This window comes from Nocardia sp. JCM 34519.1 (genome assembly GCF_020361265.1).
In the GTDB taxonomy this organism is placed as follows: Bacteria; Actinomycetota; Actinomycetes; order Mycobacteriales; family Mycobacteriaceae; genus Nocardia; species Nocardia arthritidis_A.
Genome location: NZ_JAIRBR010000001.1, coordinates 1,266,260 through 1,323,930 on the forward strand (window position 1 = coordinate 1,266,260; position 57,671 = coordinate 1,323,930).

Annotated in this window: 46 protein-coding genes, 2 pseudogenes and 1 riboswitch (2 of these 49 running past the window's edge); of the genes and pseudogenes, 29 read left to right on the forward strand and 19 right to left on the reverse strand. The window is 67.0% G+C overall.

Features of this window, described 5'->3' with window-relative positions; translation table 11 throughout:
• From LGY53_RS05960 to LGY53_RS05980, 5 genes are all read right to left on the reverse strand, one after another.
• Positions 1–12,180, reverse strand: partial view of a non-ribosomal peptide synthase/polyketide synthase gene (locus tag LGY53_RS05960; protein ID WP_225725585.1) — the 5' end (the start) only. 31,410 nt of this gene lie to the left of the window's left edge; 12,180 of the gene's 43,590 nt are visible here — the first part of the coding sequence; the start codon lies at positions 12,178–12,180; its stop codon lies beyond the left edge, outside the window.
• A 357-nt stretch (positions 12,181–12,537) separates the two neighbouring features.
• A complete protein-coding gene (cobM, locus tag LGY53_RS05965) occupies positions 12,538–13,287 on the reverse strand; it encodes a precorrin-4 C(11)-methyltransferase (protein WP_225725586.1) in 750 nt (249 codons plus the stop codon).
• A 27-nt stretch (positions 13,288–13,314) separates the two neighbouring features.
• Entirely contained in the window at positions 13,315–13,740 is a 426-nt protein-coding gene (locus LGY53_RS05970; protein ID WP_225725587.1) for a PPOX class F420-dependent oxidoreductase, read from the reverse strand.
• 151 nt (positions 13,741–13,891) lie between these two features.
• Positions 13,892–14,626 (reverse strand): ABC transporter ATP-binding protein, encoded by a 735-nt coding sequence (locus LGY53_RS05975; protein ID WP_225725588.1) that lies wholly within the window; start codon positions 14,624–14,626, stop codon positions 13,892–13,894.
• Positions 14,627–14,639: 13 nt separating this feature from the next.
• On the reverse strand, positions 14,640–15,698 hold the full coding sequence (locus LGY53_RS05980) for an ABC transporter permease (protein WP_225725589.1): 1,059 nt from the start codon (positions 15,696–15,698) through the stop codon (positions 14,640–14,642).
• A gap of 130 nt (positions 15,699–15,828) precedes the next feature.
• Between LGY53_RS05980 and LGY53_RS05985 the strand changes: the two genes are divergently transcribed.
• Together LGY53_RS05985 and LGY53_RS05990 are read left to right on the forward strand one after the other, a co-directional pair.
• A complete protein-coding gene (locus tag LGY53_RS05985) occupies positions 15,829–17,070 on the forward strand; it encodes a sensor histidine kinase (protein WP_225725590.1) in 1,242 nt (413 codons plus the stop codon).
• Positions 17,067–17,684, forward strand: coding sequence for a response regulator transcription factor (locus LGY53_RS05990; protein WP_167478076.1), 618 nt, complete (start codon positions 17,067–17,069; stop codon positions 17,682–17,684). The genes LGY53_RS05985 and LGY53_RS05990 overlap by 4 nt, the downstream gene beginning before the upstream one ends.
• Positions 17,685–17,754: 70 nt before the next feature.
• Here the strand turns inward: LGY53_RS05990 and LGY53_RS05995 are convergent, their stop codons facing one another.
• Complete coding sequence (locus tag LGY53_RS05995; RefSeq protein WP_225725591.1) at positions 17,755–18,276, reverse strand: hypothetical protein; 522 nt, start codon at positions 18,274–18,276, stop codon at positions 17,755–17,757.
• 392 nt (positions 18,277–18,668) lie between these two features.
• On the opposite strand from LGY53_RS05995, the gene LGY53_RS06000 reads away from it, so the two are divergent.
• Positions 18,669–19,880 carry a lipase family protein gene (locus tag LGY53_RS06000; protein WP_225725592.1) on the forward strand — a complete coding sequence of 404 codons (1,212 nt, stop codon included), beginning with the start codon at positions 18,669–18,671 and terminating at the stop codon, positions 19,878–19,880.
• Positions 19,881–20,284: 404 nt separating this feature from the next.
• Here LGY53_RS06000 and LGY53_RS06005 read toward each other — a convergent pair whose 3' ends face one another.
• Entirely contained in the window at positions 20,285–20,755 is a 471-nt protein-coding gene (locus LGY53_RS06005) for a hypothetical protein (RefSeq protein WP_225725593.1), read from the reverse strand.
• A 197-nt stretch (positions 20,756–20,952) separates the two neighbouring features.
• Here LGY53_RS06005 and LGY53_RS06010 point away from each other — a divergent pair, with 197 nt between their 5' ends.
• Together LGY53_RS06010 and LGY53_RS06015 are read left to right on the forward strand one after the other, a co-directional pair.
• Positions 20,953–21,669 carry a YafY family protein gene (locus LGY53_RS06010; RefSeq protein ID WP_225725594.1) on the forward strand — a complete coding sequence of 239 codons (717 nt, stop codon included), beginning with the start codon at positions 20,953–20,955 and terminating at the stop codon, positions 21,667–21,669.
• A 52-nt stretch (positions 21,670–21,721) separates the two neighbouring features.
• Positions 21,722–22,141 (forward strand): nuclear transport factor 2 family protein, encoded by a 420-nt coding sequence (locus LGY53_RS06015; RefSeq protein WP_225725595.1) that lies wholly within the window; start codon positions 21,722–21,724, stop codon positions 22,139–22,141.
• 74 nt (positions 22,142–22,215) lie between these two features.
• Here LGY53_RS06015 and LGY53_RS06020 read toward each other — a convergent pair whose 3' ends face one another.
• Positions 22,216–23,169 (reverse strand): LysR family transcriptional regulator, encoded by a 954-nt coding sequence (locus LGY53_RS06020; protein ID WP_225725596.1) that lies wholly within the window; start codon positions 23,167–23,169, stop codon positions 22,216–22,218.
• A gap of 102 nt (positions 23,170–23,271) precedes the next feature.
• Here LGY53_RS06020 and LGY53_RS06025 point away from each other — a divergent pair, with 102 nt between their 5' ends.
• Both LGY53_RS06025 and LGY53_RS06030 read left to right on the forward strand, forming a co-directional pair.
• Positions 23,272–24,633 (forward strand): MFS transporter, encoded by a 1,362-nt coding sequence (locus LGY53_RS06025; protein ID WP_225725597.1) that lies wholly within the window; start codon positions 23,272–23,274, stop codon positions 24,631–24,633.
• Positions 24,634–24,659: 26 nt separating this feature from the next.
• A complete protein-coding gene (locus LGY53_RS06030) occupies positions 24,660–25,415 on the forward strand; it encodes a 3-hydroxybutyrate dehydrogenase (protein ID WP_225725598.1) in 756 nt (251 codons plus the stop codon).
• 2 nt (positions 25,416–25,417) lie between these two features.
• Here the strand turns inward: LGY53_RS06030 and LGY53_RS06035 are convergent, their stop codons facing one another.
• Entirely contained in the window at positions 25,418–26,011 is a 594-nt protein-coding gene (locus tag LGY53_RS06035) for a TetR/AcrR family transcriptional regulator (RefSeq protein ID WP_374111123.1), read from the reverse strand.
• A gap of 147 nt (positions 26,012–26,158) precedes the next feature.
• Between LGY53_RS06035 and LGY53_RS06040 the strand changes: the two genes are divergently transcribed.
• From LGY53_RS06040 to LGY53_RS06090, 11 genes are all read left to right on the forward strand, one after another.
• Positions 26,159–27,742, forward strand: a complete 1,584-nt coding sequence (locus tag LGY53_RS06040; protein WP_225725599.1) for a carboxyl transferase domain-containing protein — start codon at positions 26,159–26,161, stop codon at positions 27,740–27,742.
• 5 nt (positions 27,743–27,747) lie between these two features.
• Positions 27,748–29,796, forward strand: a complete 2,049-nt coding sequence (locus LGY53_RS06045) for an acetyl/propionyl/methylcrotonyl-CoA carboxylase subunit alpha (RefSeq protein WP_225725600.1) — start codon at positions 27,748–27,750, stop codon at positions 29,794–29,796.
• Positions 29,793–30,953, forward strand: coding sequence for an acyl-CoA dehydrogenase family protein (locus LGY53_RS06050; RefSeq protein ID WP_225725601.1), 1,161 nt, complete (start codon positions 29,793–29,795; stop codon positions 30,951–30,953). Before LGY53_RS06045 ends, LGY53_RS06050 begins: the two co-directional genes overlap by 4 nt.
• Positions 30,950–31,420 (forward strand): MaoC family dehydratase, encoded by a 471-nt coding sequence (locus LGY53_RS06055; RefSeq protein WP_225725602.1) that lies wholly within the window; start codon positions 30,950–30,952, stop codon positions 31,418–31,420. The genes LGY53_RS06050 and LGY53_RS06055 overlap by 4 nt, the downstream gene beginning before the upstream one ends.
• Positions 31,417–32,217 (forward strand): CoA ester lyase, encoded by an 801-nt coding sequence (locus tag LGY53_RS06060; protein WP_225725603.1) that lies wholly within the window; start codon positions 31,417–31,419, stop codon positions 32,215–32,217. Before LGY53_RS06055 ends, LGY53_RS06060 begins: the two co-directional genes overlap by 4 nt.
• A gap of 25 nt (positions 32,218–32,242) precedes the next feature.
• The gene (locus LGY53_RS06065) at positions 32,243–34,180 is read left to right on the forward strand and encodes an acetoacetate--CoA ligase (RefSeq protein ID WP_225725604.1); all 1,938 of its coding nucleotides are present in this window, start codon (positions 32,243–32,245) and stop codon (positions 34,178–34,180) included.
• 243 nt (positions 34,181–34,423) lie between these two features.
• Entirely contained in the window at positions 34,424–34,672 is a 249-nt protein-coding gene (locus LGY53_RS06070) for a hypothetical protein (RefSeq protein WP_167478090.1), read from the forward strand.
• The gene (locus LGY53_RS06075) at positions 34,669–36,156 is read left to right on the forward strand and encodes an HEXXH motif-containing putative peptide modification protein (RefSeq protein ID WP_225725605.1); all 1,488 of its coding nucleotides are present in this window, start codon (positions 34,669–34,671) and stop codon (positions 36,154–36,156) included. Before LGY53_RS06070 ends, LGY53_RS06075 begins: the two co-directional genes overlap by 4 nt.
• Before the next feature lie 14 nt (positions 36,157–36,170).
• Complete coding sequence (locus tag LGY53_RS06080; protein WP_225725606.1) at positions 36,171–37,373, forward strand: aldo/keto reductase; 1,203 nt, start codon at positions 36,171–36,173, stop codon at positions 37,371–37,373.
• Positions 37,374–37,451: 78 nt separating this feature from the next.
• Positions 37,452–37,706, forward strand: a complete 255-nt coding sequence (locus tag LGY53_RS06085) for a type II toxin-antitoxin system Phd/YefM family antitoxin (RefSeq protein ID WP_225725607.1) — start codon at positions 37,452–37,454, stop codon at positions 37,704–37,706.
• Complete coding sequence (locus tag LGY53_RS06090; protein ID WP_225725608.1) at positions 37,703–38,143, forward strand: type II toxin-antitoxin system VapC family toxin; 441 nt, start codon at positions 37,703–37,705, stop codon at positions 38,141–38,143. The genes LGY53_RS06085 and LGY53_RS06090 overlap by 4 nt, the downstream gene beginning before the upstream one ends.
• A 108-nt stretch (positions 38,144–38,251) precedes the next feature.
• Here LGY53_RS06090 and LGY53_RS06095 read toward each other — a convergent pair whose 3' ends face one another.
• From LGY53_RS06095 to LGY53_RS06105, 3 genes and pseudogenes are all read right to left on the reverse strand, one after another.
• On the reverse strand, positions 38,252–38,437 hold the full coding sequence (locus tag LGY53_RS06095) for a hypothetical protein (RefSeq protein WP_225725609.1): 186 nt from the start codon (positions 38,435–38,437) through the stop codon (positions 38,252–38,254).
• 221 nt (positions 38,438–38,658) lie between these two features.
• Positions 38,659–38,829: riboswitch (M-box (ykoK) riboswitch) on the reverse strand.
• 74 nt (positions 38,830–38,903) lie between these two features.
• Positions 38,904–40,796: a serine/threonine-protein kinase gene (locus LGY53_RS06100; protein WP_225725610.1), complete on the reverse strand. Its 1,893-nt coding sequence runs from the start codon at positions 40,794–40,796 to the stop codon at positions 38,904–38,906.
• 109 nt (positions 40,797–40,905) lie between these two features.
• Positions 40,906–41,403 (reverse strand): annotated as a pseudogene (locus tag LGY53_RS06105) (DJ-1/PfpI family protein); the annotation flags it as partial.
• 151 nt (positions 41,404–41,554) lie between these two features.
• On the opposite strand from LGY53_RS06105, the gene LGY53_RS06110 reads away from it, so the two are divergent.
• The 3 genes from LGY53_RS06110 to LGY53_RS06120 all read left to right on the forward strand — a co-directional run bounded on the left by LGY53_RS06110 (position 41,555) and on the right by LGY53_RS06120 (position 44,775).
• The gene (locus tag LGY53_RS06110) at positions 41,555–42,844 is read left to right on the forward strand and encodes a TetR/AcrR family transcriptional regulator (RefSeq protein ID WP_225725611.1); all 1,290 of its coding nucleotides are present in this window, start codon (positions 41,555–41,557) and stop codon (positions 42,842–42,844) included.
• 145 nt (positions 42,845–42,989) lie between these two features.
• The gene (locus LGY53_RS06115; protein WP_225725612.1) at positions 42,990–44,234 is read left to right on the forward strand and encodes a TetR/AcrR family transcriptional regulator; all 1,245 of its coding nucleotides are present in this window, start codon (positions 42,990–42,992) and stop codon (positions 44,232–44,234) included.
• 100 nt (positions 44,235–44,334) lie between these two features.
• On the forward strand, positions 44,335–44,775 hold the full coding sequence (locus LGY53_RS06120; protein ID WP_225725613.1) for an SRPBCC family protein: 441 nt from the start codon (positions 44,335–44,337) through the stop codon (positions 44,773–44,775).
• Here LGY53_RS06120 and LGY53_RS06125 read toward each other — a convergent pair whose 3' ends face one another.
• Entirely contained in the window at positions 44,776–45,924 is a 1,149-nt protein-coding gene (locus LGY53_RS06125; protein WP_225725614.1) for a serine hydrolase, read from the reverse strand. It lies immediately after the preceding gene.
• A gap of 173 nt (positions 45,925–46,097) precedes the next feature.
• Between LGY53_RS06125 and LGY53_RS06130 the strand changes: the two genes are divergently transcribed.
• The 5 genes from LGY53_RS06130 (at position 46,098) to LGY53_RS06150 (ending at position 49,940) form a co-directional block, all read left to right on the forward strand.
• Positions 46,098–46,514, forward strand: a complete 417-nt coding sequence (locus LGY53_RS06130; protein ID WP_225725615.1) for a subtilase-type protease inhibitor — start codon at positions 46,098–46,100, stop codon at positions 46,512–46,514.
• 48 nt (positions 46,515–46,562) lie between these two features.
• Positions 46,563–47,372 carry a carboxymuconolactone decarboxylase family protein gene (locus LGY53_RS06135; RefSeq protein WP_225725616.1) on the forward strand — a complete coding sequence of 270 codons (810 nt, stop codon included), beginning with the start codon at positions 46,563–46,565 and terminating at the stop codon, positions 47,370–47,372.
• An 81-nt stretch (positions 47,373–47,453) separates the two neighbouring features.
• On the forward strand, positions 47,454–48,110 hold the full coding sequence (locus LGY53_RS06140; protein WP_225725617.1) for a hypothetical protein: 657 nt from the start codon (positions 47,454–47,456) through the stop codon (positions 48,108–48,110).
• A gap of 166 nt (positions 48,111–48,276) precedes the next feature.
• A complete protein-coding gene (locus LGY53_RS06145) occupies positions 48,277–48,972 on the forward strand; it encodes a type 1 glutamine amidotransferase domain-containing protein (protein WP_225725618.1) in 696 nt (231 codons plus the stop codon).
• 95 nt (positions 48,973–49,067) lie between these two features.
• Entirely contained in the window at positions 49,068–49,940 is an 873-nt protein-coding gene (locus LGY53_RS06150; RefSeq protein WP_225725619.1) for an aldo/keto reductase, read from the forward strand.
• A gap of 4 nt (positions 49,941–49,944) precedes the next feature.
• On the opposite strand, the gene LGY53_RS06155 is transcribed toward LGY53_RS06150, so the two are convergent.
• Positions 49,945–50,133 carry a hypothetical protein gene (locus LGY53_RS06155; RefSeq protein WP_225725620.1) on the reverse strand — a complete coding sequence of 63 codons (189 nt, stop codon included), beginning with the start codon at positions 50,131–50,133 and terminating at the stop codon, positions 49,945–49,947.
• A 262-nt stretch (positions 50,134–50,395) separates the two neighbouring features.
• Between LGY53_RS06155 and LGY53_RS06160 the strand changes: the two genes are divergently transcribed.
• Positions 50,396–51,724, forward strand: a complete 1,329-nt coding sequence (locus LGY53_RS06160) for a DNA-binding transcriptional regulator (RefSeq protein WP_225725621.1) — start codon at positions 50,396–50,398, stop codon at positions 51,722–51,724.
• 233 nt (positions 51,725–51,957) lie between these two features.
• Here the strand turns inward: LGY53_RS06160 and mftG are convergent, their stop codons facing one another.
• The 5 genes and pseudogenes from mftG to mftA form a co-directional block, all read right to left on the reverse strand.
• The gene (mftG, locus tag LGY53_RS06165; protein ID WP_225725622.1) at positions 51,958–53,403 is read right to left on the reverse strand and encodes a mycofactocin system GMC family oxidoreductase MftG; all 1,446 of its coding nucleotides are present in this window, start codon (positions 53,401–53,403) and stop codon (positions 51,958–51,960) included.
• Positions 53,404–53,416: 13 nt separating this feature from the next.
• Positions 53,417–54,817 (reverse strand): mycofactocin biosynthesis glycosyltransferase MftF, encoded by a 1,401-nt coding sequence (gene mftF / locus LGY53_RS06170; RefSeq protein ID WP_225725623.1) that lies wholly within the window; start codon positions 54,815–54,817, stop codon positions 53,417–53,419.
• Positions 54,818–55,015: 198 nt separating this feature from the next.
• Positions 55,016–56,272 (reverse strand): mycofactocin radical SAM maturase, encoded by a 1,257-nt coding sequence (gene mftC / locus LGY53_RS06175; protein ID WP_374111131.1) that lies wholly within the window; start codon positions 56,270–56,272, stop codon positions 55,016–55,018.
• 51 nt (positions 56,273–56,323) lie between these two features.
• Positions 56,324–56,518 (reverse strand): annotated as a pseudogene (gene mftB / locus LGY53_RS44370) (mycofactocin biosynthesis chaperone MftB); the annotation flags it as partial.
• Between the two features lies 1 nt (position 56,519).
• Positions 56,520–56,627 carry a mycofactocin precursor MftA gene (gene mftA / locus LGY53_RS06180; RefSeq protein ID WP_167478109.1) on the reverse strand — a complete coding sequence of 36 codons (108 nt, stop codon included), beginning with the start codon at positions 56,625–56,627 and terminating at the stop codon, positions 56,520–56,522.
• 324 nt (positions 56,628–56,951) lie between these two features.
• On the opposite strand from mftA, the gene mftR2 reads away from it, so the two are divergent.
• Complete coding sequence (gene mftR2 / locus LGY53_RS06185; protein ID WP_167478110.1) at positions 56,952–57,590, forward strand: mycofactocin system transcriptional regulator MftR2; 639 nt, start codon at positions 56,952–56,954, stop codon at positions 57,588–57,590.
• Between the two features lie 68 nt (positions 57,591–57,658).
• Positions 57,659–57,671, forward strand: the 5' end (the start) of a protein-coding gene (locus LGY53_RS06190) for a ferredoxin--NADP reductase (protein ID WP_225725625.1). Its footprint extends 1,046 nt past the window's final position; the window shows 13 of its 1,059 coding nt (coding positions 1–13); its start codon is at positions 57,659–57,661; its stop codon lies off the right edge, out of view.

Consider the following 57,671-nt stretch of genomic DNA (forward strand, 5'->3'; position numbering starts at 1 on the left):
CCGCTCGGTGGTCAGATCCGGGCGCGTGACATAGCCGTGCGCCAACTGCACACCCGCGAGATAGAGCTCACCCGGCACGCCGACCGGAACCGGCCGCAACCGCGAATCCAGCACGTACACCTGGGTGTTGAACACCGGCGCACCGATCGGCACCGAAGTGAGATCGGCATCGGTCACCTCATGGAAGGTGACGTCGACCGCGGCCTCGGTCGGACCGTACAGGTTGTGCAGGCGCGCACCGGTGAGCTCGATCAGGCGCTGAGCGGCGTTGGCGGGCAACGCCTCACCGGAGGCGAAGACATTCCGCAGGCTGGTGCAATCGGCCGCGCGGTCCTCCGCGACGAACACCGAAAGCATCGACGGCACGAAATGCGCCGTGGTGACGTGTTCCTCGACGATCAGCCGGGCCAGGTAGGCCGGGTCGCGATGACCATCCGGCCTGGCGACCACCAGCCGCGCACCGACCTGCAAGGGCCAGAAGAACTCCCACACCGAAACGTCGAAGGTGGCCGGGGTCTTCTGCAGCACAACGTCATCCGCGGACAGGCCGTACGCGGCGTGCATCCACACCAGTCGGTTGACGATCGCCTGATGCGAGACCGCGACGCCCTTCGGCCGTCCGGTCGAGCCCGACGTGAAGATCACGTACGCGGTATTCGCCGGGCGCAGCGGCTTGTGCCGGTCGGCATCGGTCAGCGGCGCGTCCGAGAACTCGGACAGGTCGAGCTGATCGATGCGCACCTCGCGCCCGTAGGCGGAGTCCAGATCGGCGCCCGCCGTGAGCACCCGCACCGGTCCGGCGGTCTCCAGGATGTAATCGATGCGCTCGGCCGGGAAATCGGGATCCACCGGAACATACGCGCCGCCGGCGGCATTCACCGCGTACATGCCGACGACGAGCTCGATCGAACGCCGCATGCCAAGGGCCACATACGATTCCGGACCGACACCGGCCTGCTTGAGCCAGCGCGCCAACCGGTGCACCCGGCTCGCGAACTCGGCATAGGACAGACTTGTCCCCTCGAACGTGACAGCCGTCGCGTCCGGGGTGCGCGCCACCTGCGCCTCGAACATGGAAACCAAGGTGGCGGCGGCATTTCCGTCGACGGCGGTCAGCGCGGCATCGATCGGGAATTCGGTGGCGTTCCACTGGTCGAGCACCAGCCCGCGCTCATCGCCGTCGAGCAGTTCGATATCGCCGACCGGGACGGTGGGTTCGGCGACGATGCCGCGCAGCACCCGAACGAATCGGTCCGCGAACACATTCGCGAAGTCGGCGTCGAAAAGGTCGGTGGCGTAGACGAGTTCGGCATCCATGGCCGCGTCCGCGCCGGGCACCTCGCTGAGCGTCAGCTGCAGATCGAACTTCGCCGTCGGCGAATCGACGCCGAGCTCGGATACGGTGAGGCCGGGCAGTTCCAGCGTGGTGCGGCCGAGGTTCTGGAACGACAGCATCACCTGGAACAGCGGATGCCGCGCCTGCGAACGCGCCGGGTTCAGCACCTCCACCAGCCGCTCGAACGGCACATCCGCATGCGCGAACGCCTGCAGATCCCGCTCGCGCACCTGGGCGAGCAGATCGGTGAAGGCGGTGGCGGCATCCACCTCGGCGCGCAGCACCAGTGTGTTGACGAACATGCCGACCAGATCGTCGAGCGCCTGCTCACCGCGACCGGCCACCGGGATGCCGACGGCGATGTCGCCGGACCCGCTCAACCGGGCGAGCAGTGCGGCAAATGCGCTGTGCACCACCATGAACAGCGTCGCGCCGTTATCGCGCGCCACACCGTTCAACGCGTCGATCAGCTCGGCGGGCACGCGGAAGCGATGCGTTCCGGCCCGGTAGGACGCGACCGCGGGACGCGGTTTGCCCGGCAGGCGTAGTTCGTCGGGCAGCCCGGCCAGCGCACCGCGCCAGTAGTCGAGCTGCTCGGAGATCAGCGAGGTCCGATCGTCCTCGGAGCCGAGCGTTTCCCGCTGCCACAGCGCGTAATCCACGTATTGGACCGGCAGCGGCGACCAGCCCGGCTCGGCTTCTCCGGTGCGCGCGACATAGGCCATCATCATGTCGCGGACCAGCGGCCGCATCGAGAAGCCGTCGGCCGCGATGTGGTGCACGACCACGACCAGCACGTAGTCCTGCTCGCCGATCCGGTAGACGCGCAGCCGCACCGGCGGTTCGGCGGTGACGTCGAAGCCGCGGGTCACGAATTCGCGCAGCAGCTCGGGCAATTCGTCCTCGGCCGCCTGCACCACGTCGAGCGCGGGCAGCGCCCTGGTGGACGACAAGACCTTCTGGTAGGCCACACCGCCCTGGGACGGGTAGATGGTGCGCAGCGATTCGTGTCGCGCGACGACGTCGGCGACCGCGCCGCGCAGCGCCGCCAGATCCAGTGCGCCGGTGAGCCTTACGGCCGCGGGAATGTTGTTCGCGGCCGAGTCGGCGTCGAAGCGGTTGAGGAACCACATGCGCTGCTGGGCCAGCGACAGCGGCGGGTACTCCGGCCGCTGGCGCGCGGTGAGCGCTTGGCGCGCACCGGATCCCGCATGCGATTCGACGCGGGCCGCGAGCGCGGCGACGGTCGGCGCCTCGAACATCGCGCGCACACCGATATCGGCGTTCAGCGCGGCGCTCAGGCGGGCGACCACCTGGGTGGCGACCAGCGAGTTGCCGCCCAGTTCGAAGAAATCGTCGTCGACGCCGACGCGTTCGACGCCGAGCAGATCGGCGAAGATACCCGCGACGATCTCCTCGATCGGGGTCGACGGCGCACGGAATACCTTGGCCTCGAACACCGGTGCGGGCAGCGCCTTGCGATCCAGCTTGCCCGACGCGTTCACCGGGAAGGCGTCCATGATCATCAGCGCGGCCGGAATCATGTATCCCGGCAGCGAACCCGCGAGCCCGGCCTTGACCGCATCCGGGTCGATGGTTGAATCCGGTTCCGCGACAAGGTAACCCACCAGCTGGTCGCCCGCGTGCGCATCGGTGCGCAGCACGACGACCGACTGCGCGACACCCGGCTGGGCCAGCAGCGCGGCCTCGATCTCGCCGAGCTCGATCCGCAGACCGCGCAACTTCACCTGGAAGTCGGTGCGGCCCAAATACTCCAGCTCACCATCGGCTGTCCAGGTGACCAGGTCACCGGTTCGGTACATCCGCGCGCCATCGCCGAACGGATTGGCCACGAACCGATCCGCCGTGAGGTCGGGGCGGTCGAGGTAGCCGAGCGCGAGCTGATCGCCCGCCAGATACAGCTCACCCGCGACACCGGCCGCGACCGGATGCAGCCGGCCGTCGAGCACGAAAACCTTGGTGTTCCAGAGGGGGCGGCCGATCGGCACCGACACCGTATCCGCGTCGGTGGCCTCGTGATAGGTCACGTCGACGGCGGCCTCGGTCGGGCCGTACAGGTTGTGCAGCCGCGCGCCGGTCAGCTCGCGCAGCCGCGCCGCGGTGGGCGCGGGCAGCGCCTCACCGGAGGCGAAGACCTGACGAAGCGTGGAAACGTTTGCCGCATCGCCGTTTTCATTGCCGAGCGTGGCAACGAACACCGAAAGCATGGACGGCACGAAATGCGTCGTGGTGACGCCGTGTTCGGCGATCACCTGTGCCAGGTACACCGGATCGCGATGGCCATCCGGCTTCGCGACCACCAGGCGCGCGCCGACCTGCAAGGGCCAGAAGAACTCCCACACCGAAACGTCGAAGGTGGCCGGAGTCTTCTGCAGCACAACATCATCCGAGCCGATCGGATATTCGTGCTGCATCCACAGCAGGCGGTTGACGATCGCCCGATGCGAAACCGCGACACCCTTCGGGCGTCCCGTCGAACCCGACGTGAAGATCACATAGGCGGTATTGCCGGGCAGCAGTGGGCGGACCCGCTCGGCGTCGGTGATCGGCGCACCGCTCAGTTCAGCGAATTCCGGTGTCGCCATCAGTGTTTCGAGGCTCAACTGGGTGACCTCGGTGGCGGCGAATTCGTCGCGCTCGGTGGTCAGCAGCAGCCGGGGACGTGCCGTCTCCACGATGTGGTTGATGCGATCGCCCGGCTGGTCCGGATCCAGCGGCACATAGGCCGCACCCGTCTGCAGCACCGCGTACATCGCGACGACCAGCTCGGTCGAGCGCCGGATGGCAAGCGCCACCGCGTCTTCCGTGCCGATGCCACGGTCGATCAGGTGCCGCGCCAGCTTGTTCGCGCGCTCTTGCAGCTCCCGATACGACAGCCGCTCGTCGGCGAACACCAGCGCGGTCGCGTCCGGTGTCGCCTCGACCTGCCGGTCGAACAGCGAGACCAGCGTCTCGACCGGCACCGGCCGCGCGGTGTCGTTCAACTCGATGACGACGCGCGCGTGCTCCTCCGGCGACAGCAGGTCGATATCGCCGATCGCCGTATCCGGATCCGCGGTGATCGCGTCCAGGATCCGGTCCAGCCTGCGCGCGAATCCCGCCACCGTCGACTCGTCGAAAAGGTCGAGCGCGTAGGAGAATTCGGCCGACATACCGGCCGACTCGCCCTGTTCGTCGCGGGCCTCCTGCAGGGTGAGCTGCAGATCGAATTTGGCCAGCCCCGGGTCGTAATCGATGCCGTTCACCGAGAGGCCGGGCAGTTCGAGGCTGGCCTGCCTGGTGTTCTGGAAGGTCAGCATCACCTGGAACAGCGGATGCCGGGCCTGCGAACGCGCCGGGTTCAGCACCTCGACCAGGCGCTCGAACGGCACGTCGGAGTGCGAGAAGGCGTGCAGGTCGGTTTCCCTGGTCGCGCCGAGCACATCGGCGAAGCTAGCGGCCCCGTCGATTCGGGTGCGCAACACCAGGGTGTTGACGAACATGCCGATAAGCTCGTCGAGCGCGGCCTCACCGCGCCCGGCCACCGGGGTGCCGATGGCGATGTCCTGTGTGCCGCTCAGCCGGGACAGCAGCACCGCCAGGGCGCTGTGCAGCACCATGAACAGCGACGCGTTGTAGCGGTGGCCGAGTTCGACGAGCCTGCGCTGGGTTTCGGCGGAGATCACGAACGGGTAGGTGCCGCCGCGATAGCTGGCCATCGCGGGGCGCGGCCGGTCCGACGGCAGCACGAGTTCGTCCGGTAGATCCGCCAATTCCCGCTGCCAGTAATGGATCTGCGAGGAAACCAGCGAGGTCGGATCGTCCTCGGAGCCGAGCACCTCGCGCTGCCACAGCGCGTAATCGGCGTACTGGACCGGCAATTCGGCCCAGGCCGGCGCCTCCCATGAGGTGCGGGCCGCATAGGCGACCATCACGTCGCGGGCCAGCGGGCCCATCGACCAGCCGTCGGCGGAGATGTGGTGCACCACCATACCGAGTACGTACTCGGTCTCGCTGATCTCGAAAAGCCTTGCGTGCAAGGGCACTTCGCTGGTGACGTCGAAGGCCATGGAGGCCAGCTCCACCAGGTGATCGATCAGCGTCGCCTCGCTGACCTGGAAGGGCGTCAGGTCGGGCACGATCTGCGCCGCGTCCAGGACCACCTGTACCGGACCGTTCTTGGTCTCCGGGAAGACGGTGCGCAGCGATTCGTGGCGGTCGATCACGTCGATGACGGCGACCTGCAGTGCGGCGACATCCAGTTCACCGGAGAGCCGGATGGCCACCGGGATGTTGTTCACCGCGGATTCGGTGTCGAATCGGTTGAGGAACCACATGCGCTGCTGCGCAAGGGAAAGCGGCACCAGCTCGGGCCGCTCGCGGGCCACCAGCGCCTTGCGCGCGCCCGCGCCGACCTGCGACTCCACCCGGGCCGCGAGCGCGGCGACGGTCGGCGCCTCGAACAGCATGCGCACCGGCACCTTGGTGGTGAGCGCGATGCCGAGCCGGGCGGCCACCTGGGTGGCGATCAGCGAGTTACCGCCGAGCGCGAAGAAATCGTCGTGCACGCCGATCCGGCGATCCGGGCCGAGATCGAGCACCTCGGCGTAGATCTGGGCGACGATCTCCTCGATCGGCGTCGTCGGCGCCTGGAATTCGCGCACCTCGAAGGTGGGCGCGGGCAGCGCGCGCCGATCCAGTTTTCCGTTGGGCGTCAACGGGATCGCGTCGAGCACCACGAAGGCGGACGGCACCATGTACGGCGGCAGTCCCTGCTGCAGGCTCGATTTCACCGCCTCGACGTCGATGACGCCATCGGCCGGAACCAGATAGGCGACGATTTGATCGCCGAGCCGGTCGTCCGGCCGCACGATCACCGCGGCCTGGCCGACCAGCGGATGCGCCAGCACCGCCGCCTCGATCTCGCCGAGTTCGATGCGGAAGCCGCGCACCTTGACCTGGTCGTCGGCGCGGCCGAGGTAGACCAGGTCGCCCTCCGGGCTCCACTTGGCCACGTCGCCGGAGCGGTACAGTCGCGAACCCGGCGCACCGAAGGGGCTGGCGACGAAGCGAGCCGAGGACAGGTCCGCGCGCCCGAGGTAGCCGCGCGCCAATTGCTCACCGGCGACATAGATTTCGCCGGGCACGCCGACCGGCACCGGACGCAGCCGATGGTCGAGCAGATACACCCGCAGGCCCGGAATGGCCTGGCCGATCAGCGAACCGTTCGCGGCGGCCACCGCCGCGCGATCCAGCGCCCGGTAGGTGACATGCACCGTGGTCTCGGTGATGCCGTACATGTTGATCAGCCGCGGCGAGTTGTCCTCATGCCTGGCGTACCAGTCGTTCAGGCGCCGAAGTTCCAGCGCCTCACCGCCGTACACCACATAGCGCAGCCCGAGCGGCTCGGCATCGCTGCCCGCGGCCCGGTCCGCCTCCGCCAATTGATAGAAGGCGGACGGTGTTTGGCTCAGCACCGTGACCCGCTCCTCGCGCAGCAGGTCGAGGAACTGTTCCGGCGAGCGCGAGGTGAAGTAGTCGACGACGACCAGGGTGCCGCCGTGCAGCAGCGGACCCCACAGCTCCCACACCGAGAAGTCGAAGGCATAGGAGTGGAACATCGTCCACACGTCGTTGGCGTCGAACCAGAACCATTCGCGAGTGTTGTCGAACAGCCGCACCACATTTCGGTGCGGGATCAGCACACCCTTCGGCCGTCCGGTCGAACCCGAGGTGTAGATGACGTACGCGATGTTCGCCGGGCGCAGCGCGCCGCGCCGATCGGCGCCGGTGATCGGCGCCGAACCGAGTCCGGCGATGATCGGGCTGTCCACGTCGAGCACGGGAACGCCTGCGGGCAGGGACAATTCGTGCTGTGCGGTGGTGACGACGCAGATCGGGTCGGCGTCGGAGAGCATGAACGCGATGCGCTCGGCCGGATAGGTCGGGTCGACGGGCAGATAACCGCCGCCCGCCTTCAGCGTGGCGAGCAACGCGACGACGAGTTCGGCCGACCGGGGCAGCGCGACGGCGACCAGCGTATCGGGCCGGACGCCGACCTGAATCAGGGCGCGCGCCAAGCGATTCGCCCGCTCGTCCAGTTCACGGTAGGTCAGCCGCTCGCCCTCGAAGACGACGGCGGTGCGATCGGCATGCGCCGCCACGGCCGTCTCGAACAGCTCGAGCAGCGTGCGCTCGCGTCCGATATCCGGTCCGGCGGAGGTCCAATCGCCGGTGACCAGCGCGCGCTCGTCCGCGTCGAGGATGTCGATATCGCCGATGACGGCGTCCGGATCGGCGGTGATCGCCTCCAGGATGCGCAGCAGCCGGGTGGTGAACGACTGGACGGTGGCCGCGTCGAAAAGGTCGGTCGCGTACTGGGCGACGGCCTCGATGCCCTGCGGCTCCCCCGCCTCACCACGCTTTTCGGTCAGCGTCCACTGCAGATCGAATTTCGCGATGTCGACGTCGAGTTCGTCGGCGGAGACCGAGAGGCCGGGCAATTCCAGTGTCGCGTGCGACATTTCCTGGAACGACAGCATCACCTGGAACAGCGGATGCCGCGCCTGCGAACGCGCCGGGTTCAGCACCTCCACCAGCCGCTCGAACGGCACATCGGCGTGCGCGAATGCGGAGAGGTCGGATTCGCGTGTGCGCGAGAGGAATTCGCTGAACCGCTCGCTGCCGTCCACCTCGGAGCGCAGGACCAGGGTGTTGACGAACATACCGATCAGGTCGTCGAGCGCCTGCTCGCCACGTCCCGCGATCGGGGTGCCGACGGCGATATCGGTGGTGCCGCTCAACCGGGCCAGCAGCACCGCGATCGATGCGTGCATGACCATGAAGAGGCTGACACCCTGTGCGCGCGCCAGCGCCGCCATCCTGCGGTGCAGGTCGACGTCGATCTCGAAGCGCACCCGGCTGCCGCCGAAGGTCGGCTCGGCCGGGCGCGGACGATCGGACGGCAGGTCCAGCTGGTCGGGCAGTCCGGCCAAAGCGCCCTGCCAGTAAGCGATCTGGCGAGCGGCGATGGAATCCGGATCCGTCTCGGAGCCGAGCAGTTCGCGCTGCCAGATGCTGTAGTCCTGGTACTGCACCGGCAGCGGCGCCCAGGTGGGCGGGTGTCCCTCGGCGCGGGCCAGGTAGGCCGCCGCGACGTCGCGGGCCAGCGGGCCGAAGGAGACGCCGTCGGACGCGATGTGATGGACGACGAAGGCGATCGCGTATTCCGGGCTCGCCTCGGCATCCTCGGCGCCGAGCACCTGGAAGACGCGCACCCGGATGGGCAGTTCGCGCGAGACATCGAAGCCTGTTGCGGCGAATTCGGTGAGCACGCCGAGCAATTCGTGCTCGGCGATGGCCTGGATCTCGATATCGAGATCCACCTCCTCCAGCGGCACCAACTGCTGATAGCCGCCGTCACCGGATTCGGGGAAGATCGTGCGCAGCGCCTCCTGCCTGCCGAGCACGTCCAGCAGCGCGGGCTGCAATGCGGCGACGTCGACGTGGCCGCGCAGGCGCACCACGAACGGCAGGTTGTAGGTCGGCGAGGTCGGGTCGAACTGGTTGATGAACCACAGCCGCTGCTGTGCCAGCGAGAGCGGCACCCGTTCGGGGCGCTGCTGGGCCACCAGCACGGGCCGCGAACCCGTTGCCGGAGTTGCGGATTCGGCGCGCGCGGCGATACCGGCGACGGTCGGGGTCTCGAACAGCGCGCGCACACCGAGTTGCACGCCGAACGCGGCGCCGATCCGCGCCATCACCTGGGTGGCGACCAGCGAGTTGCCGCCGAGGTCGAAGAAGTTGTCGTCGATGCCGATGCGCTCCTGGCTCAACACATCGGCGAAGATTCCGGCGACGATCTGCTCGGCCTGGGTGCGCGGCGCGCGGAAACCGGCCGCGTCCGCGCTGAACACCGGCTCCGGCAGGGCCTTTCGGTCCAGCTTGCCGGATGTGTTGAGCGGGAAGGCGTCCAGCACCATGATCGATGCGGGCACCATGTAGCTCGGCAGCTGTTCGCCGACGAACCGCGTCAGCTCCACCGGGTCGATCGAGAATCCCGGCGCGGGAACGACATACGCCACCAACTGCTGACCGGTCGCGGTATCCATCACCAGCACCGCGGACTGCGAGACCGCGGGATGGGCCAGGGTCACCGTCTCGATCTCACCGAGTTCGATGCGCTGACCGCGGAACTTCACCTGGAAGTCGGTGCGGCCGATGTATTCCAGGGTGCCCGAATCGTTCCAGCGCACCAGGTCGCCGGTGCGGTACATGCGCTCGCCCGGCGTCGAGAACGGGTTGGCGACAAAGCGATCCGAGGACAGGTCGGGGCGGCCGAGGTAGCCGCGCGCCAATTGCCTTCCGCCCAGGTACAACTCGCCGGGCGCGCCGACCGGGGCCGGACGCAGCCGCGAATCCAGCACGTAGACCTGGACGTTCCACTCCGGAATACCGATCGGCACGGTCAGCGTATCGGCCGCCGTCGCCTCCCAGTAGGTCACCGAGACGGCGGCCTCGGTCGGGCCGTACAGGTTGTGCAGGCCGGCCCCGGTGATCGCGCGGAAACCGGCGGCGGTCTCCGGCGGCAGCGCCTCGCCGATCACGAAAACCGCACGCAGCGTTGCGCATTGGGCCGCAGTGGCGTGTGCGACGAATACCGTGAGCATCGACGGGACGAAGTCGGTGACGGTAACGCCGTGCCGCTCGATCATTTCCGCGACGTACAGCGGATCCCGGTGCCCGTCCGGCGCCGCGATCACCAGCTTCGCGCCGACCATCAGCGGCAGGAAGTAACCCCACAGCGAGACGTCGAACGTGGTCGCGGTCTTCTGCAGATACACGTCGGCCGCGGTCAGCCGGTATTCGTCGAGCATCCACAGCTGCTGGTTCACGATCGCGTGGTGGGTGACCGCGACGCCCTTGGGGCGACCGGTCGAACCCGACGTGTAGATCACGTAGGCGGTATTGTCCGGCCGCAGCGGCGCGATCCGGTCCGAATCCGTCACGGGCGCAGTCGAATACGCCGAAACATCCAGGGTGTCGAGCTCGATCCGGCGCACCGTATCCGGCAGTTCCAGCCCGTCACCCGAGAGCGTCAGCACGCAGACGGGTTGCGCGGAATCGAGGATGTACGCCGTGCGCTCGGCCGGATGATCCGGATCGATCGGCACGTACGCGCCACCGGCCTTCAACACGGCGTGCATACCGATGACGAGCTCGAGCGAGCGCCGCATACCAAGGGCCACAAGCGATTCCGGCCCGACACCGTCCGCGATCAGATGACGCGCGAGCTGGTTGACCCGCGCGCCGAACTCGGCGTAGGTCAGGGTCGCGCCCTCGAAATCGAGCGCGATATCGTTGCCCGACAACGGAATCTGCGCGTCGAGCAGGGCCGCCAGGGTGGTTTCCGGCACCTCCTGCTCGGAATCGTTCCAATCCAGCAGCGTCCGCGACCGCTCATCGGCGGTCGTCAGCTCGAGTCCCCAGACCGGCGCGTCGGCGTCGGCGGCCAGGAAACGCTGGAAGAATTCGAGGAATCGCGCATGATGACGCCGCGTCTCTTCCTCGGTGTACAGGTTCGGGTTGGTCTCGAAATCGATCCGCGCGCGCGAACCGCCCTCGGACTGATAGAAATTGACGCCGAGATCCTCGATGCTGCCCGTCGACAACACCACCATGGTGCCGACCAGCGGCCCGAAGGTGAACTTGTCCTGGAACAGCATGATGTTGACCCACGGACCGAAGAATTCCGTTGTCACCGCGCCGGATCCGGCCGAATCGCGACGGATGTCCTCGTGCCGGTACCGCTGATGCCGCAGCGCGCCCGACACCTCGACCTGGATCTGCTTGAGCAGTTCGGTCAGCGTCGTCTCGTGCCCGATACGCAACCGCAGCGGAACGATATTCGACGAGACGCCGCCCGAGCGGCGCATCACCGCGGTGGTCCGCGCGGTCACCGGCAGGCTGAGGATCACATCGTCCGAACCGGTCCACTGCGCGAGATAGCCGGCGAAGGCGGCGAGCATGAGTCCGGCGGGCGTCGAATCGTGCCGCGCCACAGCGGCTTCCAGCAGCTCGTTCTGTTCGTCGGTGAGCAGTGCGCTGCTGATGGTGTTGATCGGCGCAGGCGGCGCCGACCGGCCCACCAGGCTGGTGCCGTCCTCGATACCGGCGACCCGTTCGGCCCAGTACGCCTTGTCGGACTGGAAGCGGGTGCTCTCCCGGTACGCCATCTCCTGGTCGTAGAGGGTGCGCAGCTTCGCGGCGTTGGCGGGCGCGACCTCGGTGCCGTCGACGATGGCGGTGTAGTGCTCGGCCACCCGGACCAGGTTCGTCACGGCGCCGAAACCGTCCAGCGCGATGTGATGCGCACGCAGGTACAGGTACCAGTGGTGGTCGCCGATCTGCAGACCCGCGAAACGCAGCAGCCGGTCCTCGAGCAGGTTCAGCGGGGCGCTGTATTCGGCGCGCATCCACGCCATCGCGGCCGCCGCCGGATCCTCCTCATCGCGGAAGTCGACGTAGTAGACCTTGTCGCGATCCGGGATGGTGTAGTCGATCCACTGATACGGCTGACCGTCGATCTCGGTGATGCAGAGCATGCCGGTGCCGCGCTCCTGGCCGGAGCGGATCAGCGCCTCGCGCAGCACCACCAGATCGAGGTCGCCGTGCAGATCGACGTACTGCGCGATGTTGATCGGCACCTGCGGGTCGACGTGCTGCGCGTACCAGATGCCCAGCTGCGCAGGGGACAGGGGGAAAGGATCACTCGATTCCCTCGAATCAGCGCGTGTCCGTTCGCCACCAGTTTCGCCGTTTCCGCCGAAATCCAGCCGGTCCAACCGTAACCTCGCTTCCGGAACACCACGCAAGCGCTCCCCGACGACACCCGGACAGGACGCGCACCTTTCACAGCGTGGCGTCCTGGTCTCCGAGTGCAGAACTCATACTCAATCAGGCAAAAATGTCCATTGGCACTATCTGTCAGCCAGACCGGTCTCGTTACATGGGCCTGTACACACCCATCGCCCACCGACCGGCATCACCGGGAATCTCGCAGCTGACCACCGACCTAATCTACCGTTGCCCACCGACACCCACCAACCACCCTCCATAGCAAGGGCGTATCAGACCAGGCGGAATCCCTTCCGGGAGTCGACGATCACGGATGTGACCGCCGCCACATCGCGCCGGGCGGCTCAATGACGGCGAACGCGCGCCGGATCGTAGAGGTGAGATCGGGTGCAGGACAACGACTCAGCGAGCGCCCGGCCGACCAGGATCACCGCGGCCTGTTTCAATCCGGCGGCCTCGGTCCGCTCGGCGATATCCGCGAGGGTGCCGCGCAGGATCAACTGCTCCGGCTGGCTGGCTCGGTAGACGACCGCCGCCGGGCAGTCCGGTCCATACTCCGGCGCCAGCTCCGCGGCGAGCGCGCGAATCCGGGTGACCGCCAGATGCAGCACCAGGGTCGCGCGGGTGTGCGCGAAATTCCGCAGCGCCTCGGTCTGCGGCATCGCCGTCGACCGCGCATGGGTTCGAGTCAGCACCACCGACTGCACCACCTCGGGCACGGTGAGTTCGGCGCCGAGCAGTGCGGCCGCCGCGGCATAGGCCGGGACACCCGGGGTGACATCCCACGAAATGCCGTGCCGGTCCAGGCGTTGGGTCTGCTCGGTCAGCGCCGAATAGATCGATGGGTCACCGGAACACAGGCGCGCGACATCCTTACCCGCCGCATCGGCCGCCACCAGGTGTGCGGTGATCTGGTCCAGGTCGAGGTGCTGGGTATCGATCAGCTCGGCGTCGGGCGCGCAGTGCGCGAGCACCTCCGGATCGAGATACGTTCCGGCATAGAGACAGACCGGCGAATCGCGCAGCAGGTTCACCGCGCGCACGGTGAGCAGGTCCGCCGCACCCGGCCCGGCCCCGATGAAATGCACGGTCATGCCGGTGAGTGTATGTGGTTGCGCGGACTACGCCGTCGCGTTGAAGTTCGCGATCACCTTCGTCGGCCGCAACCGCACCACCAGTTCCCCCGGCACACCGTTGCGTTTCCCGAACTCCTCCGCCCGGTCCGCCCCCATATACCGGCCGCCGATCGCGGTCGCGGTCCGCAGCAGCTCATCCGGATCCTCCGACAGCGTCACCGTCCCCTGAACCTGCACCGAGGGATACGGCTCCGCCTCGAGATCGACAACCAGCGCGATCCGGCCGTCCCGCGCGAACGCCCGCCCCTTCGCCGTCGCCTTCCCCGTGTTGAACACGATCTCCTCCCCCTCCACGACGAACCACACCGGCGTAACCACCGGCCGCCCATCCTTCGCCGTGAACGCGACCTTGCCCGTGCGAGTACCGAAGTTCAAGAACTCGCGAACCTGCGGATCGGATAGTGAGGTCATGGGCTCAGCGTAGTAATGAACGCTCAGCTTTCCGACCGACACGTCGGTTTACCCACCACCAGTCGACATGCACGCATCACGTCCACGCTCGAGAAGATCGCGCGGGCCTTCTGCGGACATGTCCAGGTAAGCATCGCGGCCTAGTGCCAGCTCAGGCGACTTCGGCTGTGCGGACGGAGGCGGGGGTGAGGTGGCCGTCGATCATCGTGTAGACCGCGTCCATTCGGTGTAGGTGGGTGCGGTCGTGGGTGACCAGGAGGGTTGCGGCGCCGCGGTCGCGGACCACGTCGAGAATGAGATCGATGATGGCGGAACCGCGTTCGGTGTCGAGGGCGCTGGTCGGCTCGTCGATGACGAGCAGGGCCGGATTGTTCATGAGGGCGCGGGCGATGTTGACGCGCTGGCGTTGGCCGCCGGAGAGTTGGGCGGGGCGCTTGTGGTGCTGTTCGGCGAGGCCGACGGCATCGAGTAGTTCCATTGCCCGGTAACGGGTTTCGCGACGCACCGCACGAGACGTGAAGAGCCGCTGGCCCAGATGGACCATCGCCTCCAGCTGTTCGACGGCGGTCAGCGCCGGGATCAGGTTGGGCTGTTGAAAGACGATGCCGATGGTTTCGCGGCGCAGGGCGGCAGCCTCCCGGCGGCCGGCTCGTGCGAGATCGACTGAGCCGTCGGGTGTTTCGATCACAATGCGACCCGAATCCGGCCGGATCAAGGTGGATACCGCGGCGAGCAGGCTCGACTTCCCGGACCCGGATGGCCCGGTGATGGCCGCGATCTCGCCGCCGCGCACCGTCAGGCCCACCCGATCGAGTGCGGTGAGACGACCGACGCCATCCGGGTAGGTGAGCGTGACGTCGTCGACGAAAAGTCTTGTGTCGGTCATGGTTTCCTCGAAATCAACGCGCAGCGCCGAGGGCGATGAGCGGGTCGGTGGTGAACAGGAAGCGCAGCGCGAAGGCGGCGCCGAGCAGGCCGAGCACGATCAGGGCGGCGGCGGGCAGCACCGTCGTCGCCGGGCTCAGCACGAAAGGCAGCGCGTCACCCATGAAACCTGCTGCGGCAACGGTGATTCCGAGCCCGATCCCGACCCCGGCGGCAAGTACGATCGCGGCCTGCGCCAGCGCGTCGCGCACCAACGAACCGGTGGTCGCGCCCAGCGCTTTCAGCGTCGCGATATCGGGTTGCCGCTGCACCGTCCACACGGTGAAGAAGGCGCCGATCACCAACGCCGAAATCGCGAACAGCAACACCGTCATCACAGTGAGCGAACCATTTTCGGCCTGATACGCACTCAACGCCGACAGCGAACCGGAGATGCTGGTGGATGTGGTGTGCGCGGCGACATCGACCGCGGCCATATCCGGCACGCCCGATACCGCGAGCACCGTCGCCGCCCCGCCGCGCGGGCTCACCGCCTGCCAGTCGGCGGGCGTCATCCAGACGACGGGCGTATGGCTGTACCAGTCGTCGCCGCCGACCGCATCGATCCGGAAGTCACGTCCGTCGATGGTGATCGAATCACCCGCCTTCGCGGGCAGGGCCTTGGCCGCGCCGGAGCTCAGCACAACCGTCCCCGGTCGGGTTGCGATGCGGTTGCCGAAGGCCGTACCCGCCGCGCCGAACAGCGCGACCTGCGCCGGAGCCCGCCCCGCGAGAGCGGCCTGCCCATGACCGATGCCGATCGGATCGACGGTTCCGTTCGGACCTGCCGCCCGACGCCAGATATCGACCTGCTGTGTCGTCAGCGCCGAAGCGTCGAACGACGGTTTCGCCCCCGTATCGGCGAAGACGACGGCATCGGCGCGCAGCGAATCGATCGCGGAAATATTCTGGTGGGCGAGCCCGGCGGTGAGCCCGCTCAGAAAACTCACCAACAGCGCCACCAGCGTGACGACCAGGCCGATGAGCAGGAATCTGCCGCGCGCGGCCCGCAGATCTCGTAATGCGACGAACATGCCTTCACTGTTGCGTCGGATCCGGTCCGCGCCATCGCGCTCCGGAAGGAACCGCGGGCCATAGAAGGTTGGGCGGCGTTTTACACCTTTCGATGGATGCCCGGCCGGTAGCCGCACATAAGCTGGCAGGGTGCACTCGTCGCCGCTCACCCCTGTCTTCACCGCACTCCACATCGGGCTGCATGTGCTGGTGACGACGCTGGCCGTGGTGGTGGCGGTGCGCGGGATGCTGCCCGGCGCCGCGCATCCGGTGGCGACCGTCGCGCTCACGGCGGCATTCCTCGCCGTCTACTTCGCGGGCCGCTGGTTCAGCAACAGAATTCCGCTCTGGTTGCTGATGCTCACCGTGCTGTGGCTCGGGTTGGTCGTCGCGGCGCCCGACGCCGGATACCTCGCGTTCGGCCTGTTCTTCCTCTATCTGCATCTGATGGCGCGGCCGTGGAGCCTGTTCGCGGTGGCGGCGGCGACCGCGGTGGCGGTGGCCGGATTCGGAATGCATCGCGGGTGGTCGGTCGCCGGTGCGGTCGGGCCGATCATCGGCGCGGCCGTCGCCGTCGGTATCGGGCTCGGCTATCAGGCGCTGTTCCGCGAGTCGGCGGAACGCCAGCGGTTGATCGACGAATTACTCAGCACCAGAGCGACTCTCGCGGAACAGGAACGCACGGCGGGCAAGCTGGCCGAGCGGGAGCGGCTGGCCAAGGAGATACACGATACCGTCGCGCAGGGCCTGAGCAGCATTCAACTGCTGCTGCATGCGGCGGAACAGTCCGCACCGGATCACCCTGCGCTGCAACAGATCCGGTTGGCCCGGGAGACCGCCGCCGAGAATCTGGCCGAGACCCGAATGCTCATAGCGGAATTGGCGCCCGCGGCATTGGAGGGAAAGTCGTTGGCGCAGGCCCTGGAACGGATCTGCCGCCGCGCCGAGGGGCCAGGGCTGAGCACGCAGCTGGTGGTCGAGGGCACGCCGGAGCGGCTGCCGATGGCGATCGAGGCCGCCCTGGTCCGGATCGCGCAGGGTGCGGTATCGAATGTCATCAGGCACGCCCGCGCCAGCCGGATGCGTCTCACCCTGACCTACGACGACGATATCCACCTCGATGTGGTCGACGACGGAATCGGCATCGACCCTGCGGTTTTGGATCGCGGCCCATCCGGAACATTCGGCCTGGCCGCCATGCGCAGCCGCGTCGAACAGCAGGGCGGCACCATGACGGTGGAATCCGAGCCCGGGCACACCGCCGTCACCGTGACCTTTCCGCTGGACGGCACATTGTCCGACAGAATCGACTACGACACAATCGAATCCGACGCACAACAGGCGAATACCGATCCGCCCGTACCGAATTCGACCAGCGAGGCACACCGATGATCCGGCTGCTGCTCGCCGACGATCACGCCATCGTCCGCGCGGGCCTACGCGCCATCCTCGACGGCAGCACCGATATCGAGGTACTCGGCGATGTCCCCACAGCCGAAGCGGCCGTTGCCTTTTGCGCCACCACCCCGGTCGATCTGGTGCTGATGGACCTGAGTTTCGGCCCCGGCCGCTCCGGCGTCGAGGCCACCGCCGAGCTGCGCGCCCTGCCGAAACCACCGAATGTTCTGGTGGTCACCAACTACGACACCGACGCCGATATCCTCAGCGCCATCGAGGCGGGCGCCTGCGGCTACATCCTCAAAGACACCCCGCCCCCGGAATTGCTCGCCGCGGTCCGATCGGCGGCGGCGGGCGAATCCGTCCTCTCACCGGCGGTCGCCTCCAAACTCATGACAAGGGTCCGCCGGGCCGACACCACGTTGAGCCCCCGCGAAATCGAGGTGCTCCGCCTCGTCGCCGACGGTCGCGCCAACCGCGAAATCGCCAAAGAATTGTTCCTCAGCGAAACCACCGTCAAATCCCATCTCGTGCATATCTACGCCAAACTCGGTGTGCGCTCCCGAACCTCGGCGGTGGCCCGCGCCCGCGAACAGGGTGCGATCTGATTTCTCCCGAGATGCGAACACCGGCCGAATGCGGTGCCGCAGATCATCGATCCGCGGCACCTGATCGACATCAGTAGTCGCAGAGCTTCTTCCAATCGAACTTGCCGTTGCGATCGTCGAGATCGCTGTAGTTCCGGTCGCGATCGCCCCAGCGGTCGGTGTTCTCGAGCAGGTAGAGGCCGGAACCCGGAACGTAGGGGACGGCAAGGTCGAAATCGCTGGCGCGGTAGATGATCCACTTGCCGTCGCGGGCGCCGAGCATGCGCGACTTTTCGGCGCCGTCCAGGAAGCCCATGAAGCTGAAGTCGTGGTTTTCCCAGGTGCCGACATTGCCGTCGAAGTCGGGGCTGGCCCACTGGTAGGTATGCGCATAGAAGTAGCCGCCGCTGCGGAAGGGCCGGTCGACCGAGCCGGAGCAGCTTCCCGAGGCGCTCGACGCGCCGCGGCCGGGGTTCGGGTTCGGGTTCGGATTCGGTTGCGGGACCGCCGGGCCCGATCCACTCGACCCGGTGTCGGCTTGCGCCGGTGCGGCCGAGAGCAGCGCCGCGGCGGTCAGCAGCACACCCGCGGCAATCCGAGAAATGGTTTTCATGTGTTAATTCGTCCTTCTGCCAAGGGGTTTCGATCCGCGGCAACGGATCGTCCGATTGATCGAGAACGGTCGGTACCTTCGTTTCACGCGCGCATAACTTCGCGATCACCGCCCGATCACGGCGCATCATCGATGCGCCACGGCGTGTCGATATCGACGAAACGCCGCACAACCCCCTTGCCGTACCGGCATTTCGCCGAATCCGCACCTATAGCGGGGACGCTTGGTCTTGGATGTCCAGCGATGAGCACGCACACCTGCGTTGGTTTTCGACTATGGATAACCGGACTTGCCCAGCCGACCCGCGATGTCGGCGATGTCGAGCGGAACGACTCGGCCCGGTGAACTCATGAGAAATCGAGCGCAATGCTCATGACCAGGCAGGAAATGGTGTGATCAGAAGGCTTTTCGGCAGGGCGGTCCTCGCGGCCGGGTTTGCCTGCTGCGTGGCCGGTGCGGGAACAACCGCGGCACAGGCGGTTCCGGACCCAACGGCCGACCCGTTCTACGCGGCACCCGCCGACCTCGGCGCGAGCCCGAACGGCGCGATCCTGAAATCGCGGGAGATAGCGCCCGGCGGCCTGCCGCTGCCGGTCAAATCCTGGCAGGTGCAGTACAAATCGCTCGATTCGCACGGCGATCCGACGACCGGCGTGGCAACCGTTCTGGTGCCCGTCACGCCGTGGACCGGTCCGGGCGCTCGCCCGCTGGTCTCCTATCAGCTCGCCATCGACAGCATCGGAAGCCGCTGCGCCCCTTCGTATTCGATCCGGGCCGGGCTGGGCGCGGGCATCGATAACGCCAACGCCGAGGCGCCGGTGACAGCCATTGCGCTGCAACGCAACTGGGCCGTCGTAATACCCGATTACCAAGGGCCGCAGGAGCGGTTCCTCGACGGCCCGCAGGCCGCGCACCAGGTGCTCGACGCGGTCCGCGCCGCCCGCGCATTCGGCGCCGACGGGCTCACATCGGACTCCCCGCTCGGGGCCATGGGCTATTCCGCCGGCGCCTTCGCCACCGCATGGGCGATGGAGCAACAACCGAGCTACGCACCGGAACTCCATTTCGCCGGCTTCGCCGCCGGCGGCATCCCCACCGAACCCCGCGAAATGATCCGATCCGTCGACGGCGGACCCTCCTTCGGATTGGCGCTGCTCATGCTGGCCGCGATCGACCACAACCATCCAGAACTCGATGTCCCCGCCCTGCTCAACGACCGAGGCAAGGCGGTGCTCGCCCAATTCGCATCCGCCTGCGGCACCGACTTCCAGAGCCTCGCCTTCCAGCGAATGGACCAGTTCACCACCCAACAGGACATCGCCGGCAACCCGCGCCTGGCCGCCGCACTGGACAGCATGCAACTGGGCCGAACAGCTCCCGAGACCCCAGCATTCATCTGGCACTCGACCGGCGACAACATCCTCCCGATCGCCGGCACCGACCATCTCGTCGACACCTGGTGTGCCGCAGGCGCATCCATCACCTACACCCGCACCGCCATCCCCACCCACCTCGGCGCCGCCGCTGACCTCCCCACCGCCTTCAACTACCTCGGTGACCGCTTCGCGGGCCGTCCGCCCGCCCCAGGCTGCGCCCGCAGTTGAGGCCGTTCCGATGCGGTCGGAAATCGTCGACGCGGCCGCAAACGACAGGGAACCTCTACAGGACTGTAGAGGTTCCCTGTTGGTCGTTTACCGATCAGTACACACCGAGCTGAGTGCACATCCAGTCGATCGCCGCTTCACGGTCGTTACCCGGAATGGCTCGAGTCGCAAGCTTCGGCTTGCTCACCCATCGACGAGAATTCCACCCGGACACGGGCCGCACTGTCCAACGGCCCATCTCGCGATGCAGCATGTGGCCGCCACCGGTATCGTCCGGGTGCAACCCCCGCCGGGGCCTCGGACGAGTCAGCGTCCGCCACAAGCCGATCACTCGACTACGTACGGTCTCGCGCCCGTGGTAGTCCGCATAACGTCGTCCGCTCGGCCAGTCCATGTCATCATCCTCATTTGCACTCGTCGGCATTGACTTCGCGCCCTTTGGAGACGGTCTCGATCGGGCCGTATTCCCGGCCCTGGATCATACCTTTCACCGAGGAATACATCCGCCAATATCCGGCCACACACGGCGCGACCGCGGTATAGGTCTGACGTGACCATGGCACGAGACTTGTTCGCACGGCCCCGCCGACGAACTCCCATTCACCGGAGGGATTCCGTTTCTGCAAGCTCAGATAGTAGTTGTGTGTCAACTCCGGATTCCCACCATCGACGGGATGATCACACTTCGCCCACCCGTCAGCGTGAATCTCCGGCCGTACGATCGTTACCTGCGAAAATAGAAACCCGTTATCACATAGCGTAGTCCTCGCCTCGGTGAAGAGCGGCCCGCCCATACCCGCATGGGCAACTGCCGCACCACCCGCCACCAACGCGATGACCAAGCCGACTGTAAGAGTTATGTTTTGAATCTTCACTATCTTCCCCCTTTTCGAAGTGCGAAGGTGCACTACTGAATTGGATAAAACAAGGACAGGATGCATAGCGCTGCGGCCCGCAGCGACGCCTTTCGGTCGGCAACCGCGCCCAGCGGCGCGAACATCCGAACCGCATCCACGAATGGTTCCGTCCGGGAACGGATTCACGTGTCGGCCGGATGCGCGACAATCGAGGGGTGACGAAAACCGAGCGGCTGTATGCGCTTGCCGAGGAATTGCGGGCTTATAGTCCGCGGCCGCGCACGGCCAAGCAGTTGGCGGCGCGGTTGGGGGTGACGACGCGGACGATCGTGCGGGATATCGCGGCGTTGGAGCAGGCCGGGTTGCCGATCGTGGCGCTGCCGGGGCCTGCGGGCGGATATGCGATCGAGCGGGGGCGGACGCTGGGGCCGGTGGCGTTGACGCCTGCGGAGGCGGCGGCATTGCTGGTCGCGTTGCCGATGCTGAACGGGAGCCCGTTCGCGGGCGCGGCGCGCTCGGCGGTGCACAAGGTGCTCGCGGCGCTGCCGGACGAAAACCGTGCGCAGGCAGCGGAACTCACCGATCGGGTGCGGTTGATACCGCAGGATCTGGCGCCGGTACCGCCGCAGGTGCTCGAGGCGATCATCGGCAGGCGGCTGCTGCGGCTGGAATATCTCGACCGCAATGGCGAACGCACGGTGCGGCCGGTCGAGCCGCTGGCGCTGCTGTCCGGCGAACACTGGTACCTCTACGCCTGGTGCCGTCTGCGCGATGGCGTGCGCGGCTTCCGCCTGGACCGGATCGCGAGCGCGTCGATAACGGATGAACCAGCGCCGCGGCGGAATATCGATCTGTCGGAGATTCCGACCGGCGACGGCAGGTGGATAGATGTGGCGTCGATCACGGACATACCGTTGTCGCGCGCGCACTGAATCCTGAATGCACACCGCTCGTCCGGAGCGGCCGAAGCATCAGGAGCAGCCCATGACCACCATCTCGCCCGTCACCGCCGACCAGCTGGCCGCCTGGTGGACCGATCTGTGGAACGGATCGTTCGACCTCGCAACTCGACTGTGCGCCGACGATTTCCGCATCTTCTTCGCGGCCGCCGCGCCGGAGGATGGACCGCACCGAGGCGACAAGGTCACCGGCCCAGCGCAATTCGTGGAATACCTGCACGAATACCACGCCACCAAACCGGGCGTCCGATTCGTCGTCGACGGCCCCGCCGCGGGTGCTCTCGACGAGACAGGCGCCGGGAGTTTCGCGGTCCGCTGGTATGCCGAACTCCCGGACCGGCGCAAGTTGAGCGGCATCGACATGTTCGACGTCGTCGACGGGAAGCTCACGACCGTGTGGTCGGTCACCGGCCAACGCCTCTTCCCCACTGTCGAGGCCGATTGATACACCTTCCGTCCATGGGCTCAGCACGTCGGCGAAACGTGCTGAGCCCATTCGGTTTTCCACCGGCAACCGGCTCAGTCTTCGGCGGATGATCCGAGCAGCATCCCCCGCTGCTCATGCACCCGAGCACGAATCGCATCGACCACCGCCGCGACCTCGGGCCGCCGCAGCGTCTCCGGCCGCGCCACCATCCAATACGAGAGCCGAATCGAAACCTCGTCACGCAGCACACGAATCAGATCTTCGTGCCGATCGGCCATGAAGCAGGGCAGCAGGCCCAGCCCCGCGGCGGCCCGCGTTGCCTCCACGTGCACGAAAACATTTGTGGACGTTACGGATTCACGCATCGCGGGGGCGAAGGTGCGAGCCATATCCAGATCGTCGACCTGGAGCATCGTATCGATGAAATAGATGAGCGGACGGTCGGCCAGTTCATCGATACTCTGCGGTATTCCACACTCGCGCAGGTAGTCTCGCGAGCCGTACAACCCGAGACAGTAGTCGGCGAGCCGAGTCGCGGTGGCACGATGGACCTGCGGCTGGCCGACCATCACCTCGAGATCGAGTCCGGAGCGCTGCTGCGAGATCCGCCGGGTGATGGCGACGATCTCGACACCGATTTTCGGATGCGACCGTTGCACCGCGGCGGCCGCGGGCGCGGCGATATAGGCGCAGAAACCGTCGGTCGCGGAAAGCCTGACCACCCCTTCCAACTCCCGATCACCCGATGCGGCAAGCGATTTCACCGCCGTCTCCACTGCTTCGGCCGCGGTGAGCGCCTCGCGCCCGAGTTCGGTCAGCTCCCACGCGCCGCCGACCCGGGTGAGCACCCGCCCGCCCAAGGCCTGTTCCAGTGCCGTGATGCGCCGCGAGATGGTGGTGTGGTTGATGCCGAGTTCGGTCGCCGCGGAGACGAACCGTCCGGTCCGGCCGACCGCGAGCAGTACGAGCAGATCGTCGGCATTCGGTATCCGGCGTGGCGCACTCACATCTGCATTCTTGCAGATGCCGGGTGCGAATCTGGGCATTGCGGACGCATAAATCTGCACGAATACTCTTCCCAATCACGGTTATGTGTGGGCCGTCACAATGCGCTTGCGCTGTGGCCCAGATCATGGAGGAGCGGTTCGATGAGTGTGCGAGATACCTTTGCGCCCACCAATTTACGTAGGGTGGTGGCCGCATCCATGGCGGGCACGATCGTCGAATGGTATGAATTCTTCCTCTACGGCACGGCCGCGACGCTGGTGTTCAACAAGGTCTTCTTCAAGACCGGCGGCAGCGATCTCGACGCCATCATGGCCGCCTTCATCACCTACGCGGTGGGTTTCGCGGCCCGCCCGCTCGGCGGCGTCGTCTTCGGCCACTACGGCGACAAATACGGCCGCAAGAAGCTGCTGCAGCTCAGTCTGGTGCTGGTCGGTGCGTCGACCTTCCTGATGGGCTGTCTGCCGACGTATCACCAAGTCGGTTATCTCGCACCGGCTTTGCTGGTCGTCCTGCGCTTCGTACAGGGCTTCGCGGTGGGTGGCGAATGGGGCGGCGCGGTGCTGCTGGTCGCCGAGCACTCCCCCGACCGCAGCCGCGGCTTCTGGGCCAGCTGGCCGCAGGCGGGTGTGCCGATGGGCAACCTGCTCGCCACCATCGTGCTGCTGACGCTCACCTCGTCGCAGTCCGATGCTGCATTCCTGTCCTGGGGTTGGCGCGTCGCGTTCTGGCTGTCCGCGGTGGTGGTGCTGATCGGCTACTACATCCGCACCAAGATCACCGACGCACCGATCTTCGTCCAGGCCCAGCGCGAGGCCGAACAGCTGAAGAAGACCTCCCTGAGCGTGGTCGAGGTGTTACGGCGTTACCCCCGTGGCGTTTTCACCGCGATGGGGCTGCGCTTCGGCGAGAATGTCGTCTACTACCTGGTCGTCACCTTCTCCATCACCTACCTCAAGACGCAGGTGCACGCCGACACCACGAATATCCTGTGGTGGCTGCTGATCGCGCACGCCGTGCACTTCACGGTGATCCCGCTGGTCGGCCGGCTCAGCGATCGATTCGGCAGGCGCCCGGTGTATTTCGTCGGCGGCGTCACGGCGGGCACCTGGGGCTTCTTCGCCTTCCCGATGATGGACAGCGGCAATTACGCGTTGATCATGGCGGCCATCATCATCGGCCTGGTGTTCCACGCCATGATGTACGCGGGCCAGCCCGCGTTGATGGCCGAGATGTTCCCGACGCGGATGCGGTATTCCGGTGTGTCCCTCGGCTATCAGGTGACCTCGATCGTCGCGGGTTCGCTCGCGCCGATCATCGCGGTGCGGCTGCTGGAGGACTACAGGTCCTCGGTGCCGATCGCCTGGTATCTGGCCGGATCCGCGCTGATCACCGTGATCGCGGTGCTGTTCGCAAGGGAGACAAAGGGTTTCTCGCTTATTTCGATCGACCAGGCCGACGCCGCCGGTCACACCGGCCTACCCGTGCGGGCCGCCGCCAAATGAGTCCGAATCCGACGAAAGGTGCCGAGGTGACCGAAACACGTGAGCTGGCAGGACGTTCCGCACTGATAACCGGCGCAGCCAGCGGCATCGGGGCGGCATGTGCGCGGGCATTCGCCGCGCGCGGCGCCGAGGTCACCATCGCCGATATCGACGACGTCGGGGCCAAACGGCTGGCCCGCGAGCTCGGCGGAAAGGCATGGGCGGTGGATCTTCTCGACGTCGAGGCGCTGGAAAACCTGCGCCTGGAGGTCGACATCCTGGTGAACAACGCCGGGGTCCAGCGCATCGACCCGATCGAAGACTTTCCGCCGGAACAGTTCCGCAGGCTGCTCGCCTTGATGGTGGAGGTGCCGTTCCTCCTCATCAGGGCGGCTCTGCCGCATATGTACGCGCGGGGCTTCGGCCGGATCATCAATATCTCGTCGGTGCACGGCCTTCGGGCCTCGGCATACAAGGCCGCCTACGTCACCGCCAAGCATGGGCTGGAGGGCCTGTCGAAGGTGACCGCGCTGGAGGGCGGTCCGCACGGCGTCACGAGCAACTGCGTCAATCCCGGATACGTGCGAACGCCGTTGGTGGACAAGCAGATCGCCGATCAGGCCCGCGCACACGGCATTCCGGAACAAGAGGTGCTCGACAAGATCATGCTCACCGAGAGCGCGATCAAGCGGTTGGTAGAGCCGGAAGAGGTTGCGGCGCTTTCGGTTTGGCTCGCGTCGCCGAGCGCGGGCATGGTCACCGGCGCGTCGTACACCATGGACGGCGGCTGGAGCGCCCGGTGACCTCAGCGCAGCGCGGCCAGTGCCATCTCCCGCAGGATCGGACGGGCCTTGGCGGCGGTGGTCGGCGGCGCGCTGTGCGGCGTGGAGTTCAGCAGGCCGAAGGCCGCGTGCGCCCGGACCCGCGCCGCCTCCTCCGGTAGACCGGGGTGCAGCTCACGCAGCACGCCGACCCAGACCTCGACGTATTGACGCTGGGTGCGCCGGATTTCGCGGCGGGCGACCACCGGAACGTTCTCCAGGTCACGATCCTGGATCCGGATCAGTTCCGGCTCGCCGAAGGCGAAGTCCAGGTGGAACTCGATCAACCCGGAGAGCGCGTCGGCGGCCGAACTATTCTCCGCCGCAACGGCTTTGCCGCCATCGAGCAGTCTGCGACTGACCCCGACCAGCAGTTCGACCAGCAGCGCCTCCTTGTTCGGGAAGTGCCGGTACACCGCGGGCCCGCTGATCCCGGCAGCGGCGCCGAGATCGTCGAGGCGCATACCGAGGAAGCCGCGCTCCGCGATCAACCGGGCCCCCGCATCCAGCAGTTGCCGCCGCCGCTGCGCCTTCATTTGCTCGCGCCGGGTCGGCGCGACCGGATCTATGCTGGTCACAACCGCTCCTCTCGCCCGACCTGGACATCTTGGTTAGCCAAGATTAACCTGGATTCCAGTTATCGGCCACTAACTGAGGGCAGGATCGCAGGCGGGCGCCCGATCTGCACCCACGAGGCGGCGACCACACCCCGAAAGGCAAGCGGGATGACACTTACCGAACAGGTCGACAACCGCGCGGCGCACCGATCGCTGGTCGGCGACCTGCGCGCGCGGCTGGCCGCCGCGGCGCTCGGCGGACCGGCCAAGTCCAGGGAGCGGCATGTGGCGCGCGGCAAACTGCTGCCGCGCGAGCGGGTGGACGAATTACTGGATCCGGGCAGTCCGTTCCTCGAGCTGTCACCGCTCGCCGCCACCGGCATGTACGGCGACGAATGCCCGGGCGCGGGCGTCATCACCGGCATCGGGCGGGTATCCGGGCGCGAATGCGTCATCGTCGCCAACGACGCGACGGTCAAGGGCGGCACCTACTACCCGATGACGGTGAAAAAGCATCTGCGCGCACAGGAAATCGCGCTGCAGAACCAGTTGCCCTGCCTGTACCTGGTCGATTCGGGCGGCGCGCACCTGCCGCACCAGGACGAGGTATTTCCCGACCGCGAACATTTCGGCCGCATCTTCTACAACCAGGCGACCATGAGCGCCAAGGGGATTCCGCAAATCGCCGCAGTGCTCGGCTCGTGCACCGCGGGCGGCGCGTATGTCCCCGCGATGAGCGATGAGGCCGTCATCGTGCGCAATCAGGGCACCATCTTCCTCGGCGGCCCACCGCTGGTGAAGGCCGCGACCGGTGAGGTGGTCAGCGCGGAGGAGCTCGGCGGCGGCGAATTGCACTCGCGCACTTCCGGAGTCACCGACCACCTGGCCGCGGACGACCGCGACGCGCTGCGCATCGTGCGCCGCATCGTCGCCACCCTCGGCCCGCGCCCGGCCGCGCCGTGGCAGGTGCTGCCGAGCAGCGAACCGAGCACGCCACCGGCCGAACTGTACGACGTGGTGCCGGTCGATCTGCGCACCCCGTACGACGTGCATGCGGTGATCGATCGAATTGTCGACGGCGAGCACGGTTTTCACGAGTTCAAGGCCGAATACGGTAAGACGCTGGTGACCGGATTCGCCAGGATCCACGGCCATCCGGTCGGCATCGTCGCCAATAACGGCGTGCTGTTCAGCGAATCCGCCATGAAGGGCGCGCATTTCATCGAACTGTGCGACAAGCGCAAGATTCCGCTGCTGTTCCTGCAGAACATCACCGGGTTCATGGTCGGGCGCGATTACGAGGCCGGCGGTATCGCCAAACATGGCGCGAAGATGGTCACCGCGGTCGCCTGCGCCCGGGTGCCGAAACTCACCGTGGTGATCGGCGGATCGTACGGTGCGGGCAATTACTCCATGTGCGGGCGCGCGTATTCGCCCCGGTTCCTGTGGATGTGGCCGAATGCCAGGATCTCGGTGATGGGCGGCGAGCAGGCCGCCTCGGTGCTCGCGACCGTGCGCGGCGATCAGCTCGACGGCAATGGTCAGCCGTGGTCGGCCGAGGACGAGGAGGCGTTCAAGGCGCCGATCCGCGAACAGTACGAGAACCAGGGCAACCCCTACTATTCGACGGCCCGGCTCTGGGACGACGGCGTCATCGACCCGGCCGATACCAGAACCGTACTCGGACTTGCCCTTTCGGTGTGCGCGCAGGCGCCGCTCGAACCCGTTTCCTACGGCGTATTCCGGATGTGATCGCGATGATGAACAAGACCCATCCCGTCCGGTTCGACACCGTGCTGGTCGCCAACCGCGGCGAGATCGCGGTGCGCGTGATGAAGACGCTGCGCACCATGGGAATTCGGTCCGTCGCGGTGTACAGCGACGCCGACGCGCAGGCCAGGCACGTGCGCGAGGCAGATATCGCGGTCCGGCTCGGACCCGCGCCCGCGCGCGAAAGTTACCTCGCCATCGATAAAGTCGTCGACGCCGCCGTGCGCACCGGTGCGCAGGCCGTCCACCCCGGTTACGGATTTCTGTCCGAGAACGCCGCGTTCGCGGCGGCGCTGGAGGACGCCGGAGTCGTCTTCCTGGGTCCGCCGGCCAAGGCGATCGAGATCATGGGTGACAAGATCGCCGCCAAGAACACCGTTTCGGCCTTCGGTGTCCCGGTGGTGCCCGGTATCGCGCGACCCGGCCTCACCGATGCCGAATTGATCGATGCCGCAGCGGAAGTCGGCTATCCGGTGCTGGTGAAACCATCCGCGGGCGGCGGCGGCAAGGGTATGCGCCGGGTCGACCGGCCGGACGAGTTGCCCGCCGCGCTGGCCTCCGCGCGCCGCGAGGCCGCAGCGGCATTCGGTGACGACACCCTCTTCCTGGAGCGGTTCGTCACCCGCCCCCGGCATATCGAGGTTCAGGTGCTCGCCGACCAATTCGGCAACGTGCTGCACCTCGGCGAGCGCGAATGCAGTTTGCAGCGCAGGCATCAGAAGGTGATCGAGGAGTCGCCGTCGCCGCTGCTCGACGCCAAGACGCGGGCCCGGATCGGCGCCGCTGCGTGCAATACCGCCCGCAGCGTCGACTACGTCGGTGCGGGCACCGTCGAATTCATTGTCTCGGCGGATCGGCCCGACGAGTTCTTCTTCATGGAGATGAATACCCGCCTGCAGGTGGAACATCCGGTCACCGAGTTGGTAACCGGTGTCGATCTGGTGGAATGCCAGGTCCGGGTGGCCTCCGGGCAGAAACTCGCGGTGGCGCAACACGATATCCGAATGGTGGGGCACGCGATCGAGGCGCGGGTCTACGCCGAGGATCCCGGCCGCGGCTTCCTGCCGACCGGCGGCACGGTGCTCGCGCTCGACGAGCCGGAAGGCGATGGCGTGCGGGTGGATTCGGGCCTCGCCGTCGGCACGGTGGTCGGCAGCGATTACGACCCGATGCTGTCGAAGATCGTCGCGCACGGCGCCGACCGCACCGCCGCACTGGCGAAACTCGATCGGGCGCTTGCCGATACGGTTCTGCTCGGGGTCACCACCAATATCGAGTTCCTGCGCTTCCTGCTCGCCGACGCCGATGTCGCGGCGGGCCGGCTCGATACCGGCCTACTCGACCGCAGAGTCGGCGACTTCACCCCCGTCGCTGTCGCCGATCCCGAATTCATCGCCGCCGCCGCATATCACTGGCTGCGGCGCTGGCCGAGTGCGCCCGCCGATCCGTGGGCGGTGCCGTCCGGCTGGCGGGTCGGCGATCCGGCGCCCACCGCGCTGCGGCTGGCCGCGGGCGATCGCATCGAGCACGTCTACCTCACCGGCGCCCCCGATGCCGCGCGGGTCCGGGTCGGTGACGGCGAATCACGGCCGCTCACAGCGGCTCTCACCCCCGATGGCCTCACGCTGACGCTCGACGGTGTGCGCCGCGCCTACCGGGTCGCCGAGGCGGGCGACCAGCTCTGGGTGGCGGGCCGGTCCGGCGCGGCGCTGCTGCGCGAGGTCGCCGAGGCCGATGTGCGCGGCGGCGCCGAACATGTCGGCGATGCCGAAATCCGCAGTCCCATGCCGGGTTCGGTGATCTCGGTGCCGGTCGCCTCCGGCACCGCGGTGGCCGCGGGCGCGCCGATCGTCGTGGTCGAGGCGATGAAGATGGAGCATTCGCTCACCGCACCCGTCGCGGGCACCGTCGAACTGCTGGTGGAACCGGGCGCCCAGGTGCGCCTCGACCAGGTGCTGGCCCGCATCGTCGCCGCAGCCGAGCCGAACGGCGCACAGACCTCCGAAACCATTGAGCGAGAAGGAACTTCCGCATGACAGACTTCCTGTCCACCGGCAGCCTGCCGGACGAGTACCGCGATCTGGCCATGACCGTACGCGATTTCGCCAAGCAGGTCGTCGCCCCCGTCGCCGCCGAACACGACGCCAACCACACCTTCCCCTACGAGGTGGTGGCCGGGATGGCCGAGATGGGCCTGTTCGGCCTGCCGTTCCCCGAGGAGTACGGCGGCATGGGCGGCGACTATTTCGCGCTGTGCCTGGCGCTGGAGGAACTGGGCAAGGTCGATCAGAGCGTCGCCATCACCCTCGAGGCGGGAGTCTCGTTGGGCGCCATGCCGATCTACCGCTTCGGCAACGAGAAGCAGAAGCTCGAATGGCTGCCGCGGCTCACCAGTGGCCGGTCGCTGGCCGCCTTCGGCCTCACCGAACCCGGCGCGGGCAGCGATGCGGGCGGCACCCGGACCACCGCGATCGCCGACGGTGACGAGTGGATCATCAACGGCAGCAAGCAGTTCATCACCAACTCCGGTACAAACATCACCGAATTGGTCACCGTCACCGCGGTCACCGGACAGTCCGGCGGCAAGAAGGAGATTTCGACAATCCTGGTGCCAACGGACACACCGGGTTTCGTCGCCGGACCGGCATACGACAAGGTCGGCTGGAACGCCTCGGACACCCATCCGCTGAGCTTCACCGACGTCAGGGTGCCCGCGGAGAACCTGCTCGGCGAACGCGGCCGCGGCTACGCCAACTTCCTGCGCATCCTCGACGAGGGCCGCATCGCCATCGCCGCGCTCGCGGTCGGCGCGGCGCAGGGCTGCGTCGACGAAAGCGTGCGCTACGCCAGGGAACGCGAGGCCTTCGGTCAGGCCATCGGCCGCAATCAGGCCATCGCCTTCAAGATCGGTAGGATGGAGGCGCGCACGCATGCGGCCCGCACCGCCTACTACGACGCGGCCGCACTCATGTTGTCGGGCAAGCCGTTCAAGAAGCAGGCGTCCATCGCCAAGCTGATCGCCAGCGAGGCGGCGATGGACAACGCCCGCGACGCGACCCAGATCTTCGGCGGCTACGGCTTCATGAACGAGTACGCGGTGGCCAGGCACTACCGCGACAGCAAGATCCTGGAAATCGGCGAGGGCACCACGGAGGTGCAGCTGATGCTGATCGGACGGGAGTTGGGCCTGTGAAAAAGGTTGTGCAGCGCGGACTCTGGTACGAGGAGTTCGAAACCGACGCCGTATACGAGCACCGGCCCGGCCGCACCATCACCGAGGCCGACAATGTCCTTTTCACCACGCTCACCATGAATACTCAAGCGCTGCATCTGGATGCGGCGTTCGCCGACGGTCAGCCGCCGTTCAATCAGCGGCTGGTGAACTCGATGTTCACGCTGTCCACGCTGGTCGGTCTCTCGGTCGCACAGCTCACCCAGGGCACGCTGGTGGCCAACCTCGGTTTCGCGGATATCGCCTTTCCCAAACCGCTCTTCCACGGCGACACCATGTACGCCGAGACGGTGGTCACCGAGAAGCGGGAGTCGAAAAGCCGTCCGGGCGAGGGCATCGTGACCTTCGCGCACACCGCGCGCAACCAGCACGGCGATATCGTCGCGACGGCCACCCGCAGCACCCTCGTCCGCAGGAAGCCCGCATGATGGGCCCGGCCTGGCTGTTCTGTCCGGCGGATCGGCCGGACCGCTACGAGAAGGCCGCGGCCGCCGCCGATGTGGTGATCATCGATCTGGAAGACGGTGTCGCACCGGCCGACAAGGCCGCCGCGCGCACCGCGCTGCGCGAGGTCCGGCTCGACCCGGCGCATACCGTTGTGCGCGTCAATGCCGCGGGCACAACGGATCAGCTACTGGACCTCGCGGCGCTGGACGGCACCGGTTACCGGCGGCTCATGCTGCCGAAATGCGAAGCGCCAGAGCAGGTCCGCGAGTTGCGCGACTACGAGGTGATCCCGCTGATCGAGTCGCCGCTCGGTGCGCTCACCGTCGGGCAGATCATGCCGGCCGCCAACGCGATCGGCGTCATGTGGGGCGCCGAGGATCTGGTCGCCGCGCTCGGCGGTCACGCCAGCAGGCACGCCGACGGCGGCTACCGCGATGTCGCCCGCCACGTCCGGTCCACCGCACTGCTCGCGGCGAAGGCGTACGGCAAATTCGCCCTCGACTCGGTCTATCTGGATATCCACGATCTGGACGGCCTGCGGGCGGAGTCGCTGGACGCGGTCGCGGTGGGTTTCGACGTCAAGGTGGCCATCCATCCGAGCCAGCTGCCGGTGATCCGATCCGCCTTCGCACCGTCCGACGACGAAATAGCCTGGGCACAGCGGGTGCTCGACGAGGTGCCCAACCATCGGGGCGTATTCGCCTTCGAGGGCCGCATGATCGATGCCCCGGTCCTGCGGCACGCCGAACAGACCCTGCGGCGCGCACAGCGCCGCTGACCGATCCGAGCCAGGAGGTATTGCGGTGCAACCACAGTGGGTGCCCACCGAACGTGACATCGCCGACGCCAACGTCACCGACTTCGCGAAGTTCGTCGCGGCACGCACGGGCGTGAACGCACCGGATTATCACGCGCTGTGGCAGTGGTCGATCGACGACCTGTCCGGCTTCTGGCATGCGGTATGGGATTACTTCGAACTCGGGCCGATCGCGGGCGAGGTGCTGGCAAGCACCGAAATGCCGGGCGCGCAATGGTTTCCCGGCACCAAGCTGAACTACGTCGATCAGGTGATCCGGCAGGCCCACACCGACCGGCCCGCCATCGTGCAGGCTCGCGAGGACGGTACCGTGCGCGAACTGTCGTGGGCCGAAATGATCGACAGTACAACGGCATTCGCACGCACCCTGCGCTCGCTCGGAGTGCGGCCCGGCGACCGGGTCGCCGGATATCTGCCCAATATTCCGGAGGCGGTTATCGCCTTCCTGGCCACCGCGAGCATCGGCGCGGTGTGGAGCGCCTGCGGCCAGGACTATTCACCGAAGGCCGCGCTGGACCGGCTCGGCCAGTTGGAACCGACCGTGCTCGTCACCGCCGACGGCTACCGGTACAACGGCAAGGAGCACGACAAGCGCGCCGATATCGCCGCACTGCAGGCCGGTTTGGGCTCGCTGCGGGCCACCGTCGCGATTTCCCAATTGGGACTGGATGTTCCGGACACGCTCGCCTGGGCCGAGGCGGTAAAGAACACCGACCTCGCCGTGATCAGCACGGAATCGGTCGATTTCGACCACCCGCTGTGGATCGTCTTCTCCTCCGGCACCACCGGCCTGCCGAAGGGTATCGTGCACGGGCACGGCGGAGTCGTCCTGGAACACTTGAAAGCCATTGCGCTGCAGGCCGATATCGGACGCGACGACACCTTCTTCTGGTACACCAGCCCCAGCTGGATGATGTGGAACTTCCAGCTGGCCGGGCTGCTCGTCGGCGCGACGATCGTCACCTACGACGGCAGCCCCACCTATCCCGCCGCGGATTCGCTGTGGCGCATCGCCGCTCAGACCGAGACGACGGTGTTCGGCACCAGCCCGGGTTACGTGCTGGCCTGCATCAAGGCCGGCGCGGTGCCGCGCACCCAGCACGCCCTGTCGGCGCTGCGCACCGTCGGGATCACCGGTGCGTCGCTGCCGGTCTCCTCGGCACTCTGGTTGGGCGACAATATCGGTGAGCACGTGCAGGTCTCCTCGGTCAGCGGTGGCACCGACGTGGTTTCGTGCTTCGTCGGCGGTGTGCCGACCGTTCCGACATGGCCGGGCGAACTGTCGGTCCCGTTCCTCGGCGCAGCCGTCGATGCCTTCGACGAGGACGGCAAACCGGTGCGCGGCGAGGTCGGCGAGCTGGTGATCACCAAGCCGATGCCGTCGATGCCGGTGCGCTTCTGGGGCGATCCCGACGGAAAGCGGTACCGCGAAGCATATTTCGACGTGTTTCCGGGTGTGTGGCGGCACGGCGACTGGATCACCATCACCGAACGCGGCAGCGTCGTCGTGCACGGCCGGTCGGATTCGACGCTGAACCGGCACGGCATCCGGATGGGCAGCGCCGATATCTACCAGGCCGTCGAGCAGTTGCCGGAGATCACCGAGGCGCTGGTGATCGGCGCGGAACAGCCCGACGGCGGCTATTGGATGCCGCTGTTCGTCGTCCTCGCACCCGGCGCCGAACTCACCGACGAGCTGAAGGACAGGATCAACACCGCTGTTCGCACGCAGGTGTCGCCGCGGCACGTGCCCGACGAAATCCTTGTCGCACCGGGTATTCCGCACACCCGCACCGGTAAGAAACTGGAGGTGCCGATCAAGAAGCTGTTTCAGGGCGCGGAGCCGGGCCGAGTCGTCGAACGCAGCGCGGTGGACGATCCGGCGCTGCTCGACTGGTACGCCGCGGTGCGCCCGGCGCGGTAGCACCACCGATGATTCCCGCATATCGAACATCCGATATGCGGGAATAAATATCTTGGGCGGCCCGACCTACCGACCAGAAAGTCGAATACGTCGGAATGATCCCGAATCCGGATATCGGTCGACCGAATTCATCGATCCGATCCGGAAAACGGGGCAGCGAGTACCTTTCCGAATGCATCGCTTTCCGGTACGGGCGCACAGTACCCTCGATGCATCGGATTCTCATGGCCACAGGGGGTCATCATGTCGGAACCGACCGGCGTCGAAGAAATTTTGCGCAAACTCCGGACGCAAGCCAGTTTGACCGCCGATGAAGTCGATCGCCTGCAATCCCATATTGATCAATTGCAGAATCGGGCCACCGAGGAAGGCACCCAGCATCACAGCGATTCCACCCCGGGCTCACACCATTCGCACCATGAATCCTCGGCCACCGATCTGATCGGGTTCCTGGAGCGGGTGACGAGCAAACTCCAGCAGCCGCCGCAATGACGATCACCGATGCCCCCGCGCCGGATGCGGCGCTGCCCGTAACCGAATTCGACGAGCTGCTGGTATCGCATCCGTTCGGCGATTCCGACTATCTCACCGGACAATTGGCGGCCGCGTTCCGGCGCAGGCTGCTCAGCCTCGCCTACCGATTGCCGCTGGCCAACGACGTACTCGACGCACTGGACGCCGCCACCCCGTACGCGCGCTACCGCATGGTCGGCGACACCGTATTCCGCTGTGCCGTACAGCATTTGCAGGTTCAACTGCTGGATGGCGGCCGGTACGGCCTCGACGGCGGGCTGGCGCGGCAGATACTGCGCGCCGCGGTGGACCGGCTGGCCACCGGCGGCATCGGCCTACTCGACGCACAACTCGGCGACCGTATCGGCCCCGAGCCGTATCACGGCTGGATATGGCATGAGGACGGCCGGAATACGCCGGTCACCCAGGCATTTCACGATATCGTTCGCGATCACTACGGCCTGGCGCTGTGCACGCCGACCGAGAACGAAATAGCGCTGCTGATACAGGCCACCAGGCTATTGGAAACGGTGTTGCCCCGGGTGGCTCGCAGCGCACTCACCCACACCCATCTCGTCGCGATCTTCCGGCCCACGGGCCGCTGGGAGTCGACCCGGTCCAGTTCCGAATTCAAGGTCAGCGGAACGATTTTCCTCAACCGGCGTACCTTGACGAATGTCTGGACAGTTGCCGAACATCTGTTGCACGAATCGCTGCACCAGCAGCTGTACGACATACGGCAGACGCATTCGCTACTGGTTCCGAATGCCGCCAGATCCGATGCCCCGCTGATCCATTCGCTGTGGAACGCACCGGACCGCGGCGGCGGAAACAAATGGGATACCCATCGCGCACTCGCCGCATTCCACGTATATATCCATCTGACCCTGTTCGCCCGCGCCGCCGCGTCATCCGGCGCATTCGCCGCACAGTTCGGCCCGGTGCGGATGCTCGGACCGCAGACCGCCATCGCCAGAGCGCAATATCTGGGCGAACAATTGCGGCAGCGCGGCTGGCCCGAACTCGGGCGGGCGGGGCACACGCTGGTGGAGTGGCTGGATTCGATCCGCCCCGCGCTGATGCCGCCGCTGGTCACCGGATCCTTCGTCCATCTGCTGCTCGACCGGTACTGGCGCGAGGCGGCAACCGTCGCCGCGGCGGCGGCGCGCGGGGAGCCGGACGACGACGGCCTGCTCGATGCTCTGATAACCCGCGAAATCGAGTCCGTGCGAACGATTCTCACCACCATCGACGGTGACGTGCGCGGCTTCGACGAGGCATTGGAGACCAGTGCCGACACCCCGGCGGAACGGTTCACCACCACCAGGGCGGTCATCGCGGAAACCCTGATCAGGGCCTGTCCACGCAGATACGAACTGGCCCTGACGCGGGAACCGGACGAACTGGTCCGGTCGATGGTCGAACTGTCCAGTGAGCAGTTGCGGGTCTACCTCGGACGGTGACGGAAGGCGGACGGATGGAGGCGCAGCACCCTGGTCTGCGTTCGGTGCTCGACGCGGTCCGCAGTGGTCGGCCGCTCAGCGATTCGGAGCTGGCGATCCTGGAAAGCCAGCTACGCGTGCTGCGGGCGGGCGCCGCGAATCCACCGTCCGCGCCCGAGCCGCAGGCCACCGAACGCTGCGTGCCCGCGCTGCCGGGGTCCATGCTCACGGGCGGGGCGCGGGCCGACGGCACTGCGGCGTACGCGGCCGCCGGACCATCGACTGCCGGATTTTATCGTGTGGCCCAAGGGCTTTCGTTGTCCTCCATCGGGATCGGAACCTACCGGGGCGAGCAGTCGGCCGGGGTCGACGCCGCCTACATCGCCGCGCTGCGGTACGCGCTCACGCACGGCGTCAACGTCATCGACACCTCGCTCAACTACCGGCGGCAGCGCTCGGAAGTCTGTGTCGGCGCGGCACTTCGGCACTTCGTCGAATCCGAGCACGGCCGCAGGGACGGGGTGCTCGTCGCGAGTAAAGGCGGCTTCCTGGTGCCGGGCGCGCTGCCCCGACACCTGCCGTTCGCCGACGAAATCGTCGGCGGCGCACACTGTTTGGCGCCCTCGTTTTTGGCCGACCAGCTCGACCGCAGTCGCCGCAATCTCGGGCTCGACGTGATCGACGTCTACTACCTGCACAACCCGGAAACCCAGGCCAGGGTGGTCGATCCGCGAATCTTCGCCTCCCGCATCACCAGAGCCTTCGAATATCTCGAATACGCCGCCGACGAAGGGCTTATCGGCTGGTACGGCATAGCCACCTGGGACGGATTCGCCAGCGAGCTGCTCTCGTTACCGACCCTCGCCGCCATCGCCCGGCGGGTCGGCGGTGAGCGGCACCGGTTCCGCTTCGTCGAATTACCGCTCAGCCTCGGCCTGCTCGATACCCTTCCGGCACTGGACGGTGGCGTACTGCGCGAGGCGCCGGATCTCGGGATCACCGTGTTCGCCAGCGCGGCCCTCATGCAGGGCCGCGTCAGCCGCGATCTCCCCCCATGGATCACCCGCGCCATGCCCGGCCTCTCGGACGCCCAGCGCGCAATCCAATTCGTCCGCTCCATCCCCAGCCTGACCAGCGCGCTGGTCGGCATGCGCGACGGAGCCCACGTCCGAGAAAACCTCGACCTGTCCGCCCACCCACCCCTGACCACCGCCGAATATCGCGCATTGCTCGACTGACCAACGGGCTCGGACATTGATCCGTCACCAGTTGTGGCTATAATTACCGCCATAAATATGGCCACCTAGGAGGCGTCAGTGGAGATCGGAATACGAGAACTGCGTGACGGCCTCAGCCGCCACCTCGCCGAAGTACGTGCCGGACACACGGTCACTGTCACCGATCACGGCCGTCCGATCGCCAGAATCGTTCCCGTGGAGCGGCTCACGACCCTGGAGCAGCTGCGCGCGGAGGGCCGAATCCAACCGGCACGCAAACCGAAACAGCCCGCGCCGCAGCCGATTCGCGGCAAAGGCATCGTCACAGACCTCATCGACGAGCAGCGTCGATGATCGGATACCTCGATACATCGGCTTTCGTCCCACTGCTGATCGACGAACCGAGCAGTCCCGCATGTCGACGCTTCTGGGACGACGCGGACACTGTCGCGTCGAGTCGGCTGCTCTACGTCGAAACCTCGGCCGCGCTGGCCCAGGCACACCGAATGGCGCGCCTGGGAAGCACCGAATTCGCCGCAGCCACAATGCTGCTCGATCAGCTATGGCCACAGATCGAGGTAGCCGAAGTCGATGAGGCACTGATGCGTCATGCGGCGCATCTCACCGACCGTCTCGCGCTGCGCGGATACGACGTGGTCCACTGCGCGTCGGCCGCGCAACTGGAGGACGCCGACCTCGTGGCGGGCTCCGGCGACAAACGGCTACTCGAAGCCTGGCGGGCGTTGGGTTTGGCGACATTCGATACGAATGCGCCCGAGGACATCCTGTGACCTACTACTGATCGGCAGATCCTCTCGCCGACGGACCACCGCGGCCTCGTTCGCTCGGCCACTGCTGGACGCACAGTGAATTCTGGTGTGGTGCGGGTGGATTCGCGGTCAGCGGTAGTAGGGGTGGCCGCCGATGGATGCGGTGAATACGGCCGCGTATTCGGCGCGGCATTTGGCCAGGTTGCGGCGCTCCTCGGGGGTGAGGCGGTAGCGCGTCCAGGCGCGGCGGGCCGATTCGCCCAGGGCGGTCAGGAGTGCGCGGTCGCGCAGGCGCGGGAAGGTTACTGTGGTCATGATCTGCTCCTTTGCGGAAAAGCAGTCACCACAACCGATTACCGGCACGCTCCGGTGCGGCGGTGGTGGATTGGACAGGATGTGGGTAGCCGCCTACTCGGGTACGGGTCTTCGCCGTAATCCATGTCCCATCACCTCCTTGCCGCCGAGACGCACGCGTCGCCGATTCGTCCGCGCCAGAACCACGCACGGCAGGAGTACCGCCACCGAAAACGGTAGGGCGGGCACCCCTCTCGTCTGAGCTTCGGCACTGTACGACGTATCCCATTGCGGGGAAGCCACTTTGGATCGCGCCTTAATCCGGGACGATCTGTCCTAGCCCTGGGCGTCTCTCGACGTCGTGGGACCAGTGGCCTTTGTTCGTACAGGAGCCTCGCCTAGCGAGGTGCTGACCAAACCATCGTCGACCCACCGCTGAGCTGCGTCAAGTCGGATCGACGTAAAGATGTCGAGTGAACGGATCCGCTCAGGCGCGACCGACCCAGCGACGCACGGGGCGCGACGCCACGCCGAACAGGATCACCGTCGCGGCGGCGAACAGCATGCCGTTCGCCGCGACAACGCTGGTGTGCCAGCCGCCGTTCAGGACGAAGCGGTAGCACAGGATCGTCGCGGCCGTACTCAATTGCGTTATCAGACAACCAGTTACGAGCATTCTCCGGGACGACCGCCACCGCACGAACAGCAGCAGCGCGCCGAGTGTCAGCAGGAACGCGCTCGGAATGGCCGTCAGATAATTCAGCAGCACGAACTGCCCCCACTCGGACCGCGCCAGCATGTGCTGCACACTGCTGCGAATGGTGTCGAGGTGACCGTAGGCGCGCCAGGCCTGAACCCCACCTGCCAGCAGGGCCATCAGGCCGACGGGCAATGCGACCACGGCTCCGGACGAACGCCGCGCGTCCCCCTGTCGCGCCGCACCACCCGCGGACGGGCCTTGTTCCGACCCGCGCGCGGCGGCAACGGCATCCTGCGCCCGGGTGGCGGGCGGAACAGCTTGCCCTCGCGCGGCGCCCTGGCCGGTCTCGTGCGCCGCAATCGAACCGTGGCCTCGCCCCGCACTCTGATTCACGGCCGGAGCAGAACCTTGACCATGCGCCGCGGCCGGAACGGAACCGTGACTGCGCGCGACGCCCGGTGCCGGACCTTGTGCCGCAACGGAAGCCGCGTTCTGCCGATGCGCACCCACCTGCCCGGCAGCGGCACCCGGACCCTGTCCACGCGCGGCACCCTGCGCGGCTGCCGGTCCCGCAGCGGCGGGAGTGGCACCACGACCGGCCCGACCATCGGCCGGTGCGGGCCCCTGCCCACGAACGATACCCTGCGCGGCCGGAACCGGTCCTTGCGCTCCGGGCAGCGGTCCACGCCCGACCCCAGCACCTTGTGCCGCGCCGGTATTCGGCGCTCGAACCGCGCCGGGAACCGAATCGCGGGTCCGATCATCGGCCCCGAGCCAACCAGCCCCCGGCCGCCGCACGGGAATCCCTTGCGCCGGAACCTGATCGACACGTATCCCGGCATGCCGCCCACCGGGTTCCACTCGCATGCGCAATACGGAAGCCGCGGCAGCCGCGAATTCCCCACAGCTGGCGAACCTTTCGGCGGGCCGCTTGCTCATCGCCCGCGCGATGACGGCGTGCAGCCGCGGCGGCACATCGGCCCGGGTGAGCGGCGGCACCTGCTGGCTCAGGTGCCCGGCCACGATCTGGCCGGGATTCGTTGCGGAAAAAGGTGTTTCACCCGCCAGCAGCGCGTAGAGCGTGCAGCCGAGCGAGTACTGGTCGCTGCGGTGGTCCAGTTCGGCGCCGGTCAACTGTTCCGGCGAAGCATAGGCGAGCGTCGCCGAAAACGTGCCGGTGGCAGTCAATTTCGTATTCGTATCGAGCATCCGCGCGATGCCGAAATCGGTGAGCACCGCGCGTTCGGCCCGCCCGGCGTCGGGCGTCGAGAGCAGGATGTTGCCCGGTTTGATATCGCGGTGCAGCACGCCGCGGCTGTGCGCGTAGTCCAGGGCCGCCGCGGTTTCGCCGACGATCCGCACGGCCCGTTCGACGGTCACCGTTCGCGGATTCAGCTTGGCCGCGTCGACGCCCTCGATGTACTGCATGGCGATCCACAGGCGATCGTCCTCGACGCCGCGGTCGTGGATGCCGACGATGCCGGGGTGATCCAGCCGGGCGACGACATTCGCCTCCCGCTCGAACCGCGCCCTGATCTCCGGATCGGCGGATACGTCCCGGTTCAGCAGTTTCAGTGCCACCATCCGCGGCAGACGCGGATGGCGCGCGAGGTAGACGGTGCCCATACCGCCCTGCCCGAGTACGTCCTCGATCACGTACCCGGCAAATGTCTCACCCACCCCTACTTCCACGCGATACCTTCCAGACGGCCGACCCATCGGCAGCATAGCGAGCATTGCGGGCCCGCGCCCCGGTGCAGCTCACCGCCGGTGCGCACCCTCGGCCGAGTCAGCGCCGCATCCGCCGAATACCGCTGCGCCACAGCGTTTTCTGCGCACCGGTCAGCGAGGAGACAAACGTCTCGCCGACCCGAATTTCCGGGGCCGAGCGCACCATATCGGCGAGCGCCTTGCGTTTCACCGCGCCGCTGGCCTTGCTCACATGTCCGGCGTCGAACGGCGGGCGCGGATCGTATTCGATATCGAGCTGGATCGCCTCGGCCGCTTCCCGCCCGAACATCTCCCCTACCAGCCACAACGCCGGATCGATACCCGCCGAGACGCCCGCGGCGGCGACGATCGTCCCGGTCCACACCACCCGTTCTTCGCGCCGCGGCTCGGCACCGAGCAACCCGAGTGCCTGCTGCGCCGACCAGTGCGTCGTCGCGGGCTCGCCGTCGAGCAGACCCGCGCCCGCGAACACGAGTGCGCCGGTGCAGACCGAGGTGGTCCAGGTGCTGGTCCGATGCGCCGCGGTCAGCCAGGCGAGCAGTTCGTCGTCGGCCGACGCTGCGGTGGCCGCGGCCCCTCGCTCATGGACCCACCCCTATCCTCCGATTGATCGGACACAATGCGACGCCATCCGAAATGCATGTTGTCCGGAACACACCACTACCTGGGGAAATCCCCGGCGGCAGCGGCTAGTTACGATGTCCGGCATGAGTGTCGAGAATCGCCGTACGGCGCGAAAGGCCGTCGCCCGGGGCCCGCAGCCCGCCGAGGCCGCGGGCCGGGCGAACGCCACCGACTCGGCACCCCGGGAGGTCCGGCGCAGGCCCAAGAACCGGCGCGCCCAGATCGCCGCCGCATCGGCCGCCGCCTTCGGCGCGCTCGGCTATCACGGCGTCAGCATGGAGGACATCGCCTCCGGCCTCGGTATCAGCTCGGCCGCGCTGTATCGGCATTTCCCCAGCAAGTACGCGCTGTTCCGCGAGGAGCTGATGCGGGTCGGCCTGGCGATGACCGAATCGGTGCGGCTGCCCGTCGCGGCCGCCGGCCGGTCCGCCGAGCAGCGGCTGCGCCAGATACTCGACGCGTTGATCGCGGTGACGATCGAGAACCGCCCGACGGTCACGCTGGTGCGCTGGGAGGGTCGCTACCTCGAACCGGAGGATCAGACCCTGCTCGCCGAACAGCAGCAGACGGTACTCGGCGCGCTCGGCGAGCAATTGCACGAGCTGCGGCCCGAACTCACCGAGAACGATATCCGGCTGCTGCGCGCCGCCATGCTGAGCGCGATCACCAGCATCGCCGACCATCACGCCACCATGCCCGCGAAATCCCTTGCGCGCCTGCTCGCTTCGGCCTCCTGGTCGATCGCGCAGGCCCAATTGCCGCCGGAGCAGCCGACATCCGCGGCGCCGACGGCGATCGAGATCCCGGATTCGTTCAAACACGAACTGCTGCTGCACAAGGCCGTCGAACTGTTCCACGACCACGGCTACCCGAATGTGAGCGTCGAGGATATCGCCACGGCCGCAGGACTTTCCGCGGCCTCCGCGGTATATCGCTTCTATCGCGGTAAGAGTGATCTGCTGGCTGCCGCGTTTCGCCGTGCGGCGGAACGGGTTTCGAGTGCGATCGGACCCGCGGTCGCGGCGAACACCAGCTGCGAGGCCGCGCTCGATTCGCTGATCGGGCAGTATGTGGCGGGCTCGTTCACCGAACGCGCGCTCACCTTCGTGTATTACACGGAGTTCCAACATGTTCCGCCGGAGGAGCGGACGGTGCTGCGCAATATCCAGCGGCTCAGCGTCGAGGAGTGGGCGCGGCTGCTGCGCGAGGTGCGGCCCGAACTCTCGGCCGCGGAGGCGCGATTCCTCATCCACGCCGGCTTCGCATTGGTCGTCGATCTCGGCCGCGCCTTCGGCAACGATCCGCTCGCCGCCCAGGACCGGGTGCGGCTGCTGATGCAGCTGGAGCTGTTCGGCCGCCCGGCACAGGTCTGAATATGTTATCGGCAATTCTGCCGAGTCTGGCCTAATAATCGAACGTAGCTCCCGTCGTGGTGGTTGGTTTGTGACGAAGGATTCACTTCGGGTCCAGCGATGCAAGCCCGCTTTACCGAACGTCCGATTGGGCTAACATCGCGGCATGACCGCCGACGACCGAGATCCGGGAGCGGGTCCGCCGCATGGACCGAAACCGGAGGGGCCCAAGACAATTCGGCGACGGCCGCGCGACCGGCGGGCCCAGATCGCGGCCGCGGCGGCGGAAGCCTTCGGCGCCCTGGGCTATCACGGTGTGAGCATGGACGATATCGCCGCCCGGCTCGATATCAGCTCCACCGCGCTCTACCGGCACTATCCGAGCAAGTACGCGATCTTCCGGGAGGAGGCGCTGCGGCTCGGCGACCAGATCGCGCGCGCCGCAGAGCTTCCCGACGAAGCAGCGGCCTGGACCGCCGCCGAACGGCTCGAGCACGTCATCGACGCGCTCATCGCCGCCGCTATCGCCAGCCGCCGCAGTGCGGCGTTATTACGTTGGCAGAGCAGGTATTTGGCCGAGGACGACCGGCTCACCCTACAACGGCAGCTCGCCACCACCGTCGCGGCGATCCGGGAATTGCTCGGCCAGACCAGGGCGGGTCTGCCCGGTCCGGAGCGCGCGGTGCTCGCGACGGCCGCGATGAGCGTGCTCGGCAGCATCTCCGATCATCACGTCGGCATCCCGGTGCGCGCGCTGAGCGGTCTGCTGCACGACGCCTGCCTCGCGGTCACCCGGTGCGAGCTGCCGCCACCCGATGATGAACCGGAATCGCCTGTGGCAAGCGCGATTCCGAGCACATTCAAACATGAGCTGGTGTTGAAGTGCGCGATCGAACTGTTCCACGAGCGGGGCTATCCGAACGTCAGCGTCGAGGATATCGCGCAGGCGGCCGGGCTGCCCGCCTCCTCGGCCGTCTATCGGTTCTACCGCGGCAAGGGGGATATCCTCACCGCCGCGTTTCGCCGTGCGGCGGACCAGGTTTCGGGTGCGATCGCGCCCACCATCGCCACCTCGGACGGGCCCGAGCAGGCGCTCACCCGACTGATCGACCTCTATGTGGCGGGTTCGTTCGCCGAACGCAAACTCACCTTCGTCTACTACGCGGAGATCAGCAACGTACCCGCCGACGACCGCACGGTACTGCGAAATATCCAGCGGCTCAACGTCGAAGAGTGGGCCAAACTGGTCGCCGCGGTACGGCCCGAGTTGTCGGCGGCCGAGGCCCGGGTGCTGGTACACGCGGCGCTGGCGCTGGTCGTCGACCTCGGCCAGTGGTTCGGCCCGGACAATCCGCTCGCATCCAGGGCGCGGGTGACGCACCTGATGCGGGTCATCCTGCTCGGTTATTGAAAACGCGTTTCCCGCGGGGCCATACCGAAGTTCAGGCCCCCGCAGCCGATATGCACCGTAGGATGCGCGGGCAGAAGTATCTCCTCTGAGTGGAGCCGCTATGCGCACGGTGGACATCGAGCGAACCATCGAAGCCCCCATCGCCGATGTCTTCGACTGGCTCACCGATGCCACGAATTACCCTCGCGTGCCTTTGGTTCGGCGCGTCACGCTGGTGCGGCCCGGCGATACCCATCCGCAGGGGCGAGGCGCGGTGCGCCTGGTGGTGACGCCCGTGCTGCGGTTGACCGAGGAGATCGTCGAATACCATCCGCCGACGCTCATGTGCTACCGAATCCTGCAGTCCATACCGACGCTGCGACATGAACAGGGGCGCATGGAATTCCGGGAGACCGCGAACGGCACCAGGGTGCGCTGGCTCAGCCGATTCGAACTCGAATCGGCATGGTCCGGTTTGTTCACCGCGGCACTTTCGCCGGGCATCGCGCTCAGCTTCCACCTGTTGCTGCGCACCGCCGCGCGAGACCTGCAAGTCAGCTGATCAGGAGCACAGCGCGTGGCCGAGTAGGGACATCACGTCCGGCTGCGGGAACGAATCCGAGTTGAAGGAGTAGGTCACCGCCCGACCGTCCGGTGTGGCCCCCGATAGCGCGGTGAAGCCGTAGATCCCGCCCGTATGACCGACATACTTTGCGCCGCAAGGCAATTGCACAATGCCCACACCGAGTCCGTACAGCTGTCCGGTACCCGACCCGGTCGGTACGCCATCCAGCATCTCCTGCAACTGCTCCAGCGACACCACCTGACCCGCCACCAACGCCGAGTAGAACCGATTCAGATCGGCGCCGGTGGTGACCAGCGCGCCCGCGCTCCACGGCACCGACGGCTCGATCCGCGACACGTCGACCTGCTTTCCGTCCTGTGTGTCATAGCCTTTCGGATGCGGCGCACGGATATCGCGTTCACCCGCGGGCGGCAGATAGGTGTCGCGCAGCCCGAGCGGCCGCAGGATGCGCCGGTCGAGTTCGTCGGCATACTTTGCACCCGTGACCTTTTCGATCAACATGCCCGCGACGATGTAGTTGGTGTTGCTGTACTTGTACTGGCTACCCGGTGGGAAAACCGCTGGATGCCGCAGCGCGATCGCGATCTCCTCCTCCGGCGTCTTCGTCCGGCCCGCCAGCGCGTCCTGGTACTCGTCCACCTCATGACCGTCGGTGATATTCGGAATGCCGCTCTGGTGCCGCAGAATCTGGCGCACCGTGATCGCGCGCCCGTCGATACCGTCGCCGTGCAACAGCCCGGGCAGGTAGGTCTCGATCGGCTCGTCCAGCCGAATCTTCCCCTCCGCCACCAGCTGTAGTACGACTGCGCTGGTGAACGACTTGGTGATGCTGCCGACCCGCACATGCTGCGGCGGATCGACCGGGATCGGCGTCCGCGCCTCGAGATCGCCGAACCCACTGGTGAGTACGGTGTCCCGACCGTGGTCGCTCAGCGTGACGATCGCACCCGCCGCCCCGGACTTCACCGCCGCGTCGATATCGCTCTGCACCTGGGAGATATTCTGCGGCTTGGCTATGGGGGGTTCAGACGGGAAGGTCGGTGCCGCGGGCGCACCCGAGTCGCTCGAACATCCGGCGATGAGTGCGGCGGCGGACAGAGCACCGGCGATCGGCAAGAGGCGCATGCATCGACGCTAAGCGCCGAGCCGTGCGAGCACATCAGGGTCATCCCCTGAACTTCCCCTGATTCGCGCGATTAGAGCCCTGTTCAGGACGAATTAGAGAACTCTTAAGGCCGGGTGCGCCGGCGAAATATCGCACTACGATCGGTCGATCCACCCGCAACGAGGAGAGACCCATGTCCCTGGTTATTCGAGTGACGAGCGCGGCCGTCGGGGCGCTGGCCGCGCTGGCGCCCGCCGCGGTTCCGGCGCACGCCCAATCCGCCATCAACGGACCATCTGCCGTCACTTTGACTGTGGGCGAAGGAGATTCGCTCGCCACTGCGGCAAACCAGCGCACCGCCTGGCTGGTCTGCGCGCCGCTCGTCTTCGGCAGCCATCCGAAATCCGGTCAGGCCTGCGGTGAATTGACCGAGGCCGGTGGCGATTTCGATAAATTGCGCGGGCACGGCATCCGCTTCTGCCCGTTCATCTATCAGCCGATAACCGTTTCGGCGGAAGGCATTTGGAACGGCACGCAGGTTTCCTGGCAGCACACCTATCCGAACAAGTGTGTCCGGATGAACACCGACGACTACGTCTTCGATTTCTGAAACCGCGGGCTTGCGTTGGAGTGAACTCCAACTCCTAGAGTCTGAGCCATGACCAACGCACAGCAGCCGACCAGCAACGACGACCGGTACACCCGCGGACTCGCCCTGCTCCAGCAGATCGGCGGCAAGGAACGCCCGGCGGTGCTCGACAGCCTCGCCGATATCGCCCCCGACCTGGGGCGCTTCACCGTCGAATTCGGCTACGGCGACATCCTGTCCCGTCCGGGCCTGCCGCTGCGGGAGCGTCAACTCGCCACCGTCGCCGCGCTCACCGCCCTCGGCAACGCCGCGCCGCAGCTGCGCTTCCACATCGACGGAGCGCTCAACGTCGGCTGCACCCGCACCGAAATCGTGGAGACCATCATCCACGTCGCCATCTACGCGGGCTTCCCCGCGGCATTGAACGGGCTGTTCGCGGCCCGCGAAATCTTCGCCGCCCGAACCGATCTCCCCGAGTCGCCCGATACCGCCACGACGCAGGACGGCGACCGCTTCGAACGCGGCCGCGCCCTGCTCGAAGAGGTGGACGGCCACGCCGCCGACGCGGTACTCGCCACCCTGCGCGAGATCGCCCCGGATCTGGCCCGCTATATCATCGAATTCGCCTTCGGCGATATCTACGCCCGTCCCGGACTCGACCTGCGGACAAGGGAAATCGTGACGGTCGCCGCCTGCACGGCGCTGGGAACCGTCGCGCCGCAACTGAAGGTGCACCTGCACGGCCTGCTGAACGTCGGTGGCACGCGCACCGAGGCGGTGGAGGTGATCAGCCAGATGGCCGGTTACGCGGGATTCCCGGCCGCGCTCAACGCGATCGCCGTCGCCAAGGAGGTATTCGCCGAGCGCACGGGGAGCTGATGTCATGCCGGGCAACTGCGCCTTCGGTATGGTGGCCGGACGGCCGAGGGGGCCGTCCCGGGGGAATTAAGGAGTTTTGCAGTGGTCGCGCCGCGCCAACCCGAACCGTTCGCACCAGGGCAGCAGCCCGGCTATCCGACCGGGTATCCGGCACCGGGATACGCCCCGCCCGCACGTCCGAAAGCCAGCGGGGCGGACTGGATTACGGCGCTGACGCTGCTGCTGGCGGCGATTCTGCGGGTTGTCGTGATCTTCCTGGAGCGGGGCCGCGTATACGACGACAGTGCATTCGATTACACGGCTACGGCGCTGAACTGCATCGCGGCCGTCGTCGCCGCCATCGTGCTGATGACGGGCGCGGGTGCGCGCAATCCGGCGTTCCGTGCGCTTGCCGCGAGCGGCGCGGGCGCATTCCTCTTCACCGCCATCAGCAATGTGGTCTACTTCTTCACCGGCCAGCTCTGGGACCACCTGTCCTTCCTGCACTACAGCCCGGTGGTCTGGTTCCCGATCCTCCTGCTCTCGCTCACCGCGACCATCACCGCGATCATCTCGGCCAAACCGGCGACACCCCACCCGGCGGCACCGGCCCGGCAGTGGCCGCAGCAGCAGTGGCCCGCACCGGCCCAACCCACCGGACAGCCCTACTACCCGCAGCCATATCCCCAGCAGCAACCACCGGCGATGCCGCAACAACCGCAACAGTTCCCGCCGCAACAGCCGTTCCCACCACAGTGAATCCGGGCACACAACACCGGTGACCCATCGGAATTCCGATGTCCGATATCGGCGATCCCATTGGATACCGCCGACCGATCGGCCTACCTTCGAGCACGTCGCGCGACCGACCGCGACATATCACGGCTGACACCGCCCGTTCGCGGGCCGGACTCGGGAGACCTCAATGTCGAAGATCCTTTTCGTGCTGACCGGCGTCGATCACTGGACGCTCGCCGACGGCACGCCGCACAAAACCGGTTACTGGGCCGAGGAATTCGTGGTTCCGTACACCGCGTTCAAAGCCGCGGGCCACGAGATCGCGGTGGCGACGCCGGGCGGCGTGCCACCCACCGCCGACGCCGCCAGCCTGACCGCCGACGCCGCGGGTGGGCAGGACAACGCCGACCACATCGCCGCCGTGCTGGCCGATAGCGACGAGCTGCGAAACCCCCTGCCGCTCAGCAAGATCCAACTCGAAGATTACGATTCCGTCTTCTATCCGGGCGGCCACGGACCGATGGAGGATCTGTCCGCCGACCCGGAATCCGGCCGATTGCTCACCGCCGCACTGGAATCCGGCAAGCCGCTCGCGGTGGTGTGCCACGGCCCGGCCGCGCTGCTCGCCGCGACGAAAGCCGATGGCGGCAATGCCTTTTCCGGATACCGCCTGACCGCGTTCACCAATGTCGAAGAGACACAGGCGGGTTTCGCCGACAAGGCACCTTGGCTGTTGCAGGATCGTCTCGTCGGCATCGGCGCCGACTTCCAGGCGGGCGAGCCGTGGGCGCCGCACGTCGTCGTTGACCAGAACCTGATCACCGGCCAGAACCCGGCCTCCGCCGCACCGGCGGCCACCGAATTGCTGCGCATGCTCGGCTGACGAGCCGCCGGGAACAGGGAACGCGACCGCGCTGTTGGTAGGTCCGGGGGAGCTATAGCCCAACAGCCCGATCCTCCGATTCGAAAGGATCACCTATGGCAACAACGAGTACCTCCCGCCCCGCCGATGCGTCGGGCACCTTCGCCATCGGCGGCGATCTGACCGTCAACCGACTCGGCTTCGGTGCGATGCAGCTCACCGGTCCCGGCGTCTGGGGCGATCCGAAGGATCCCGATGAGGCCGTGCGCGTCCTGCGCCGCGCGGTCGAGTTGGGTGTGAACTTCATCGATACCGCCGACTCCTATGGTCCGTTCGTCAGCGAACAACTGATCCGCAAGGCGCTGCACCCTTACCAGGACGATCTGGTCATCGCCACCAAGGGCGGGTTGAGCCGATCCGGCCCCGGCGACTGGCGTCCGCTCGGCAGGCCCGAATATCTGCGCCAGCAAACCGAATTGAGCCTGCGCCACCTCGGCGTCGACCGAATCGACCTGTATCAGCTGCACCGCATCGATCCGAAGGTGCCGCTGGCCGATCAGCTCGGCGAGCTCGTACTGCTACAGCAGGAGGGCAAGATCCGGCACATCGGCGTCTCACAGGTGAGCGTCGACCAGTTGAAGCAGGCAAGCGAGATCGCGACCATCGTCTCCGTGCAGAACTTGTACAACCTGGCCAACCGCACCGACGAAGATGTGCTGACCTACGCCGAACAGGCGAATATCGCCTTCATTCCGTGGTTCCCGATCGCCACCGGCGAACTCGCCCGCCCCGGCGGACCGCTCGACGCGATCGCGAAGGAGCACGGTTCGACACCGGCCCAGCTGGCGCTGGCCTGGCTGCTGCGCCGCTCGCCGGTAATGCTGCCGATTCCGGGCACCAGCAGCGTCGCGCATCTGCAGGAGAATCTGGAAGCCGCGCGAATCGAATTGTCCGACAAGGAATTCCAGGCACTCACCGACGCCGTGTGATGCGTCAGTGCTCGGCGGCCCGCCGATAGCAGTAGGCCGCGGCGGCCAGGTATTGCCGACACCTGGCCCCGTGGCCCGCATGCACGGTGAGTAGAAAGCGCGCCCGGTCGTAATCCAGACCGATAGGTTCCTGCGTACAGTCGCGTCCCTGTACCAACCACAATTCGCGCATATCCGTACGCAGTACATCCATCTGTTCACCTCCGGTACCTGATGTGTGCACCCGGCGCCGCGACGTCACTCCACACCGCATTCGACGCGGTTGGATCGGGCCGCGTCGAGACCGTGCAGCGGTATCGGAGAATTGACGCCCACGAAAGGGTTTCGGGCCGGTTCCCTCCGGTGCCGGGTGCCGATCAAGCGTGCGCGTTCGGCACTCGTGCATACCAGTCCCGAATGCGGATAATTGCGAGTAATTTCCGTTTGTATCGGTCCGGTACGAGGAAGCGATCCCTATGGTTGAGATCGACTGGACGGGCGAAGACGTGCTCGCACTGCGCGTGGCGATGCGGCGAAGTCGCTCCGAATTCGCCCGCCTGGTGGGAGTTACCCAGCGCACCGTGATCTTGTGGGAAAACGGCCGGACCACCCGGATGCACGCCGCAAGTCAGCGCTTGCTCGACCGGGTGTTGTCCGAGGCCGATTCAGTCGTCGTCGCGCGATTCGAGCGGGCGATCACAGCGGGCCGGGAGATGGCGCCCACCAACCCCGCCGGCGCCGCCGGCCGCCGAATCCCGGCCCTCGACAAGGAAGTCGAGGATGACGACATGCAGAGGCGAGAGTTATTGGCCTGCATCGGCGCGGGTCTGGCCGGCCAGGCGGCGGCCATGGTCGCTGGTGAACCGGAGAAAATGCTGGCGACCCTGGACGCCGGATCGATAAGCGAACGCAGGCTCGCCCTGCTGGAAGAATCGGCGGATACGCTCGGCCGCACCGTTGTTCAGGTGCCGCCGCACGAATTGCTGCAGGGCACGCTAGAGCAATTCCGTACCGTCCGTTCGATTCTCGCCGATCGCCAGGCGACGCATCAGCAGATCAGACTGGTGCGCACCGCGGGCCGGCTGGCCAATATCGTCGGCGAAATCCTGTTCAACGATGGGCATTTCGGCCGGGCCCGAATGTGGTACACCACGGCGATCCACGCGGCCCAGGACATCGGAGATCGTTTTTCCGAGGATATCGCGCTGGCCGGTCTGGCATATCTGCCCACCTACAGCGACAAGCCGAGGGAGGTGCTGCGACTGCTCGCACCCAGGCTCGGGGAAAATCCGAATCACGGTGCGGCGGCTGCCTGGTTGTGGGGCATGGCGGCCCGCGCGCACGCGAGCGTCGGCGAGTCGGCGCAATTCGAATATTGCATCGCACGATCGGCGAATGCGTTGGACGGAATTCCGAATGCGGAACTACCGGTCGGCATTTTCTCCTTCCGGCCGGAGAAACTCGCCTTCTATCGCGCGATCGGTTATTCGCGGCTCGGCCGCGCCGAGGAGACCGCACAGGCCGCGGCACAGGCGCTTTCGCTCTACGACCCGAGGGAGACCACCGAACCGGCGCTGGTGCGGTTCGAGCACGCCACCGCGCTGCTCGAATCCGGCGAGGTCGAACACGCATGCGCCGTCGCGACCGAGGCCATCACCGATGGCAACACCTACGTCGGGCTGACCGTCGGCAAACGCGCGCGGCTCTTCGACGCGGCGCTGACGCATCGGCGCGGGCCCGCGATCGCCGACTGGCGGGAGCGGGCGCGGCCGGTGCTCGCGGCGGCGACGGACCGGTCGGTGTAGCGCAACAAGGCGGCTGGTCAACGGAATTCGGCCCAGAGCCATCCAGCCCTGCGCAATTCGGTCAGCGGGATCCAGCGAAGCCCGCCGGTGCCGAACCTTCCCCGAGTCCGGCACCGGCGAAGCAACGGTGTGGGCGTACCGAGACGAATCCGGTCGCTCCACCATCCAGCGTACTTGCCGAAGCCGGGCTGTCCGGCGGTTCGGGCGCTATTTTTTCGGGCCTTCTCGCCGGGTCAGCAACGGATCAGCCATTCGGCCGCGCGCTCGGCGAGCAGCACAACGGTGGCCTGCGGACCCCGGCTCAGCGGCACCGGCACCACCGACAGATCCACCACAGACAGACCGTCCAGCCCGTACACTCCGCACCGCGAATCGACGACCGCGCGCTCGTCGTCGGCCGGGCCCATCGGACAGGTTCCCGAAAGATGTTGCGAGGTACCGAGATTCGCCAGCAACCAGGCAGCCCACGCCGCACCGTCGCCGGACGGCGCCCGCGCGGTCACCCGTTCCGCGGGCAACTTGCGCAATAGCTCGTCGGCCACCGCGACACCGGCGCGCAGCCGCTCCCGATCTTCGATTGCGGTGAGGTAGCGGTACTCGATCAGCGGTGGCTCCGCCGGGTCGGCCGAGCGCAGCCGCAGCGCCCCGACGGACCGCGGCCGCATCAGCGCGACGCCGAGCATGCGCACCCCCGGCCGGAATGTCACGGTGTACGGCCGGATCTCGAGATCGTCGAGGGCGAGCACATATTCCACCGCGACACCGCCGCGCCCGGTATGCGTTGTGTCGCGCCGATATTCGATGCCGATCTCCGGGTGGTCGCTGAACCGCTCGCCCACGGGCAGCGCCTGGACAACCGTAATGCCCAGCGCCCGTAGCCGTTCCGGATCACCGATCCCGGACCGCAGCAGCAGCGCGGCCGATTCGATCGCACCCGCGCAGACCACGATCCGGCCCGCCGCGATCGTGCCCGTCTCGCCGCCGCGCCGATAATCGACGCCGACCGCGCGATCGCGGCGAAATCTGATGCGCGTCACCAGGGTTTTGTCCTGCACCACGAGGTTCGGTCGCCCGAGCGCGGGTCGTAGATAGGACGACCCGGTATCCATCCGCAGACCGTCATCGATGCCGCACGGCACCGGCGCCAGCCCGATGGCGGGCGCTGCCACCGCATTCAAATCCGGAATGAGCGGAAAACCCACCGCCGCAGCGGCTTCGGCGAACTCCCTGGTGATCGGGGCCGGATCCGCGATGCGGCGCACCGGAATCGGGCCGTCGGCGCCGTGCTCGGGAGCGTCGCCGTAGTCCAGATCCCGTTCCAGCCGCCGATATCCGGGAAGCACCGCATCGAATGCCCACGTCGGGCCGATGCCCGCCGACCAGGCCGCGAAATCCGCCGCGGTCGCCCGCGCGAAATAGCCGCCGTTGATCGCGCCGGAACCGCCGAGTACCTTGCCGCGCACGATATTTCCGGGCACGCCCGCGGCCAGCGTCACCGGATAGCGCCACAGCCAGTCCGCCTCGGGTCCGATCGGCAGCCGGGTGGCATCGCGCAGCTCGACCGATACCGCACCGCTGCCCGCCTCCAACAGCAATACGCGGTGCCCGGGATCCGCACTCAACCGCGCGGCGAGCACACAGCCCGCGGTACCGCCCCCGATGACGAGCGTGTCGACCATCCGGACCGGGCGATCAGTGTGGCGGCGCGGTGGGTTTCAGCGCCTCGACGCTGCGCGCGCGGAACGCGCCGAGCCACAGCCCGGCGCCGTAGGCGAGATCGTCGAGCCGCTTGTAGGCCACATAGCGCACCGGATCGAGTCCGCCCGCATCGCGGTGGGTGAACCAATCGGCCAGTCCGTCCGCGATGGCCATGGTCACCGCGATCCGGCGAATCCGCTTGGACGCCAACATCGCCAACAGGGTGACCGGCCAGTAGTGCCTGCACATCGCCGAGGCCAGCCGCCACAGTCCGGCGAAGAATCCGCGGGAGAGGTAGATGGCCGCGATCCGGGTCGAATTGTCGACGCCGGTGAACACCCTGCGTAGTCGGATCAGCGCGGTGGCCAGTGTCAGCAGCCCGCCGAACATCCCCCACTTGGTCAGCGTGCCGAACAGCACGGTGGCGAGCACCGTCCAGGACGGCACCTGCAGCGGCGACACCATACCCTTATGCCGTTCGCCGAGCGGGGCGGCGCCGGTGCCGTAGAACAGCTTTCGGCCGAACCAGGCGCGGAACGACACCCGGTGGTCGTGCGCGACGTGCGCGGCCGGTTCGTAGCGCAGCCGCCAGCCCGCCTGCTCCAGCCGCCAGCACAGGTCGACATCCTCGGCCACCCGCATGGATTCGTCGAAGCCACCCTCGCCGAGCAGCACCCGTCGACGCACCAGCAGCGCCGCGCTCGGCACGTACGAGACCAGCCCGCGGGACTGCACCGCCGCCTCGCGCCTGCCGAGGTCGAGCGACGACCTGGTGTGCTCGTAGCGCGCCAGCGTATTCGACTCGGGGTCGAGCGCGACGATGCGCGGCGCGACCAGTGCGACCTCCGGATCGCTGAAGTGGCCGAGCATCACCTCGAGCCAACCGCTGCGCGGCACCACATCGGAGTCGAGAAATGCGACGAACTCGGTTGTCGCCGCCCGCAATCCGGCATTGCGCGCCGCCGCGGGCCCCTGCCTGCGGTCGTGCCGCAGCACGGTGACCCGGCAGCGGGTGCCCCGGTTACGCGGGATGCGGACCGGCTGATCCGAGCCGTCGTCGACGACGATCACATTGTGGCCGCGCAGCGCCGCGAGCAGCCGGGCGAGCCCGTCCGCGTTGTTGTACAGCGGCACAATGACGGTCACGTCCTCCGGCGACGGCAACAGCCGGGGCCGCGGATTGGCGACCCCGGAGTCGAGCAGCCTTCTGGCAACGACGGCGGACTTCGGACCGGTCACCTCCAGGTACCCGTCGCCGATCATCTCGGCGGCCTCCGGGGCAAGTCGCAGCAACCTCGCGGGCGAACCCCCGATGAGGATCCGCCCTCCGGAGTATGCGCGTACCCGTGGATCGATCCGCACCCCGAATCCGTCGGGCAGGCGATCATTGCGCATTCCTGGCATGCTAGGCGGAGATTCGCGCGCAGGCATCATCGGCCCGGTAAAAAGGACAGAAATCCACCCGAAACCCGTGGCCCGCGTCCGCAATCCCGCGCGATCGCATATGCCGAACGGTCGCCAGCGAACCGAAACCACTCTCTGGCAACCATTCAGCTATCACGAATCGGCACATCCTCGGCTATCGCTTCACCCCTACGCCAGCGGGCTTTCCGCGCAGGCCCGCGACGGTCGGCGAACCGACAGCGTCAACGGGACCGGGCCGCGGGACTCGCGCCGCGCCGCGCTCGGACGCGAATGATCGACCGCCGGACGCGGAATGGTGCGCCCGCCATCGGCGAGCGCCGCCGCGCCGTAACCCTGAACGCACTCCGGATCGGGTCCGTCGGCGGGCAGCCCGGTGAAGAATTTGGCCGCCATACAACCGCCGCGGCAGGCGTCGTAGTGCGCGCAGCCGGAGCAGGCCCCGCCGCCGCTCGGCACGCGCAGTTCGGCGAACAGCTCCGAATCCGCCCACACCCGCCCGAAACCGCCGTCCGCCAGCACATTCCCGGCCCGGAACCGGTCGTGGATGGCGAACGGGCAGGCGTACACATCGCCGACCGGATCCACCAGGCACACCACCCGGCCCGCACCGCACATATTCAGCCCCGGCAGCGCCTCACCGTACGCGGACAGATGGAAGAACGAATCGCCGGTGAGCACCCCTTCGCCGTTTCGCAGCAGCCACTCGTAGAGTTCGCGCTGCTGCTCGGCGGTCGGATGCAGTTCGTCCCACACGTCCGCACCGCGGCCCGATGGCCGAAGGCGCGTCAAACGCAGTGTGGCGCCATATCTTTCGGCTATCGCGCGGAATTCGTCGAGCTGGGGGATATTGTGCCGTGTCGCGACGACGGAGAGCTTGGCGTCCCGAAAGCCCGCCGACGCGAGGTTTTCCAGTGCGCGAATGGCCATCTCGTACGAACCGGGGCCGCGCACCGCATCGTTCACCTCGGCATCCGCGCCGTCCAGCGAAATCTGTACGTCCACATAGTCGCTCGCGGCGAGCCGCGTGGCCACCTGCGGGGTGATGCGAACACCGTTGGTGGAGAACTTGACTCCGACGTCGTGCGCGGTCGCGTAGTCGACCAGCTCCCAGAAGTCCTGGCGCACGGTGGGTTCGCCGCCGCCGATGTTCACATAGAACACCTGCATCCGCTGGAATTCGTCGATCAGCGCCTTGCACTGCTCGGTGCTCAGCTCGCGCGGATCGCGCCGTCCCGATGCGGAAAGGCAGTGCACGCAGGACAGATTGCAGGCGTAGGTGAGTTCCCAGGTGAGGCAGATCGGTGCGGCCAAACCGGTTTCGAATTTGTCGATCAGGCGGGTGCCGCGCGCCGGTTGCGCGGTCCTGCTGCTCGGAATATTCGAAACAGACTGTGCGACAACCTCTTTCCCATCACCGACCAGCATGTCGGATTCGGCCAGCTGCGCGAGCGCCCGCAGATACGGACCCGCCGCGTCATCGGCGATACCCGCGGCCCGGATCGCGGCGGACGCCGAGGCGTGCTCGGGCAACGAGCGGACGATCTCGACGATCCGCGGGCTCTTCAGGAAGGAGAGCTTGCGGGTGCCGAAATGGTAGAGCAGCGCACCGAACGGCTCGGGGCGCAGCGCCACCCGGGGATGCAGCCGCCATCGAGTTTCGACGTCGAGCATGTCAGTAGACGCCGCACATGCCGTCGATGGACACCTCTTCGATCAGCGTCTCCTCGATCAGGTCGGCGTCATCGACCTCGCCGGCGGCGGGGAATGCGTACTGCGACATGGCAACCTCCGAGTCAGGCGTTCGCGACTACCCGATGTAGTCCCGATCACACGATAACGTCATCGACTGACGAAATGGAACGGGTTCTACCCGAATTCCCGCCGCCGACAACCCGCCGGACCGGTCGGCCGCCCGTCGCGGTGGTATGCGCACCGCCCCGGCACGCGCGGTCGGCGCTCTAGACTTCCGGATGTAAAGCAGCTGAACAGAACGTGACGGGTGATCAGCACCCGCGTGGTAGAGGTGGCATGGGAATCGGACGGATGCGGGCGAGTGGGGGCGACAATGCCCAGCGGTACGAGGGTCGGACCCGGAGGCGGAAGCTTGCGTAACCACGGCGGGACCGGGGGTACCGCGAATCAAACACTGTCGGAATCCGAGATCGTCGAGGCGGCGCTGCGGGTGGTCCGCGAGGATGGCGTGGAGAAATTGTCGATGCGGCGACTCTCCCGCGAACTGGGCGTCTCACCCATGGCGCCCTACTACTACGTCGCCGACAAACGCGAGTTGCTCGACCTCGTCGCCAGCGCCGCGCTCACCGGAGTGCGCACACCACCACCGGAATCCGGCCCGTGGCAGCAGCGCCTGCGCGACCTCGTCGACCAGATCGATGAGAAGTTGCGCAAACATCCCGGCCTCGGCGATGTGCTGATCGAGCAGATGCTCGGCAAACAGCTGGATTTGATCGCGGCGGTGATGGAGATACTCTTCGACGCGGGCTTCAACGACCGCAATGTGCTCGCCGCGTACGCGACGATCCATACCTACCTGTTCGGCCGCAGCCGGGTGAACCCGCGCGACCGTTCGGCGCCCGCCGATGTCACCCTCCCCGACTCGGTGGCACGCGCCACCAAATACATTGCGGACCTGCGCGGAAAGTATTCGTACGACTTCGGCATGGACGTACTCGTCGCGGGCCTGGAGGCCCAGCTTGTCCGTCAGCCGAAGGCAGACGTACGATAAAACTGAAACACGTTCTAGTTTTGCTTCGAGGGGCGCACCCGGCGGGGCGCCCTATTCGAGAGGACGATATGACGACAGCAT

What these genes read in the sequence shown, in the direction of transcription:
- cobM (WP_225725586.1), bottom strand. Translation starts at nt 13,287, where the DNA reads ATGACCGTGCATTTCATCGGGGCCGGGCCGGGTGCGGCGGACCTGCTC.
- LGY53_RS05970 (WP_225725587.1), bottom strand. Translation starts at nt 13,740, where the DNA reads ATGACCTCACTATCCGATCCGCAGGTTCGCGAGTTCTTGAACTTCGGT.
- LGY53_RS05975 (WP_225725588.1), bottom strand. Translation starts at nt 14,626, where the DNA reads ATGACCGACACAAGACTTTTCGTCGACGACGTCACGCTCACCTACCCG.
- LGY53_RS05980 (WP_225725589.1), bottom strand. Translation starts at nt 15,698, where the DNA reads ATGTTCGTCGCATTACGAGATCTGCGGGCCGCGCGCGGCAGATTCCTG.
- LGY53_RS05990 (WP_167478076.1), top strand. Translation starts at nt 17,067, where the DNA reads ATGATCCGGCTGCTGCTCGCCGACGATCACGCCATCGTCCGCGCGGGC.
- LGY53_RS05995 (WP_225725591.1), bottom strand. Translation starts at nt 18,276, where the DNA reads ATGAAAACCATTTCTCGGATTGCCGCGGGTGTGCTGCTGACCGCCGCG.
- LGY53_RS06015 (WP_225725595.1), top strand. Translation starts at nt 21,722, where the DNA reads ATGACCACCATCTCGCCCGTCACCGCCGACCAGCTGGCCGCCTGGTGG.
- LGY53_RS06020 (WP_225725596.1), bottom strand. Translation starts at nt 23,169, where the DNA reads ATGCCCAGATTCGCACCCGGCATCTGCAAGAATGCAGATGTGAGTGCG.
- LGY53_RS06025 (WP_225725597.1), top strand. Translation starts at nt 23,272, where the DNA reads ATGAGTGTGCGAGATACCTTTGCGCCCACCAATTTACGTAGGGTGGTG.
- LGY53_RS06040 (WP_225725599.1), top strand. Translation starts at nt 26,159, where the DNA reads ATGACACTTACCGAACAGGTCGACAACCGCGCGGCGCACCGATCGCTG.
- LGY53_RS06045 (WP_225725600.1), top strand. Translation starts at nt 27,748, where the DNA reads ATGATGAACAAGACCCATCCCGTCCGGTTCGACACCGTGCTGGTCGCC.
- LGY53_RS06050 (WP_225725601.1), top strand. Translation starts at nt 29,793, where the DNA reads ATGACAGACTTCCTGTCCACCGGCAGCCTGCCGGACGAGTACCGCGAT.
- LGY53_RS06060 (WP_225725603.1), top strand. Translation starts at nt 31,417, where the DNA reads ATGATGGGCCCGGCCTGGCTGTTCTGTCCGGCGGATCGGCCGGACCGC.
- LGY53_RS06070 (WP_167478090.1), top strand. Translation starts at nt 34,424, where the DNA reads ATGTCGGAACCGACCGGCGTCGAAGAAATTTTGCGCAAACTCCGGACG.
- LGY53_RS06075 (WP_225725605.1), top strand. Translation starts at nt 34,669, where the DNA reads ATGACGATCACCGATGCCCCCGCGCCGGATGCGGCGCTGCCCGTAACC.
- LGY53_RS06080 (WP_225725606.1), top strand. Translation starts at nt 36,171, where the DNA reads ATGGAGGCGCAGCACCCTGGTCTGCGTTCGGTGCTCGACGCGGTCCGC.
- LGY53_RS06090 (WP_225725608.1), top strand. Translation starts at nt 37,703, where the DNA reads ATGATCGGATACCTCGATACATCGGCTTTCGTCCCACTGCTGATCGAC.
- LGY53_RS06095 (WP_225725609.1), bottom strand. Translation starts at nt 38,437, where the DNA reads ATGACCACAGTAACCTTCCCGCGCCTGCGCGACCGCGCACTCCTGACC.
- LGY53_RS06110 (WP_225725611.1), top strand. Translation starts at nt 41,555, where the DNA reads ATGAGTGTCGAGAATCGCCGTACGGCGCGAAAGGCCGTCGCCCGGGGC.
- LGY53_RS06115 (WP_225725612.1), top strand. Translation starts at nt 42,990, where the DNA reads ATGACCGCCGACGACCGAGATCCGGGAGCGGGTCCGCCGCATGGACCG.
- LGY53_RS06120 (WP_225725613.1), top strand. Translation starts at nt 44,335, where the DNA reads ATGCGCACGGTGGACATCGAGCGAACCATCGAAGCCCCCATCGCCGAT.
- LGY53_RS06125 (WP_225725614.1), bottom strand. Translation starts at nt 45,924, where the DNA reads ATGCGCCTCTTGCCGATCGCCGGTGCTCTGTCCGCCGCCGCACTCATC.
- LGY53_RS06130 (WP_225725615.1), top strand. Translation starts at nt 46,098, where the DNA reads ATGTCCCTGGTTATTCGAGTGACGAGCGCGGCCGTCGGGGCGCTGGCC.
- LGY53_RS06135 (WP_225725616.1), top strand. Translation starts at nt 46,563, where the DNA reads ATGACCAACGCACAGCAGCCGACCAGCAACGACGACCGGTACACCCGC.
- LGY53_RS06145 (WP_225725618.1), top strand. Translation starts at nt 48,277, where the DNA reads ATGTCGAAGATCCTTTTCGTGCTGACCGGCGTCGATCACTGGACGCTC.
- LGY53_RS06150 (WP_225725619.1), top strand. Translation starts at nt 49,068, where the DNA reads ATGGCAACAACGAGTACCTCCCGCCCCGCCGATGCGTCGGGCACCTTC.
- LGY53_RS06155 (WP_225725620.1), bottom strand. Translation starts at nt 50,133, where the DNA reads ATGGATGTACTGCGTACGGATATGCGCGAATTGTGGTTGGTACAGGGA.
- LGY53_RS06160 (WP_225725621.1), top strand. Translation starts at nt 50,396, where the DNA reads ATGGTTGAGATCGACTGGACGGGCGAAGACGTGCTCGCACTGCGCGTG.
- mftG (WP_225725622.1), bottom strand. Translation starts at nt 53,403, where the DNA reads ATGGTCGACACGCTCGTCATCGGGGGCGGTACCGCGGGCTGTGTGCTC.
- mftF (WP_225725623.1), bottom strand. Translation starts at nt 54,817, where the DNA reads ATGCGCAATGATCGCCTGCCCGACGGATTCGGGGTGCGGATCGATCCA.
- mftC (WP_374111131.1), bottom strand. Translation starts at nt 56,272, where the DNA reads ATGCTGGTCGGTGATGGGAAAGAGGTTGTCGCACAGTCTGTTTCGAAT.
- mftA (WP_167478109.1), bottom strand. Translation starts at nt 56,627, where the DNA reads ATGTCGCAGTACGCATTCCCCGCCGCCGGCGAGGTCGATGACGCCGAC.